The 57,671-nt window shown below is 59.9% G+C and carries 46 protein-coding genes and 1 pseudogene (2 of these 47 only partly in view); 23 read left to right on the top strand and 24 right to left on the bottom strand.

Annotated features, from left to right (window positions below; all coding sequences use genetic code 11):
• The 3 genes from ampE to AC3WRD_RS05445 all read left to right on the top strand — a co-directional run.
• Nucleotides 1-222 carry the end of a regulatory signaling modulator protein AmpE gene (gene ampE, locus AC3WRD_RS05435; RefSeq protein ID WP_096818853.1) on the top strand. The gene continues 612 nt to the left of window position 1, outside the view, so 222 of the gene's 834 nt are visible here — the last part of the coding sequence; its start codon lies beyond the left edge, outside the window; the stop codon is at nt 220-222.
• 179 nt (nt 223-401) lie between these two features.
• Nucleotides 402-2,432 (top strand): methyl-accepting chemotaxis protein, encoded by a 2,031-nt coding sequence (locus tag AC3WRD_RS05440; protein WP_102619403.1) that lies wholly within the window; start codon nt 402-404, stop codon nt 2,430-2,432.
• A gap of 154 nt (nt 2,433-2,586) precedes the next feature.
• Complete coding sequence (locus AC3WRD_RS05445) at nt 2,587-2,976, top strand: hypothetical protein (protein WP_096818857.1); 390 nt, start codon at nt 2,587-2,589, stop codon at nt 2,974-2,976.
• Here AC3WRD_RS05445 and AC3WRD_RS05450 read toward each other — a convergent pair whose 3' ends face one another.
• Both AC3WRD_RS05450 and cra read right to left on the bottom strand, forming a co-directional pair.
• The gene (locus tag AC3WRD_RS05450; RefSeq protein ID WP_102619404.1) at nt 2,977-3,753 is read right to left on the bottom strand and encodes a TatD family hydrolase; all 777 of its coding nucleotides are present in this window, start codon (nt 3,751-3,753) and stop codon (nt 2,977-2,979) included.
• 3 nt (nt 3,754-3,756) lie between these two features.
• The gene (gene cra / locus AC3WRD_RS05455) at nt 3,757-4,752 is read right to left on the bottom strand and encodes a catabolite repressor/activator (RefSeq protein ID WP_102619405.1); all 996 of its coding nucleotides are present in this window, start codon (nt 4,750-4,752) and stop codon (nt 3,757-3,759) included.
• 306 nt (nt 4,753-5,058) lie between these two features.
• Between cra and ptsP the strand changes: the two genes are divergently transcribed.
• Genes ptsP through AC3WRD_RS05475 form a run of 4 tightly spaced genes read left to right on the top strand, consistent with a single transcriptional unit; the run spans nt 5,059 to nt 12,207 of the window.
• Nucleotides 5,059-7,920 (top strand): phosphoenolpyruvate--protein phosphotransferase, encoded by a 2,862-nt coding sequence (gene ptsP, locus AC3WRD_RS05460; protein ID WP_102619406.1) that lies wholly within the window; start codon nt 5,059-5,061, stop codon nt 7,918-7,920.
• Nucleotides 7,920-8,861, top strand: a complete 942-nt coding sequence (gene pfkB / locus AC3WRD_RS05465; RefSeq protein WP_102619407.1) for a 1-phosphofructokinase — start codon at nt 7,920-7,922, stop codon at nt 8,859-8,861. The genes ptsP and pfkB overlap by 1 nt, the downstream gene beginning before the upstream one ends.
• Nucleotides 8,862-8,872: 11 nt before the next feature.
• On the top strand, nt 8,873-10,606 hold the full coding sequence (locus AC3WRD_RS05470; protein ID WP_102619408.1) for a PTS fructose-like transporter subunit IIB: 1,734 nt from the start codon (nt 8,873-8,875) through the stop codon (nt 10,604-10,606).
• A gap of 59 nt (nt 10,607-10,665) precedes the next feature.
• Nucleotides 10,666-12,207, top strand: coding sequence for an alkaline phosphatase D family protein (locus tag AC3WRD_RS05475; RefSeq protein ID WP_102619409.1), 1,542 nt, complete (start codon nt 10,666-10,668; stop codon nt 12,205-12,207).
• Nucleotides 12,208-12,257: 50 nt separating this feature from the next.
• Here AC3WRD_RS05475 and AC3WRD_RS05480 read toward each other — a convergent pair whose 3' ends face one another.
• Nucleotides 12,258-14,786 (bottom strand): PepSY domain-containing protein, encoded by a 2,529-nt coding sequence (locus AC3WRD_RS05480; RefSeq protein WP_102619410.1) that lies wholly within the window; start codon nt 14,784-14,786, stop codon nt 12,258-12,260.
• Nucleotides 14,787-14,918: 132 nt separating this feature from the next.
• On the bottom strand, nt 14,919-17,243 hold the full coding sequence (locus tag AC3WRD_RS05485; RefSeq protein WP_102619411.1) for a TonB-dependent receptor: 2,325 nt from the start codon (nt 17,241-17,243) through the stop codon (nt 14,919-14,921).
• 207 nt (nt 17,244-17,450) lie between these two features.
• Between AC3WRD_RS05485 and AC3WRD_RS05490 the strand changes: the two genes are divergently transcribed.
• The 4 genes from AC3WRD_RS05490 to AC3WRD_RS05505 all read left to right on the top strand — a co-directional run bounded on the left by AC3WRD_RS05490 (nt 17,451) and on the right by AC3WRD_RS05505 (nt 22,271).
• Nucleotides 17,451-18,131 (top strand): Fe2+-dependent dioxygenase, encoded by a 681-nt coding sequence (locus AC3WRD_RS05490; RefSeq protein WP_085698411.1) that lies wholly within the window; start codon nt 17,451-17,453, stop codon nt 18,129-18,131.
• Entirely contained in the window at nt 18,132-18,890 is a 759-nt protein-coding gene (locus tag AC3WRD_RS05495; RefSeq protein WP_102619412.1) for a tetratricopeptide repeat protein, read from the top strand.
• A gap of 237 nt (nt 18,891-19,127) precedes the next feature.
• Nucleotides 19,128-21,347, top strand: coding sequence for an alpha-xenorhabdolysin family binary toxin subunit A (locus AC3WRD_RS05500; protein ID WP_102619413.1), 2,220 nt, complete (start codon nt 19,128-19,130; stop codon nt 21,345-21,347).
• A gap of 12 nt (nt 21,348-21,359) precedes the next feature.
• Complete coding sequence (locus AC3WRD_RS05505) at nt 21,360-22,271, top strand: hypothetical protein (protein WP_102650840.1); 912 nt, start codon at nt 21,360-21,362, stop codon at nt 22,269-22,271.
• 43 nt (nt 22,272-22,314) lie between these two features.
• Here the strand turns inward: AC3WRD_RS05505 and AC3WRD_RS05510 are convergent, their stop codons facing one another.
• The 3 genes and pseudogenes from AC3WRD_RS05510 to AC3WRD_RS05520 form a co-directional block, all read right to left on the bottom strand.
• Nucleotides 22,315-23,478, bottom strand: a complete 1,164-nt coding sequence (locus tag AC3WRD_RS05510; protein ID WP_102619415.1) for a type III PLP-dependent enzyme — start codon at nt 23,476-23,478, stop codon at nt 22,315-22,317.
• Nucleotides 23,479-23,800: 322 nt separating this feature from the next.
• Complete coding sequence (locus AC3WRD_RS05515; RefSeq protein WP_146013073.1) at nt 23,801-24,010, bottom strand: hypothetical protein; 210 nt, start codon at nt 24,008-24,010, stop codon at nt 23,801-23,803.
• A gap of 48 nt (nt 24,011-24,058) precedes the next feature.
• Nucleotides 24,059-24,163, bottom strand: a pseudogene (locus AC3WRD_RS05520) (hypothetical protein); the annotation flags it as partial.
• A gap of 252 nt (nt 24,164-24,415) precedes the next feature.
• Here AC3WRD_RS05520 and AC3WRD_RS05525 point away from each other — a divergent pair.
• Nucleotides 24,416-25,339: a hypothetical protein gene (locus AC3WRD_RS05525; protein ID WP_102619416.1), complete on the top strand. Its 924-nt coding sequence runs from the start codon at nt 24,416-24,418 to the stop codon at nt 25,337-25,339.
• Nucleotides 25,340-25,393: 54 nt separating this feature from the next.
• Here the strand turns inward: AC3WRD_RS05525 and AC3WRD_RS05530 are convergent, their stop codons facing one another.
• Genes AC3WRD_RS05530 through AC3WRD_RS05545 form a run of 4 tightly spaced genes read right to left on the bottom strand, consistent with a single transcriptional unit; the run spans nt 25,394 to nt 28,819 of the window.
• A complete protein-coding gene (locus tag AC3WRD_RS05530) occupies nt 25,394-26,551 on the bottom strand; it encodes an osmoprotectant ABC transporter ATP-binding protein OsmV (protein WP_102619417.1) in 1,158 nt (385 codons plus the stop codon).
• A complete protein-coding gene (locus AC3WRD_RS05535; protein WP_085729571.1) occupies nt 26,548-27,201 on the bottom strand; it encodes an ABC transporter permease in 654 nt (217 codons plus the stop codon). The genes AC3WRD_RS05530 and AC3WRD_RS05535 overlap by 4 nt, the downstream gene beginning before the upstream one ends.
• 13 nt (nt 27,202-27,214) lie before the next feature.
• Nucleotides 27,215-28,108, bottom strand: a complete 894-nt coding sequence (locus AC3WRD_RS05540; protein WP_102619418.1) for a glycine betaine ABC transporter substrate-binding protein — start codon at nt 28,106-28,108, stop codon at nt 27,215-27,217.
• A 21-nt stretch (nt 28,109-28,129) separates the two neighbouring features.
• Nucleotides 28,130-28,819: an ABC transporter permease gene (locus tag AC3WRD_RS05545; protein WP_173861319.1), complete on the bottom strand. Its 690-nt coding sequence runs from the start codon at nt 28,817-28,819 to the stop codon at nt 28,130-28,132.
• Nucleotides 28,820-29,176: 357 nt separating this feature from the next.
• Here AC3WRD_RS05545 and AC3WRD_RS05550 point away from each other — a divergent pair, with 357 nt between their 5' ends.
• From AC3WRD_RS05550 to AC3WRD_RS05560, 3 genes are all read left to right on the top strand, one after another.
• The gene (locus tag AC3WRD_RS05550) at nt 29,177-30,760 is read left to right on the top strand and encodes a peptide chain release factor 3 (protein ID WP_096818886.1); all 1,584 of its coding nucleotides are present in this window, start codon (nt 29,177-29,179) and stop codon (nt 30,758-30,760) included.
• A gap of 134 nt (nt 30,761-30,894) precedes the next feature.
• Entirely contained in the window at nt 30,895-32,130 is a 1,236-nt protein-coding gene (locus tag AC3WRD_RS05555; protein ID WP_102619420.1) for an MFS transporter, read from the top strand.
• Between the two features lie 156 nt (nt 32,131-32,286).
• Nucleotides 32,287-32,544: a hypothetical protein gene (locus AC3WRD_RS05560; RefSeq protein ID WP_096818890.1), complete on the top strand. Its 258-nt coding sequence runs from the start codon at nt 32,287-32,289 to the stop codon at nt 32,542-32,544.
• A gap of 105 nt (nt 32,545-32,649) precedes the next feature.
• Here the strand turns inward: AC3WRD_RS05560 and AC3WRD_RS05565 are convergent, their stop codons facing one another.
• The 9 genes from AC3WRD_RS05565 to AC3WRD_RS05605 all read right to left on the bottom strand — a co-directional run bounded on the left by AC3WRD_RS05565 (nt 32,650) and on the right by AC3WRD_RS05605 (nt 45,273).
• Entirely contained in the window at nt 32,650-33,630 is a 981-nt protein-coding gene (locus tag AC3WRD_RS05565; protein ID WP_096818892.1) for a peptide ABC transporter ATP-binding protein, read from the bottom strand.
• Complete coding sequence (locus AC3WRD_RS05570) at nt 33,630-34,598, bottom strand: ABC transporter ATP-binding protein (RefSeq protein ID WP_085711820.1); 969 nt, start codon at nt 34,596-34,598, stop codon at nt 33,630-33,632. Before AC3WRD_RS05570 ends, AC3WRD_RS05565 begins: the two co-directional genes overlap by 1 nt.
• A 10-nt stretch (nt 34,599-34,608) precedes the next feature.
• The gene (locus AC3WRD_RS05575; RefSeq protein ID WP_096818895.1) at nt 34,609-35,535 is read right to left on the bottom strand and encodes an ABC transporter permease subunit; all 927 of its coding nucleotides are present in this window, start codon (nt 35,533-35,535) and stop codon (nt 34,609-34,611) included.
• A gap of 11 nt (nt 35,536-35,546) precedes the next feature.
• Nucleotides 35,547-36,557: an ABC transporter permease subunit gene (locus AC3WRD_RS05580; RefSeq protein WP_096818896.1), complete on the bottom strand. Its 1,011-nt coding sequence runs from the start codon at nt 36,555-36,557 to the stop codon at nt 35,547-35,549.
• A gap of 73 nt (nt 36,558-36,630) precedes the next feature.
• Nucleotides 36,631-38,226 (bottom strand): ABC transporter substrate-binding protein, encoded by a 1,596-nt coding sequence (locus tag AC3WRD_RS05585; protein ID WP_102619421.1) that lies wholly within the window; start codon nt 38,224-38,226, stop codon nt 36,631-36,633.
• A 78-nt stretch (nt 38,227-38,304) separates the two neighbouring features.
• Nucleotides 38,305-39,717 carry an OprD family porin gene (locus AC3WRD_RS05590; RefSeq protein WP_096818899.1) on the bottom strand — a complete coding sequence of 471 codons (1,413 nt, stop codon included), beginning with the start codon at nt 39,715-39,717 and terminating at the stop codon, nt 38,305-38,307.
• 178 nt (nt 39,718-39,895) lie between these two features.
• On the bottom strand, nt 39,896-41,494 hold the full coding sequence (locus AC3WRD_RS05595; protein WP_102619422.1) for an ABC transporter substrate-binding protein: 1,599 nt from the start codon (nt 41,492-41,494) through the stop codon (nt 39,896-39,898).
• A gap of 294 nt (nt 41,495-41,788) precedes the next feature.
• Nucleotides 41,789-43,411: an ABC transporter substrate-binding protein gene (locus AC3WRD_RS05600; protein WP_102619423.1), complete on the bottom strand. Its 1,623-nt coding sequence runs from the start codon at nt 43,409-43,411 to the stop codon at nt 41,789-41,791.
• A 260-nt stretch (nt 43,412-43,671) separates the two neighbouring features.
• Nucleotides 43,672-45,273: an ABC transporter substrate-binding protein gene (locus tag AC3WRD_RS05605; RefSeq protein ID WP_102619424.1), complete on the bottom strand. Its 1,602-nt coding sequence runs from the start codon at nt 45,271-45,273 to the stop codon at nt 43,672-43,674.
• A gap of 1,020 nt (nt 45,274-46,293) precedes the next feature.
• Between AC3WRD_RS05605 and AC3WRD_RS05610 the strand changes: the two genes are divergently transcribed.
• Nucleotides 46,294-46,656 (top strand): DUF6124 family protein, encoded by a 363-nt coding sequence (locus AC3WRD_RS05610; protein WP_102619425.1) that lies wholly within the window; start codon nt 46,294-46,296, stop codon nt 46,654-46,656.
• A 74-nt stretch (nt 46,657-46,730) separates the two neighbouring features.
• Here AC3WRD_RS05610 and AC3WRD_RS05615 read toward each other — a convergent pair whose 3' ends face one another.
• Nucleotides 46,731-47,447 (bottom strand): SIMPL domain-containing protein, encoded by a 717-nt coding sequence (locus tag AC3WRD_RS05615; protein ID WP_096818907.1) that lies wholly within the window; start codon nt 47,445-47,447, stop codon nt 46,731-46,733.
• A 226-nt stretch (nt 47,448-47,673) separates the two neighbouring features.
• Between AC3WRD_RS05615 and AC3WRD_RS05620 the strand changes: the two genes are divergently transcribed.
• From AC3WRD_RS05620 to AC3WRD_RS05635, 4 genes are all read left to right on the top strand, one after another.
• Nucleotides 47,674-48,936 carry an ATP-binding protein gene (locus AC3WRD_RS05620; RefSeq protein ID WP_096818909.1) on the top strand — a complete coding sequence of 421 codons (1,263 nt, stop codon included), beginning with the start codon at nt 47,674-47,676 and terminating at the stop codon, nt 48,934-48,936.
• Nucleotides 48,929-49,489, top strand: coding sequence for a response regulator transcription factor (locus tag AC3WRD_RS05625; protein ID WP_003221630.1), 561 nt, complete (start codon nt 48,929-48,931; stop codon nt 49,487-49,489). The genes AC3WRD_RS05620 and AC3WRD_RS05625 overlap by 8 nt, the downstream gene beginning before the upstream one ends.
• Before the next feature lie 96 nt (nt 49,490-49,585).
• Nucleotides 49,586-51,313 carry an ABC transporter ATP-binding protein/permease gene (locus AC3WRD_RS05630; RefSeq protein ID WP_102619426.1) on the top strand — a complete coding sequence of 576 codons (1,728 nt, stop codon included), beginning with the start codon at nt 49,586-49,588 and terminating at the stop codon, nt 51,311-51,313.
• A gap of 105 nt (nt 51,314-51,418) precedes the next feature.
• On the top strand, nt 51,419-52,165 hold the full coding sequence (locus AC3WRD_RS05635) for a FadR/GntR family transcriptional regulator (protein ID WP_096818913.1): 747 nt from the start codon (nt 51,419-51,421) through the stop codon (nt 52,163-52,165).
• Nucleotides 52,166-52,169: 4 nt separating this feature from the next.
• Here AC3WRD_RS05635 and AC3WRD_RS05640 read toward each other — a convergent pair whose 3' ends face one another.
• From AC3WRD_RS05640 to AC3WRD_RS05650, 3 genes are all read right to left on the bottom strand, one after another.
• Nucleotides 52,170-52,544 carry a hypothetical protein gene (locus tag AC3WRD_RS05640; protein WP_102619427.1) on the bottom strand — a complete coding sequence of 125 codons (375 nt, stop codon included), beginning with the start codon at nt 52,542-52,544 and terminating at the stop codon, nt 52,170-52,172.
• A gap of 102 nt (nt 52,545-52,646) precedes the next feature.
• Nucleotides 52,647-52,838, bottom strand: a complete 192-nt coding sequence (locus tag AC3WRD_RS05645) for a hypothetical protein (RefSeq protein ID WP_102619428.1) — start codon at nt 52,836-52,838, stop codon at nt 52,647-52,649.
• Between the two features lie 11 nt (nt 52,839-52,849).
• Nucleotides 52,850-54,148 carry a phospholipase gene (locus tag AC3WRD_RS05650; RefSeq protein ID WP_102619429.1) on the bottom strand — a complete coding sequence of 433 codons (1,299 nt, stop codon included), beginning with the start codon at nt 54,146-54,148 and terminating at the stop codon, nt 52,850-52,852.
• Between the two features lie 236 nt (nt 54,149-54,384).
• Between AC3WRD_RS05650 and kdgD the strand changes: the two genes are divergently transcribed.
• From kdgD to AC3WRD_RS05665, 3 genes are all read left to right on the top strand, one after another.
• Complete coding sequence (gene kdgD, locus AC3WRD_RS05655) at nt 54,385-55,296, top strand: 5-dehydro-4-deoxyglucarate dehydratase (protein ID WP_007953624.1); 912 nt, start codon at nt 54,385-54,387, stop codon at nt 55,294-55,296.
• Nucleotides 55,297-55,357: 61 nt separating this feature from the next.
• Nucleotides 55,358-56,797, top strand: a complete 1,440-nt coding sequence (locus AC3WRD_RS05660; RefSeq protein ID WP_102619430.1) for an aldehyde dehydrogenase family protein — start codon at nt 55,358-55,360, stop codon at nt 56,795-56,797.
• Nucleotides 56,798-56,895: 98 nt separating this feature from the next.
• A protein-coding gene (locus AC3WRD_RS05665) for an MFS transporter (RefSeq protein WP_102619615.1) crosses the window boundary here: on the top strand, nt 56,896-57,671 show its 5' portion. The gene runs 589 nt beyond the window's last position; 776 of the gene's 1,365 nt are visible here — the first part of the coding sequence; the start codon lies at nt 56,896-56,898; its stop codon lies off the right edge, out of view.

Raw genomic sequence — 57,671 nt, forward strand, 5'->3', positions numbered from 1 at the left:
GGCAACTTCGTTGCGGTCAGCCGGGTCATGCTGCATGAACTGTTGAACTGGAACATCAGCGCCGCGCAATTGATCAACAAGGTCGGCCTGGCTGCCGGGGAAATCCCGCCTGCCGCCGTCGGCCCGGAAGGCATCAACACCCTCGATTGCCTGTGGGAATTGCTGCTGCGTGCCGCCGTGTTGTGGTATGCCGGATTTGCGCTGTGGACGGTGCTGCACTAGCACTTCTGTCGTCCTGTTGTAGTCCATGCGTGCAGCGAGGGGGGCAATCCCCCTCGTTAACCTTAAGTTACAAAACCTCCCTTCGATTTGAGCTATACAGAGATAGCGCCCGATAGTGGCTATCTGCTTTCGCCCCGCGCCTGCCAATAAAAACAAGAAAAAACCAAGGGAGACTTCCAGTGAAGAGCTTGCTCTATCCCGCCGTCTCGCTGATGAACCGCTTGAGCTTCGGCATGAAGTTCAGCCTGATCAGCGTGCTGTTCCTGGTACCGATGCTGGTGACCAACTTCTATCTGGTGCGCGATTCCTATCGCGAATTCCAGGGCACCCGGGTGGAGTTGCAAAGCCTCGACCTGCTGGGCAGCAGCCTGACCCTGCGTCGGGATCTGGAAACCCTCAACAATCTGGTGCAGATCAACGTCACCCTCGGCCAGTCGGGCAAGGCCGGTAATGTCGAAGCGCAAATCACTGGCCTTGAGCAAAACGTACTGGCGCGCCTGCAAGGACTGACGGCCATGACCGAGGACCCGGAGCAGATCAAGGTCTTCGATGCCAAGCGCGATGAGATGATTACCGCGTTCAAGGCCCAGCAAGCGGAAAACTCCCTGCAAAGCAAAAGTGCGCTGATCGGCAAGCTGCTCGGCAGCGCACAGATTTTCAGCCAGATCATCGCCAGCCAGGCCGGTCTGAGCCGCGACACCCAGAGTGACATTCGCCAACTCAGCGAGCTGGTCACAGCCATCACGCCGGCCATCACCCAGACCCTCGGCGAAGGCCGGGCCATGGGTTCTTATTCATTGGGGCAGGGGTTTCTCAACAGTTCCTCCAGTACCCGGTTCGATGAGCTGCTGGCACAGATCGAAAAACTTCAGGGCGAGTACGGGCTGAAACTGCAGGACGCACTGGGCTCAAGCAAGGCCGCACGGGACTCGCTGAGTACCGTGGCCGACGCCAGCAAGGCCTCGCTGAAGCAGGCCAGCGAAATTTTCGAAGAGCAAGTGGTGGTCGCCGAGACCCTCGATGCGCCGTGGCAGGCGTTTTATGATCAGGTCACGGGCCTGATGGACCGGACTTACCAGCTCAACGAAGCCACCCTGAAATTCCTCGATACCCAATTGCAGCAGCGTCTGGCGCAGAACCGCACGCACATGGTGTTGCAGGCCGTGGCGCTGTCGGTGGTGTTCGTGTTGATTTTCTATCTCTATGGCGGCTTCTACGCCTCGACCCGCACCACGCTCAAACGCCTTGGCGCGATGATGGACAAAGTCGCCGCCGGGGACATGACGGTCAACTTCGTAGCCCATAGTCGCGATGAGCTGGGCGAACTGGGTGAGGTGTTCAATGGCACGGTGCGCAAGATCCATGACCTGATCGAGCGGGTCGGGCATACCGTCGGCGAAGTCGAGCGTCAGGCCGGGCAAGTGGAAAACGTCTCGGCGCAAAGCAATCAGGCCGTGGCCGGACAGCGCACCCAGATCGAACAAGTGGCCACGGCCATGAACCAGATGTCGGCCACCTCGCAGGAAGTCGCCCGCAGTGCGGCGGCTGCGGTGAGCAGCGCCCACAGCGTCAACGACGAAACCATCAGCGGACGTGGCCTGGTGGAGTCGCAACAGGGCAGCATCGCGGCACTGGCCAGCGAGATTGATCAGTCAGTGCTGGTGATCAACCAGTTGGCCAGCGACAGCCAGTCGATCAGCCGGGTGCTGGAGGTGATCAAGAGCATCGCCGAGCAGACCAATCTGCTGGCCCTCAACGCGGCGATCGAAGCGGCGCGCGCCGGGGAACAGGGACGAGGGTTTGCGGTGGTGGCGGACGAGGTTCGGACCCTGGCCAAACGCACTCAACAATCGACCGAAGAAATCGAGCAGATGATCGCCAGGCTTCACGGCGGGGTCGGCGCTGCGGTGAAGGCGATGGGTGTCAGTCATTCGATGGCCAACGGCACGGTTGGGCAGTCGGAAAAGGTCCAGCAAGCGCTGGAAAACATCCTCGGTGCGGTAGGCATGATCGTCGATCAGAACCAGCAGATCGCGGCTGCCGTGGAGCAGCAGACTGCTGTCGCCCATGACATCGACCAGAACATCGTCGAGATCAACCGCGCCGGTGAGCGCACGGCCGAAGGTGCCTATCAGACCGAAAACGCGAGTCGTGCCCTGTCGGCGCAGGTGGTTGAGTTGAAGCAGTTGATCAGCGCCTTCCGGGTCTGAATGAGTCTGCCTCTCAGGAGGCAGGTTTGTCGGAATAATTTGTAGTACTTCTTTGCTTACGTTTGTAAGCAATTTCCTGATTTCCTCCGTGCTCTGATTTTTCGTCTTCAATGGATCAAGATCACATCAACTGACCGTTTGGAGGAGGCCACGCATGTCTGTTGCAACCCTGGGAGTCCAGGGCCGCTGTGCCCATTGTCAGACCACGCTGCTGCTCAAACCCTGGCAACTGAATGCCATCGCGATCAATGAACCGTTCACCTGTGCCCACTGCCAGAAAAGCCTGGAGCTGCGCTGCCCGAAACAGATCAGACGCTTCAGGTCCCTCGATTCGCTGGGCTGGTTGCGCTTCAGTGCATCGTTGACGGTGTGCACCGCGTTGCTGGTGGCGCTGGTGATGGAATGGATCGGGCTGCTCAACGTGACGGAACAGTTGAATGCCTCTTTGATCGTGATTTTCGTGTACTTCGCACTGATGCGCCTGGTTCACCACCGCCAACACATGACCCTGACGCTCGACGCCGTCAGGTCCCTCGACGACTGACTACCAGCCGAACACTTCGCAGCCGTTGGCAGTGCTGGCCTCGGCGAGTTGTTCTGCAGTGACGTTCATCAACCCGGCAAGTGCCGTGCAGATGGCCGGCAAATGTGCCGGTGTATTGCGCACGCCGGGGTACATGGCAGGCGCCATGTCCGGTGAGTCGGTTTCAAGCACCACCGAACCCAGTGGCAAGTCGGCCAGCACCCGATGCATGCGCAAGGCCTGGGGCCAGGTGGGTGCGCCACCGAGGCCGAGTTTGAAGCCGAGCTTGATGTATTCCCGCGCCTCTTCACGACTGCCGGCGAAGGCATGGATGATGCCCCCGCGCTTGAGCTTGAAGCGCTTGAGCGTGGCAATCACCGCCGCATGACTGCGCCGCACATGAATCAACGCCGGTAATTCGAAATCCGCTGCCAGTTGCAGTTGCGCGTCGAACAGCGCTTGCTGGCGTTCGCGGTCGAGGGTTTCGATGAAGTAATCCAGTCCGATTTCGCCGACGGCGCACAGTTGCCGATGACCGCGCAGCCGTGTCAGCCAATCGCCCAGTGCAAGCAAATCTTCTGGCCGATGCTGATCGAGATAGACCGGGTGCAAGCCGAAAGCCGCGTACAGGTCGGGATCGCTTTGCACCAGATCCCACACCCGCTGCCAGTTGCCCTCATACACCCCCAGCACCACCATCCGCCGTACCCCGAGGGCACGGCTTTCAGCCAGCAACGCCGCACGGTCGGCGTCGAAGTCGGGAAAGTCCAGGTGGGTGTGGCTGTCGATCAGCTCCACGGTTCAGTCCCGATGAATACGCTGCTTGAAGGTACGGGCGATGGCTTGCACGCCAGGCTGGTAATCCGCTTGCTCGACCGCCGCCAGCGCCAGTGCCAGCGCCTTGTCGGCGATCAGCTGGTGCTGCTGGGCCATGGCGTTGACCGGCAGCGGCAGGAAGTCCAGCAACTGGGTGTCGCCAAATGTGCCAAGGCGCAGCGGGCGGTTTTTCAGCGGGAAGTCATGCAGCGCATCGAACACACCCTGCAACAGCACGTAGGACGTGGTCACCAGTGCATCGGGCAAATGCCCGAGTCGTTGCAGGAGTTCTTCCATCAATTGCTTGCCGCACTCGCGGCTGAAGGACTCGGCGTGCTCGATCAGCACTTCGCCTTTGAAGCCCGTGAGAGCCTGTTTGAAGCCGGCGGCGCGTTCCTGGCTGATGCTCAGTTCCGGGCGGGCGCCCAGCAGCACGATCTGTTTCGGCTGCGGGTCGAGCAGGCTTTCGGTCAGGTGCAGGCTGGCCTCGCGGTCGTCGCTGACCACCGAGCAGAAGTGCTCGGGGTCCATCACTCGGTCGATGGCGATGACCGGCAAACCCTTGGCCTGCAACTGGCGATAACTGTCATCACCGGCCGGCAGGCAACTGGCAACGATCAACGCATCGCAGCGCCGGGCGCGGAACAGTTGCAGCAGTTGCCGTTCGCTGTCCGGCGCATCGTCGGAACTGGCGATCAGCAACTGATAGCCCCGCGCTCGGGCGCCTTGTTCCAGCAGCTTGGCGATCCGCGCGTAACTGGGGTTTTCCAGGTCCGGCAGGATAAAACCCAGGGTCCGGGTGTGCCGACTGCGCAGCCCGGCCGCCTGGGGATTGGGGGTAAAGCCGTGCTGATCGACCACCGCCCGCACCCGCTCGACGGTCGCGGTGCTGATGCGTTGCTGTTCGGCCTTGCCGTTGATGACGTAGCTGGCGGTGGTCACGGACACTCCGGCCAACCGCGCGATATCACTGAGTTTCAACCCGGGATTTCCTTGTTTTTTCGAGCTTGCCGCCACATTTTCGCCAATCCTACCCGATTCAGGCAGGCGACCATTGTCGCAGCGCATCCGACAAGTTGGACTTCAAGGATGAGACATTATCGAGTAACGTGCCGATCAATCTAGATTAAACGTTTCAGCAAGCGTATTTTCTACGTTTTAGACGCCTTTGGCCGGTGCTGCCGTGAAACCGCCAAAACTGCCTCCTGAAAGGGAAGCGCACAAGCGCCTAAGCTGGAACCATTCAAAACAATACCTGGCGCCCCGTGACGCCAAAAAGGAGAACGCATGCTCGAGCTCACTATAGAGCAGATATCCATGGGCCAATCGGCTGTGGATAAACCCGCTGCCCTGCAATTGCTGGCCGATCATCTGGTGGCCGATGGTCTGGTCGCCGACGGTTACCTTGCCGGATTGCAGGCGCGGGAAGCCCAGGGCTCGACCTTCCTCGGTCAAGGCATTGCAATCCCCCACGGCACGCCCGAAACCCGCGATCAGGTGTTTGCCACCGGCGTGCGGCTGATGCAGTTTCCCGACGGCGTGGATTGGGGCGACGGCCAGATCGTCTATCTGGCCATCGGCATCGCGGCCAAATCCGACGAACACCTGCGCCTGCTGCAATTGCTCACCCGCGCCCTCGGCGAAACCGATCTGGGCCAGGCTCTGCGCCGCGCCAGTTCGCCTGAAGCGCTGCTGAAACTGTTGCAAGGCGCGCCACAGGAACTGGCGCTGGATGCGCAGATGATCGGCCTCGGGGTCTCCGCCGACGATTTCGAAGAACTGGTCTGGCGCGGTGCACGTCTGCTGCGTCAGGCCGATTGCGTGAGCAACGGTTTTGCCGGTGTGTTGCAGCAAGTCGAAGCGCTGCCGCTGGGTGATGGCCTGTGGTGGCTGCACAGCGAGCAGACCGTGAAGCGTCCGGGCCTGGCCTTCGTCACTCCGGACAAACCGATGCGTTACCTCGGTCAGCCGCTCAGCGGTCTGTTTTGTCTGGCCAGCCTCGGCGAAGCGCATCAGGCGTTGCTGGAGCGTTTGTGCGCGTTGCTGATCGAAGGTCGTGGCCATGAACTGGGCCGCGCCACCAGCAGCCGCAAAGTCCTCGAAGTGCTCGGCGGCGAGTTGCCGGCCGACTGGCCAAGTGCGCGAATTGCGCTGGCCAACGCCCATGGCCTGCATGCGCGGCCGGCGAAGATCCTCGCCCAACTGGCGAAGCGTTTTGACGGTGAGATGCGCATCCGCATTGTCGACGGCCAGGACAGCGCCGTGTCGGTGAAAAGCCTGAGCAAACTGCTGAGCCTCGGCGCCCGTCGCGGCCAGGTGCTGGAAATCATCGCCGAACCGAACATCGCCGCCGACGCCTTGCCGGCCTTGCTGGCGGCCATCGAAGAAGGCCTCGGCGAAGAAGTCGAACCGTTGCCGGCCGTGAGCCAACAACGTGAAGTGATCGCCGACATCGCCGAAGTCTTGAGCGCCCCGACCTCCGGCAGCCTGCTGCAAGCCATTCCCGCCGCCCCTGGCATTGCCATCGGCCCGGCGCACATTCAAGTCCAGCAAACCATCGATTACCCGTTGCGCGGTGAGTCCGCCGCCATTGAGCGCGAGCGTCTGAAAAACGCCCTGGCCGACGTGCGTCAGGATATCCAGGGCCTGATCGAGCGCAGCAAGGCCAAGGCAATCCGCGAGATTTTCATCACCCACCAGGAAATGCTCGACGACCCGGAGCTCACCGACGAAGTCGACACCCACCTCAAGCAAGGCGAAAGCGCCGAGGCAGCGTGGATGGCGGTGATCGAGGCCGCCGCAAAACAACAGGAAGCGTTGCAGGACGCCTTGCTCGCCGAACGTGCCGCCGACCTGCGCGACATCGGTCGTCGAGTGCTGGCGCAACTGTGCGGCGTGCAGACGCCCGCCGAGCCTGAGCAGCCGTACATTCTGGTGATGGATGAGGTCGGCCCGTCCGACGTCGCGCGGCTGGATCCGGCGCGGGTCGCGGGGATTCTCACTGCCCGTGGTGGCGCTACCGCTCACAGCGCCATCGTGGCGCGCGCGCTGGGGATTCCGGCGCTGGTCGGTGCTGGCGCAGCAGTGTTACTGCTGAAACCGGGCACGCCGTTGCTGCTCGATGGCCAGCGCGGTCGCCTGCATGTCGATGCCGATGCCGCGACCCTGCAACGCGCCAGCGAAGAACGCGACACCCGCGAACAACGTCTGAAAGCGGCCGCCGAACAACGCCATCAACCGGCGCACACCACCGACGGCCACGCCGTGGAAGTGTTCGCCAACATCGGCGAAAGCGCCGGTGTGACCAGCGCGGTGGAGCAGGGCGCCGAAGGCATCGGTCTGTTGCGCACCGAGCTGATTTTCATGGCCCACCCGCAGGCGCCGGACGAGGCGACTCAGGAAGCCGAATACCGCCGCGTCCTCGACGGCCTCGCCGGTCGGCCGCTGGTGGTGCGCACTCTCGACGTCGGCGGCGATAAACCGCTGCCGTATTGGCCGATTGCCAAGGAAGAAAACCCGTTCCTCGGCGTACGCGGCATTCGGCTGACCTTGCAGCGTCCGCAGATCATGGAAGCGCAGTTGCGCGCCTTGCTGCGCTCGGCGGACAACCGCCCGCTGCGGATCATGTTCCCGATGGTCGGCAGCGTCGACGAGTGGCGTCAGGCTCGCGACATGACCGAGCGGCTGCGCCTGGAAATCCCGGTCGCCGACCTGCAACTGGGGATCATGATCGAAGTGCCGTCCGCCGCGTTGCTGGCGCCAGTGCTGGCCAAAGAAGTCGATTTCTTCAGCGTCGGCACCAACGACCTGACGCAATACACCCTGGCCATCGACCGCGGTCATCCGACCTTGTCCGCCCAGGCTGACGGCCTGCACCCGGCGGTGCTGCAACTGATCGACATCACCGTGCGTGCGGCCCATGCCCACGGCAAATGGGTCGGCGTCTGTGGCGAACTGGCGGCGGACCCGCTGGCGGTGCCGGTGCTGGTCGGCCTCGGTGTGGATGAGCTGAGCGTGTCCGGGCGCAGCATCGCCGAGGTCAAGGCGCGCATCCGCGAACTCAGCCTGACCCAGACTCAAACCCTTGCTCAACAAGCCCTGGCCGTGGGCAGCGCCAACGAAGTGCGCGCATTAGTGGAGGCCCTGTAATGGCCAAGATTCTTACCCTGACCCTCAACCCGGCGCTGGACCTCACGGTGCAGTTGCCGCGTCTGGAGGCCGGTCAGGTCAATCGCAGCGACGAAATGCACACTCACGCCGCCGGCAAGGGCGTCAACGTCGCGCAAGTGCTGGCCGACCTCGGTCATCAACTGACGGTCAGCGGCTTTCTCGGTGAAGACAATCTGCAGGCGTTCGAAACCCTGTTCGCCAAGCGTGGTTTTGTCGACGCCTTCATCCGTGTGCCGGGCGAGACTCGCAGCAACATCAAGGTCGCGGAACGGGACGGACGCATCACCGACATCAACGGCCCGGGCCCGGTGGTCGGCGTGGTGGCGCAACAGGCGTTGCTGGAGCGTCTGGTGCAGATTGCACCGGGGCATGACGCGGTGGTGGTCGCCGGCAGTCTGCCGCGCGGGGTCAGTGCGAAGTGGTTGCGTGAGTTGATCGAGCGCCTGAAGGGGCTGGGCCTGAAAGTCGCGTTGGACACCAGCGGTGAAGCGCTGCGCACGGCACTCAAGGCTGGCCCGTGGCTGATCAAGCCCAACACTGAAGAACTGGCCGATGCGCTCGGCTGTGAAGTGCTGTCTCACGCCGCTCAGGCTGAGGCGGCCAATCGGCTGCATGCTCAAGGCATCGAGCATGTGGTGATTTCCCATGGTGCCGAGGGTGTGAACTGGTTCAGTGTCGGCTCGGCGTTGCACGCGACGCCGCCGAAGGTCAGCGTCGCCAGTACGGTCGGTGCCGGCGATTCGTTGCTGGCTGGCATGCTGCACGGTCTGCTTAGCGCCGATACGCCGGAGCAAACCCTGCGCACGGCCACGGCGATTGCGGCGCAGGCGGTGACACAGATCGGATTCGGTATTCACGATGCTGCGCAACTGGCGCAGCTCCAACAGGGCGTGCGCGTGCGTCCCCTGACAGAACAATAAGAGGGTTTGTCATGAAGTTAGCCATTGTCACGGCCTGCCCGAACGGCATGGTCACCAGTGTGCTGTGCGCCCGGTTGCTGGATGCTGCGGCCCAGCGTCAGGGCTGGAGCACCAGCGTCGAAGTGGTGGATGCGGCGCATCCGGAACGCGAATTGTCGGCGGCGACGATCGAGGCGGCGGAGTGGGTGTTGCTGGTGACCACCGGATCGGTCGACATGACTCGATTCGTCGGCAAACGGGTCTACAGGATTGCCCCGGCGCAAGCGCTGCAGGATGTCGAAGCGGTGCTGCGACGCGGTGCCGAAGAAGCCGAAATTCATGTTGCCAGCGAAGTTGCACCGACGGCCGCTGAGCAACGCGCACCTCGCATCGTCGCTGTCACCGCGTGCCCGACCGGCGTCGCCCATACCTTCATGGCGGCCGAAGCCTTGCAGCAAGCGGCCAAGCGCCTGGGCTATGAGTTTCAAGTGGAAACCCAGGGCTCGGTCGGCGCGCGAAATCCACTGAGCGCGACGGCAATTGCCGAGGCCGAGGTGGTGCTGCTGGCGGCGGATATCGAAGTCGCCACCGAGCGATTCGCCGGCAAGAAAATCTACCGCTGTGGCACCGGAATCGCGTTGAAGCAATCCGAGGCCACGCTGAAAAAAGCCCTGGCCGAAGGCAAGCAGGAAAGCGCCGCGAGCGACGGCAAGGCCCCGGCCAAACAAGAGAAAACCGGCGTTTACAAACACCTGCTGACCGGTGTGTCGTTCATGCTGCCGATGGTGGTGGCGGGCGGCTTGATGATCGCCTTGTCGTTCGTGTTCGGCATCACCGCGTTCAAGGAAGAAGGCACGCTGGCGGCGGCGCTGATGCAGATCGGTGGCGAGACCGCGTTCAAATTGATGGTGCCGTTGCTGGCCGGTTACATCGCCTACTCGATTGCTGACCGTCCGGGTCTGGCGCCGGGAATGATTGGCGGTTTGCTGGCGAGCACCCTGGGCGCCGGATTCATCGGCGGGATCGTCGCCGGTTTCATCGCTGGTTATGCGGCGAAGCTGATCAGTCGTTATGTGGCGTTGCCGCAAAGTCTGGAAGCGCTGAAACCGATTCTGATCATCCCGCTGTTCGCCAGTCTGATCACCGGGCTGGTGATGATTTACGTGGTCGGCAAACCGGTTGCCGGGATGCTCGCAGCGCTCACACATTTCCTCGACAGCATGGGCACCACCAACGCGATCCTGCTCGGTGTGCTGCTGGGCGGCATGATGTGCGTCGACCTCGGCGGGCCGATCAACAAGGCCGCCTATGCGTTCTCGGTGGGGCTGCTGGCCTCGCAGAGTTATGCACCGATGGCCGCGACCATGGCCGCGGGCATGGTGCCTCCGATCGGTCTGGGTATCGCCACGTTCATCGCCCGACGCAAGTTCGCCCAGACTGAACGCGAGGCGGGTAAAGCGGCGCTGGTGCTGGGCTTGTGCTTTATTTCCGAAGGGGCAATTCCGTTTGCCGCGAAAGACCCATTGCGGGTGATCCCGGCGAGCATTGCCGGCGGTGCGCTGACCGGTGCGCTGTCGATGTACTTCGGCTGCAAGCTGATGGCGCCGCACGGTGGCCTGTTTGTGCTGGCGATCCCGAACGCGATCAACCATGCGCTGTTGTATCTGCTGGCAATCGTCGCGGGCAGCCTGCTGACGGCGGTGGTGTATGCGCTGGTCAAGCGGCCGGAAGCCGTCGAACTGGCGCTGGCGCCCGCCAACGCCTGAGATGTCATACCCGCTTCATCTGGTGATGGTTAAGTTTTCCTTTTTTCAGGGAGAACAGCATGAGCGATTTCAACCTCGGTCGCCGGCGCGTGATGCAAGTGGTCGGCGCCGGTTTGCTGATGCCAGGGCTGGCGCCGGCCGTGATCGCCTCGGTCAAGGATCGACCGCAACTCACCGACGGCGTGCAGTCCGGCGACTTGCAGGGCGATCGGGCGATGATCTGGAGCCGCAGCGATCGTCCGGCGCGGATGGTGGTGGAGTGGGACACCCGCAGTCAGTTCCGCCATCCGCGACGCGTCATCTCCGCGCTGGCCGACGCGCGCAGCGATTTCACCGCCCGCGTCGAACTCACCGGATTGCCCGCCGATCAGGCGATTTTCTACCGCGTGTATTTCAAGGACGCCCAGACGGGTGTTGCCAGCGAACCGTGGCTCGGCCACCTGCGCAGTGCACCGACCGCACGGCGCAATATTCGCTTCGTATGGAGCGGCGACACCGTCGGCCAGGGCTTCGGCATCAACCCCGATATCGGCGGCATGCGCATCTACGAATCCATGCGCATGCGCCTGCCGGACTTCTTTATCCACAGCGGCGACACGATCTACGCCGACGGCCCGGTGCCGGCGCAACTGACCACTGAGGGTGGCCGGATCTGGCGCAACCTCACCACGGAAGCCAAGAGCAAAGTCGCCCAGACCCTCGACGACTATCGCGGCAATTACCGCTACAACCTGATGGACGAAAACATCCGCCGCTTCAACGCCGAAGTGCCGCAGATCTGGCAATGGGATGACCATGAAGTGGTCAACAACTGGTCGCCGGGCAAACAGCTCGACGAGCGCTATCAGGAAAAAGATATCCACACCCTGGTCGGCCGTGCGCGTCAGGCCTGGCTCGAATATTCGCCGATGCGCCGTCAGGCAGCGGACGGTGGCGGGCGGATCTATCGCAAGCTGAGCTACGGGCCGATGCTCGATGTGTTCGTGCTCGACATGCGCAGTTATCGCGGCGCCAACGACGATAACCTCGGGGCGGAAAAACCGTTCCTCGGGCGCGAGCAATTGAACTGGCTTAAGCGCGGATTGAAGGCATCGAAAGCCCAGTGGAAAGTCATCGCCGCCGACATGCCGATCGGCCTTGGCGTGCCGGACGGCGAAGTCAGCCCCGGTGTGCCGCGTTGGGAAGCCGTGGCCAACGGCGACCCCGGCTCGGCTCAGGGACGTGAACTGGAAATCGCCGAACTGCTGGGCTTTCTGCGGGCGCAGCAGGTGCGCAATTTCGTGTTCCTGACGGCGGACGTGCATTACTGCGCGGCGCATCACTATCACCCGGATCGCGCAGCGTTTCAGGATTTCGAACCGTTCTGGGAGTTTGTCGCAGGGCCTCTGAACGCCGGGAGTTTCGGGCCTAATCCGCTGGACAAGACCTTCGGCCCGGAAGTGGTGTTTCAGAAAGCACCGCCGACGCAAAACGCTTCACCGTTTGCCGGGTTTCAGTTTTTTGGCGAGGTGAACATCGAGGGGCAGAGCGGGGAGTTGAGTGTGGTGTTGCGGGATCTGGATGGGGTGGCGGTGTTTGAGCAGAAGCTGCAGCCAGTCTGAATGCAGTGGACCTGTGGGAGCAGGCTTGCTCCCACAGGAATGCAGGTGAATCAGTAAACATCCCGGCGATAACGACCCTGTTCGATCAGGCGTTCGACTTCGGCGGCGCCAAGCACTTGATTGAGCACCTGATCCACCCCTGACGCCATGCCTTGCAAGCTGCCGCAGATGTAGATCACGGCACCGTCCGCCAGCCATTTCTTCAGCTCGGCAGCCGATTCGCGCAAGCGATCCTGCACATAGATTTTCTGCGCCTGATCCCGCGAGAACGCCAGGTCCAGTCGCGCCAGATCGCCGTTGATCAGCCACTCTTCGAGTTCTGCGCGACACAGGAAATCGTTCTCCCGATTGCGCTCGCCGAACAGCAGCCAGTGGCGTTGCTGCCCGTCGGCAATCCGCGCCTTGAGCAAGCTGCGCAGGCCGGCAAGGCCGGTGCCGTTGCCCAGCAAGATCATCGGCACCGGCTGGTTCGGCAGATGGAAGCCGCTGTTGCGGCGTACCCGCAGACTGATACTGCCGCCTACCTGCGCATGTTCGGTCAGCCATCCGGAACCGATGCCGAGGGTGCCGTCAGAATGCTGTTCCTGACGCACGATCAATTCCAGCACGCCGTCGGCGGCAATCGAGGCGATCGAGTATTCGCGCATCGCCAGCGGCACCATCGCATCGACCAGCGCCTGGGCATGCAGGCCCACAAGATGGGCGCGGTGTTCGGGCAACTGGCGGGTGGCGAGGGCGACTTCCAGCGATTCTTCCAGGCCGTTGACCTTCACGCTGGTTTCGCCACGAATGCCGAGGCCGTCGAGGAAATGTTCGATGGCCCACGGGCAGTTGCGTGGCAACACTTCCACCAGATCGCCAGCGAGCCAGCTGCTGGTGTCAGGCGCCGAGAGACCCAGCAGGAAAACCGGTGAACCGCTGCTGTCAGGGTTCATCAGTTCGCGGCGTTCCAGCGTCCAGTTGCTGTAGCTCGGTGCCTGCCAGGTGTCGACCGGTGCTTGCCCGGTGATCAGGCCGAGCTGGGTCTGCCAGTGACGCAGTGCGTAAGGATCACCATTGTCGACCTCCACCGGAGCGAACAGCGTCTTGCCGCCATGCTCGCCCAGCCATTGGTGCAGACGTCGGGCGAAACCGCAGAAGTGCTGATACTGACGGTCGCCGAGACCGAGTACGGCGTAATTGAGGCTGTCGAGTGTCGAGGCGTTGTTCAGCACTTTGCGTTCGAAACCGCGAGCGCTGTCCGGTGCTTCGCCGTCGCCGAAGGTGCTGACCACGAACAGCGCATTGTTGGATTCCTGCAGATCCTGCTCGCTGACATTCGCCAGCGGCTGCACCTTCACCGGCAATCCTGCTGCCTGCAACTGGCCGGCGGTCTGCCAAGCGAGTTGCTCGGCAAAACCGCTCTGGCTGGCGAAACCGATCAACCATGCCGGGGTGTCACCGGTCGGTTGCTCGAGGCCTTGGCGGGCATCCTTGATCTGCTTTTTCTTGCGGCGGCGATCGAGGTACAACAGCCATCCGGTGATAAAGAACAGCGGCATCAGCACCGCTGCGACCGTCACGATGATCCGCCCGACCAGACCGAAATAGCTGCCGACGTGCAGCGCGTAAATGCTGGTCAGCAATTGCGCCTTGAAGCTTTTGTCGGCGTAGCGGTCGACGCGTTTGACGACGCCGGTGGCCGGGTCGAGGGTGATCTGGTTCAGCGCGCGCTCGTGGGGCGAGCTGTCGAGCAGATAGAACACGGTCGCCGGTTGACCGGCCACTGGCGGCATGCGGATGTTGTAGGAGGCGAGACCCGGGCCGGCGGCGCTGTAGATGCTGATCCACATGGCCGCGTAATCGGCAGTCGGCGCCGGACCTTCGGGTGCCGGGCCGCGTCCGCCGCGCACGCGTTCGTTTTGCGGCGCATCGGAAAGCAGTCTGGTCAGGCCTTTGTTGTACCACTCGTAGGACCAGGACAGACCGGTCAGCGCCAGCAGCAGGTAAACCAGCATGCACCAGGTGCCGAACACCGAGTGCAGGTCCCAGTTGAAGCTGCGGCCCTTTTTCTTCCAGTCCAGGGTCAGCCACACGCGCCAGCTGTTCCACTGGCGTGGCCAGCGCAGGTACAGGCCGGACAGGCAGAAGAACAGCAGCATCAGGGTGCAGGCGCCGGTAATGTTGCGACCGGTGTCGCCCATGGCGAGGAACCGGTGCAGTTGCAGCATCAGGCCGAAGAAGTCCTGGCCGGTGGCCTCGCCCTTGAACTCGGCGGTGTAGGGATCGAAGTAGCGCATCTCGCCACGACGCTCACCTTTCGGCGGGGTGAACCAGACGCGTCCGGCGCTGCCGCTTTCCGTTTCGACCGAGAGCATCGAGACTTTCTTGCCCGAGGCCGCTTCGATGTGCGCCACCAGGTCGGCGGGCGGCAGGACGCCGGCCACCTGCTTCTCCACCTGCAACACGGATGGGTTGAGGGCTTTCAGGATCTCGTCCTGAAACGAATAGGCAGCGCCGGTGATGCCCATCAGGGCCAGCACCAGCCCGGCAGTGATGCCAAAAAACCAGTGCAACTGGAACAGGGTTTTCTTCAACACGTCGCTTGCCTTGTCCGTTCGGAAATTGTGTTCACGGCGTGCATTATGCCGTGGCTTATCGAGAAACGTTCTTTATTACGCACAAAAGCCCCGTTCAAGTGAATGAACGGGGCCCGAGGCTTCCGGCTTCTATCAGAAGTGGAAGTTGGTGCTCAGCAATGCCGTACGGCCCGCCGCCTGGTTGGCGAAGTGAGTCGAGAAGGCTTTGTCGTAGTAGGTTTCGTTGGTCAGGTTCTGCACGTTCAGTTGCAGGTCGACGTTCTTGGTCAGCTTGTACGCAGCCATCGCGTCGTAGCGAACGTAGGAATCGACCATGGTGGTGTTGGCCACGCTGCCGAACACGTCATCCACGTAGAACGCACCGCCACCGATGGTCAGCTTCGGCGTGACCTGGTAAGTGGTCCACAGGCTGGCGCTGTTTTTCGGCGTGTTAGGCAGTTCGTTGCCGTCGGTGGCACGGTTCAGCGGGCCGCCATCCACTTGCTCGCTGTCCATATAGGCGTAACCGGCGAACACTTGCCACTTGTCGGTGATCTTGCCGCTGGCCGACAGCTCGATACCTTGTACACGAGTCTTGCCGGCGTTTTCGTACGACGTGGTATCAACCTGGACACGCGCGTTTTCTTTCTCGGTGCGGAAGATGTCGGCGGTCAGCGACAGGCGATCGTTCAACAGATCCCACTTGGTGCCGATTTCGTAGTTCTTGGTGGTTTCCGGCTCCATGTCGCTCTTGAGCAGGTTACCGTTGCGATCGGTGGTGCCGCCCAGCGGGTTGCCGTCCATGCCTTCGCCCAGGGTGTTGCCCGGTGGCGTGGCGGAAGTGGCGTAGGACGCGTAGATGCTGCCGTTCTCTGCCGGTTTGTAGACGATGCCGAACTGACCGGTGACGAACTCGCTGGTGTCTGCACCTTTGGCGGTGGTGGTGCCAGCGTTGTTGTAGGTGTGGTAGCCGGTTTCGAAGTGGTCGTAACGCAGGCCCATGTTCACCAGCCATTGCTGGGACAGTTCCAGGGTGTCGAACACATACAGCGCGTAAGTATCGGACTGGGTGTCAGTGCCGGCGTAGTTGCGCGAAATGGCGCCGTTCCACGGATCGTTCGGGTTCGGGTTCGACAGCGAGGTGCAGTTGTAGCCGCTCGACGCGCCGATCATCGACGGGGTGCAGTTGGTGCTGGATGGCACGTTGGTGGTGCGCGGCGTGGTATCGGTGTTGACGTTATAAGAGGACTTGCGGCTTTCCTCACGGGTGTATTCGACACCGGTGGAGAAGCTGTTCTTGAAGCCTGCAACGTAGAAGTTACCGAACAGGTCAGTCTGGTTGGTGGTGGTCTCGGTGTTGCTCACGCGAGTGTTCGCACGACGCCAGACGCTGCCGTTGTTGACGTTGCCCTTGCTGTCGTCCGGCTGGGTCAGGATGTAATCCTGCATGCTGGTGCCGTGACGCAGAGTGTTCTTGATGGTCAGCGAGTCATTCAGGTCATGCTCGATGGCGAACGTCGCGGTGTCGGTACGACCCTTGCGGAAGTCGCGACCGTCCAGACCGTAGAAGTTGCTGTGATCGCCACCCGAGTACGGCTTGTCCGGATTGGACTTGGTACGTGCCGCCGAGCCGGCAGCCGGAATGGTGTACGGGATGCCCGAGTCCGGCGTGTCGTTGCTTTCGAGATGGTAGTAGTCGAGGTTGACGCGGGTGTCGGTGCCCAGGCCGAAGGCCAGGGATGGCGCGATGCCCCAGCGGTCGTAGTCGACGCTGTCGCGACCGGCGACGTTGCTCTCGTGGCTCATCAGGTTCAGACGGCCGGCAGCGGTGTCGCTGAACTGGTAGTTGCCGTCCAGGGTGTAGCGCTGGGTCTGGTCGGAACCCCAGGTGAAACCACCGTCGAACGAGTTGCCCAGGTGTGCTTTCTTGCTCACCAGGTTGATGCTGCCGCCCGCCGCGCCGCGACCGCCGATGGCGGAGTTCGGGCCCTTGCTGACTTCGATGTTTTCCACGGCGAAGATCTCGCGGCTCTGCGAACCGGTGTCGCGCACGCCGTCGAGGTAGGTGTCGCCCTGGGCGTCGAAACCACGGATGAACGGACGGTCGCCCTGCGGGTTGCCACCTTCACCGGCACCGAAAGTGATGCCCGGTACGGTGCGCAGCGCGTCCTGCATGTTCAGGGCGCCGGTGTCCTTCAGGACTTGTTGCGGAATAACGGTGACCGAGCGCGGCGTATCGACCAGCGGCGCGGTGTACTTGGGCGAGGAGGCTTTCTCGACCTGGTAGGACGTCGAGTCCTGGGCTTCGCCGGTGATGGCGGTGGCGTCCAGGGCGATGGCATTGCCGGAGGCTTTGCTGTCGGTCTTTTCAGCGGCGAACACCATGTGGCCAGCGGAGCCGGCGGTGATTGCCACACCGATGGCGGAAGCGAGCAGACGTGGTGAACTGACCGGTAATTGTGCTTGTTGACGTGCCATTTTTATTCCCCTCCCCAAGGATTTGAGGCGGCGGAATATAGGGTAAACAGGTATTCGTATCAATTGCGAAACATTGCTATCTGCACTGAATTTACATTCTTTACAATTTAACCTTACGGTTTTTGCCAGTTCATTCGTCTAGCGGGTTTTACACAGCCAATAAGAATCAATACCATTGCCGCCTCTTTGCCATCAGGTGACTTCGACATGCTGCTGCACATCCCCGCTCTGTTCGAGAAAGACGAAGTGCGGCGCATCCGCGAGGCTCTGGAGCAGGCCGACTGGGCCGATGGCAAGATCACCGCCGGCTATCAATCGGCCAAGGCCAAGCACAATCTGCAACTGCCCGAAGGCCATCCGCTGGCCAAGGAAATCGGCGCCGCGATGCTTGAGCGCCTGTGGAAAAACCCGCTGTTCATGTCCGCCGCGCTGCCGCACAAGGTATTTCCGCCGTTACTCAACTGCTACACGGCGGGTGGCAGTTTCGATTTCCACATCGACAACGCCGTGCGCCAGCCCAAGGGCAGCATCGAGCGGGTACGCACCGATCTGTCGGCCACGCTGTTTTTCAGCGAACCCGAGGACTACGACGGCGGCGAGCTGGAAATCCAGGACACCTTCGGCACCCAGCGCGTGAAACTGCCCGCCGGCGACATGGTGCTTTACCCCGGCACCAGCCTGCATAAAGTCAACGCGGTGACTCGTGGCGCTCGGTATGCCTCGTTCTTCTGGACCCAAAGCCTGGTGCGCGAAGACAGCCAACGCGCCTTGCTGTTCGAGATGGACGGTGCGATCCAGCAACTGACTCAGGACATGCCCGATCACCCTTCGCTGATCCGCCTCACCGGCACCTATCACAACCTGTTGCGCCGCTGGGTCGAGGTGTAAGTGACGGACTTTCGTTTGCGCCGCGAAGAAGTCCTCGACGGCGAACGGCTCACCGCCATGCTCGAAGAAAGCCCGGCTCGCGCGGCTCAGGCCATTCTGATGGCGGCGGGCGAGGGCGTGCTCGAAGCGCAGGCGCTGCTCGGGCAGATTCTGCTCGATGGTCATGGGATTGCTCAGGATCAACCGCTGGCATTGCGCTGGTTTGAAATCGCCGCCGGGCAAGGTCATCTAATGGCGCGCAACATGCTCGGCCGCTGTCATGAACACGGATGGGGTTGTGTGGCCGACGCCGAGCGCGCTGCGCGCCATTACCAAACAGCCGCCGACGCGGGGCTGGATTGGGCGATGTACAACCTGGCAAACCTGCACGCCACCGGACGTGGAATACCCGAAGACCAGGCGCTGGCCCTCGCCCTGTACCGCCGTGCTGCCGAGTCGGGGCATGCCAAGTCGATGAACCTGCTGGGCCGGTATCTGGAAGAGGGACGCCACTGTCCGCAAGACCTGCCAACGGCGCGCGACTGGTATCGGCGTGCGGCCGAGGGTGGCGACTTTCGTGGGCAGTTCAGTCATGCGGCAATGCTTGCCGACGAAGGGCACATCGATGACGCACTCGGCTGGCTGCGCAAGGCGCTGGACGCGGGCAATGTGAATTTCCTGCGAGTCGCCAGCGTGTCTTTGTTGAATGCACGACATCCGCAAATTCGTGCAATGGCCGACGCTTATAAGTTGCGGCTGGCGGAGTTAGTTGCTTTGTAAGTATTTATTCTGCGGTGAGTTTGTTTTTTATCAAGTTGATATGGCTGTTCTCGGATAAGAGTCTGGGCGGATGGTTTGTTTGTCTTGATTGCTAATATTTGAATGCTTGTTGATTGTTGTCTTGCTGTCCTAAGGTTGTTTTGCGATGTCGGCGCTCAAGTTGGAATGAGTCGCTCGATGATGTCGTATATCTAGAACGACTTTTATTAAATATCCGAAGAAGACAAGGAGTCTCTTATGGAATTCAAGATGGACAGCAAGATTGTCGAGGCCGCCGCAAAGGCGCCTCGGGTGTTTGTAAGTGCTTCGCTCGGCGAGGGTGAAGAATACAATCGGGAAACCGGTATTCAATTAACCAAAGAACAGATCATCAGCCTGCGTAAGTATGAAGTGCTGGGGCTGTCGCTTCCCGTTCGACTGGCGGATGTCGTTGCCTATTTGAACTATGGCGCCGGGGATACAGGAGGTGTTGGGCTCAAGGCAACGGACTTTCTGCGGACATTCACCTACACCTACGACCATGCCAAGCGCTGGTCGCCGTTGCGTGAAAAAATCATGCTCACAGGGACCGATCTCAAGATTTTTGCCGGCAGCATTATTCGCACAGGCAAAGGAATAGTTGAGATCTACGAAGACCTGAAAGCCTCCAGATACCTGGAGGAATACGATATCAAAACGCCGGAAGAGTATCTGGAGCTGAAACGCACGATTCCGGGGCTTCCCGACCTGGGTTTGCCGTCCGGTGATGTTCCTGAAATCAAGGCCTACCTCAACGACATGCTGGCCAAGGTCATGCAGTGCCACGCGAAGGCCGAGCACGTCAGAGCTGAACTAGACAGTTTTGGCGCTGATATGCGCGAGATCGTGCTGCCAGAGATCAAGCTGCGACTGGAGTTTGTGTCTCGCAATACCTATCAGGCAGACATCCAGGCCCTGCAGGGCGAAATCGACCAGCGCTCGAAAGAAATCGATGAACTGAACAAGCAATATGATCAGTTGGTTCAGGAAGCGATCAGGTCGGCAGCCGCACTGAATATCGGTGGTTTGATTCTCGGCATCTATCAGGGCGTCAAGGCCGAAAAAATCCGCAAGGAGCGAAACAGGTTGAAGGCAGAGCAACAGGCTTCCAACCAGGTAATGGCCAGCAAAAACCAGACGCTGAGTTCCCTGAACAAAGTGCGCGATGATTTGCAGAACCTGAGCTATGTAGCGATTGAAGCTGAAGTCGCCACGCAAAACCTGATGCTGGTCTGGAATGCACTGAGTACCTATATCACTGCATCTGTCAAAGAAGTTGATCTGCTGCAGGAAGCAACTTCCTTGAGGAAGTTCAAGAACCAGATTCTCGGCATTATTGATCCGTGGGAGCAGATCAAGGTGAGTTCCGATCAGCTGTTGGGCGTGTTTGCTGCGGCAGATAAAGAGTATGGAAGCAGTTTTACGATGTTCAGGAGCAAAGCAATGATGTTTTCGCCAAGTAATCATCCCGCCACTTCGGATTTTGATGTTACAGCTTTGCGTGCCCACGCGGCTGCCGTTCAAACAAGCAATGTCACTGCGCAAATGCTCGGTGAGCAGTTCAACTATCTGCCGGGTACCGTCCGCACAATGAATGGGCTGACAGTGGCTATTCAAAAGTCCACATTTGAACTTCGTAAACAGGCCCAGACGACAGGGATCAATCTGGAGCATGCGCAGAACAAGCTGAAAATGTCTCAGGCCGAACTTCTCGAATATCCGGAAGACGCGGATGAAATCCGCGAGGAAATGGAAAGCGAACTCAAGAATGTATCGATGAACGTCTCCGAGCACGCGGACGATTTGAAGATGACGCACAACGGCTTGAGTACCGCCTATGACCGATCGGCGTCGGCGCAATGGATTGCAACGCTGCAGCAGGACCGGGCCTTCACGGAAGCCCTGAAGGTCAAGTCGGAAGAAAAAGTCGCCGATTTCGAAAAGCAGATGAAATCGGTGTCTGAAGCGCTCGACCTGCTCGCGAAAGCCGGGGTGGAGAAAATCGGTAAGGAAGCCCAGCTGACGCTGGATAACCTGAAAGCACTGGGGCTGGCGCCACCGCAGGTTCAAGTCGCGTTGTTCGCCATTGATACCTTGAAAAAAATGATCTCGGGTATTGGTGAGGCGATCTCTTATCTGAACATGCTGGCGGCTTACAACCAACTCAAGGAAACAGCGGCTGATCTGAAGGCGCAGTTGAAGAAACACATCAACGATATTGCGCAGATCGATGGAAAGATTCACCTGGTGCAAGTCCTCGACCAACTGGACGAGGAGCGCTGGAGTTACGTGAATGAATTCTCGAATCTGGTGGCCGTATTCGAGTCCTTCGCCCGAGACTTCAAACAGGACAAGTCGCAGCCTGTCGAGCAGCGAACGGCTTCTGCCATCGCCCGTATTGCCGACGTCCGGCAGTATCTGAAAACGGTTCAGCAGTAAGGAGTCGAGGCGGTGGGCGTTCTGCCCACCGCTTCCCGATCAGTCATGAATACACTTGCCTATGAGTTTTCCGCAGCACAACGACGCGTACTGGATCGATACACGAATTTCCTGGGCTCTCTGAACCCAACCTTCAATAACATTCCTTTGGTGTTCGAGCGCCGCAGAGCCATCGGTCATCAAATGGCGGTACTGGCCAACGATTCGCGTTTGAACAACGCCAGGTTCAATGCGCGCTACTTGCAGGAGTTCTGGGAGCGTACTGAAGACGCTCGACGCCTGTGCAGCACATATGTTGCGGATCTCACCCTGTTTACCGCTGAGACTCAGGAAATCATCAAAAACACCTCAAGGAACGAGCCCCTCAGTCAGGTGGATTTCAAGCTGTACAGTTTATCCAGGTCGCCAACCTGGAAGTTGTTTCCGCCCACTGATGTGCCGGATCTGATTCACGAACTGGCACTTCGGTTTTCCTCGCTGAGGGCGGCGATACGCCAACTGAAATACACCATCGCTGAGGTGCATGACGAGTCGTTCGGGCTTAAGTCGGTGTTCATCAGGGCGATGGATCATCGCTCGTGCCAGTGTCATACCCAACCGACAGTGGTCGAGGAGTTGTTTCGCGAAGCGCGTACAGCACCAGCCTGGGACTTCGCTTGGTCGTCAGCTGATCCGCTCGTAAAAGCCGCAGAGTACAAAAACGATATCGCCGCGTTGTTTAACGGACTGGCTTCCGTGAGTTCGCAACTCAGCGTGTTTCTCGAAGAGACCGGCTTACGCATCGATACTGTGTTCAATGAGTTGTTGAGAGCTGAACGTGTATCGAAACTCGGGGAGTTGAATTTCCAGCTCGCCGCCTCGAAGGAGGGCGCTGAAGAGTTCATGGCGATGATCAATCACCTTGAGACTTGGCTGCGCAAATAAAAAAGGCCCATGCATGCATGGGCCTTTTCAGTTGAAGCGTCGCTTACACGTAGAACGATTTCAGCGGCGGGAAGCCATTGAACTCTACGGCGCTGTAACTGGTGGTGTACGCACCGGTCGACAGCCAGTACAGGCGATCACCGATCGCCAGGTTCAGCGGCAGGCCGTACTTGTAGTTTTCGTACATGATGTCGGCGCTGTCGCAGGTCGGGCCGGCGATGACCACTTCTTCCATCTCGCCTTTTTTCTCGGTCCAGATCGGGAACTTGATCGCTTCGTCCATGGTTTCGATCAGGCCGGAGAACTTGCCCACATCGGTATAAACCCAGCGCTCGACGGCGGTACGGGACTTACGTGCAACCAGTACCACTTCGCTGACCAGGATACCGGCGTTGGCGATCAGCGAACGGCCCGGCTCCAGAATGATTTCCGGCAGGTCATCACCGAAGTCTTCCTTCAGGAAGCGGATGATCTCTTCGGCGTAGGTTTCCAGGCTGTTGGTGCGGGTGATGTAGTTGGCCGGGAAGCCGCCGCCCATGTTGATCAGCTTGAGATGGATGCCGTCTTCTTCTTTCAGGCGCTCGAAGATCACTTTTACCTTGGCGATCGCCGCGTCCCAGACGCTGATGTCGCGCTGTTGCGAGCCGACGTGGAACGAGATGCCGTAAGGCACCAGGCCCAGGTCGCGGGCGAGGATCAGCAGGTCCATGGCCATGTCGGTCTGGCAGCCGAATTTGCGCGACAGTGGCCAGTCAGCCGTGGTCGAGCCTTCGGTCAGGATGCGCACGTAGATTTTCGAGCCCGGCGCAGCCTTGGCGATGTTGCGCAGGTCGGCTTCGGAGTCGGTGGAGAACAGACGCACGCCCTTCTCGTAGAAGTAGCGGATGTCCTTGGATTTCTTGATGGTGTTGCCGTAGCTGATGCGGTCCGGGCTGACGCCACGGCCCAGCACTTTGTCCAGCTCATAGATCGAGGCGATGTCGAAGCTCGAACCTTTCTCTTTGAGCAGGTCGATGATCTCGACGGCCGGGTTGGCCTTGACCGCGTAGTAGACCTTGGCGAATTCGAAACCGGCGCGCAGGTCATCGTAGGCCTGGGCGATCATCGCGGTGTCGATCACCACGAACGGGGTTTCCTGTTTGTCGGCGAACGCCTTCATTTTGTCAAAAGTGGCGCGCGCGAAATAGTCTTCGACCTGGATCGACATGCTGGGAGCTCCTATGGGCAAACTCGTAAAAACAATGGGTGCAAATGAACGCCCTCCGTATCCCCACTTTGGTTCGCCTACTTCCCAAGGCATGTCGCCGAAAGCAAAAAGGCCATGGGTCGTTGCCCTTGGCCTTGCTGTCTCGTCGTCAGTACTTGAGCCGGATGGATCGTTTCCAGCATGGACGTTCGGCGCGAACTTTAGGGCGTGAGGGGCCTGAGATCAACTAAAAATGTCGCGTTTTTGCACGCTTCTGACGTGCGTCGCGGATATCACTCTTTGTAGCCGACCGAGATGACGGTCAGATGTTCCGCAATAATTTTCAGGTGTTAAAAATACCTGCACGTTCGAAGCTGATGTGTGCCAACTCTCCGGTAAGTGCGATCACTTCAACATCGGCGACGTTGGCAGCGAGAAGGGAAGTTGAGAGGGAAGTTGCTGGTTTGGGCTGACATCTTCGGCCGGGCTCAGCCTTCTGATGTGTTGATATTTCTTGCCGGCTCATCGTCGGCAAAAAAATCACGGCTTTCATGTTCCGGCGGTCGAAAAAAAGGCTTGTGAACAGCACTTTTGCTTTTGATCAGGCAGCCGCCTCGGCTGGCGACACAATATTGGTCTTCATTCCGCGTGAACGACCTGAACTCAGTTACGCCGCAATCGATTCCTGGGTGACCTCGCCGAGCATCATTCGCTTGGCACTCAATCGCAATCTGGCTATAGCCCAGCCTGTTTTGATTTCGAAAAGATATGGCTGGCCTTTTACCTACTGTCAGTTCTGACAGGTGCTTAATTTCTGAATTGTTATTAAGGTGATTGCACAGTCGTCGTGCTGGATTTATTTGGATGCCATTCCGAAAGATGAGCTTGAAGGTGCACGTTTTTGCACGGTAGAAGTTCAATCTTTGATGTGGCTTATAGCTTTGTGGAGGCAGGGAAAATGAACAGGCTATTAGTGTGGATAGTTGTTTTGTTGCTTTCTGGATGTGTGACTCATGATCTTGCTCCGAATGTTACGACCGACAAAAATTCGCAAACTGTGCAGTCCGCAAGTGCGGGAGCAACACAGTCCTATACTGGGCCTGAGACAGCGGATTATTTAACGCAGTACTACAATAATGTTGCTATCTCTATGTGCCGGGCCAACCCCAGAGCACCGAAGTTCCTGTGCAGCGGTGTAATGCTGCGAGCGACACAGCATTCTACTGCCTTCCATTTTTGGGATCCGAACCCAAACTCCACGGGTGTTTCCTTTTCCTGGCTGAGCAAAGAAGCCAAGTTCAAAAAGTTGGTATTCGGCTACAACAACGGTTTTATTTTCAATCCTTACTTTTATAAGCCTACCGGAAAGATTGAGCCGGAAGTTCTGTGTTTTTTTCCAGTAGATGGCGCAACAACCTCGCGAACCAATAGTGGTTGCGGAGAAACCCCTGGCGTCCCCAGCAGTTCTCCATGTCAGGCGCAGAACATTAATACGGCTGCGCAATATATCGTCCACTACAACGGCCAGCCGAACAAGTACGGATACCTGTGCGGATTTGATGTTCGCGATGTTCTGAATGAAAAGGCCACCGAAGCATTCAATGAGGCGATCAAGGCTCAAGGGCAAGGGGGGACGTTTGCTTTCAATACACAAAACGAGTTCAGACTGGAAAACTGGGGGCAGGGCAAAGGCGCGGTATTGCCGATCATGGCCGTTTTCTACCTCAACGATACCGGCAAGGTCGATGCGCAATACGACCAACGGGATTTCAAGACGCAAACCGGAATCTGGGTACCGATGATACGTATGACGCTTCCACAGGTTCAAACGAACGACGCGAAGTTTGAATTCATCCCCGCCGATCAGGCCATTTCCTCCTGAACAAAAAAGGGCGGTGCTTACCCACAAGCACCGCCCTTTTTTACAGCCCGTTCTTCACGCCACCGCAACTTCCGCCGGCGACACGATGCTGGTTTTGCCCCCACGGGACTTGCCGGAGCTCAAATACTCGGCAATCGACTCCTGAGTCACCTCCCCAAGAAACACCCGCTCGGCATCCATCACTGGCAGCCACGCCCGATTGAACTCGTACATGCGCGACAACAGGATGCGCAGGTGTTCGTCATAGGCCGCAGTGGCATTGAATTCGCGCAGGAACTGCGCGCAGGTGCCGGTCTGGCGGTGCAAGTCGCGACGTCGTACATACCCCAGTGCCTTGTTCTCGGCACAGGTGACCACCACATAGCGACGGTCATGTTCGTCCATCAATTCCAGCGCATCGGCCACCGGGGTTTCCGGGCTGACCGACGGCGCGTTGTCTGCCGCATCTTCGGCCTTCACCAGCAGCAGGCGTTTGAGCGTGCTGTCCTGGCCGACGAAGTTGCTGACAAAGTCGTCGGCCGGATGAGCGAGCAGTGTGTCTGGGTGGTCGATCTGCAACAGCTTGCCGGCGCGGAAGATTGCGATCTTGTCGCCGAGCTTGATCGCTTCATCGATGTCGTGGCTGACCATGATCACGGTCTTGTTCAGCGCGCGCTGCATTTCGAAGAACTCGTTCTGGATCATCTCGCGGTTGATCGGGTCGACCGCACCGAACGGTTCGTCCATCAGCAACAGCGGTGCATCCGCTGCCAGTGCACGGATCACGCCGATCCGTTGCTGCTGGCCGCCGGACAATTCACGCGGATAACGATGCAGATATTGCTTGGGCTCAAGCTTGATCATGCTCATCAGTTCGCGGGCGCGGTCGTGGCATTTCTGTTTGTCCCAGCCGAGCAGTTTCGGCACCACCACGATGTTCTCTTCGATGGTCATGTTCGGGAACAGACCGATCTGCTGGATCACGTAGCCGATGTTGCGACGCAGGGTCACTTCGTCGAGGTCGGTGGTGTCTTCGCCGTTGATCAGGATCTTGCCGGAGGTCGGCTTGATCAGGCGGTTGATCATTTTCAGCGTGGTGCTTTTGCCACAGCCCGATGGCCCGAGGAATACGCAGATTTCGCCTTCATTGACGGTCAGGCTCACCGAGTCCACGGCTTTCACATCTTTGCCGTTGCTTTGGAAGGTCTTGCTGAGGTTTTGAAGTTCGATCATTTGAGTAATCCTTTTGGAGTCAAAGAGCGTTGCAGCCACTGCAAAAACAGGTCGGCGAAGATCGCCAGGAGACTGACCAGCAGCGCGCCGACGATCAGCATCGACATGTCGCTGCGGCTGATGGAGGCGAGGATCAACACGCCAAGACCGCCGGCGCCGATGGTTGCGGCGATGGTCATCACGCCGATGTTCATCACCACGGCGGTGCGCACGCCGGCGAGGATCACCGGCACTGCAATCGGCAACTCGACCATGCGCAGGCGCTGGCCGAAGGTCATGCCAATGCCGCGTGCGGCTTCGCGGATGCCCGGCTCGACACCGGTCAGGGCGAGGTAGGTGTTGCGCATGATCGGCAGCAGTGAATAAAGGAACACGGCGGTGATCGCCGGCATCGGGCCGAGGCCCTGGCCGAATTTCGAGTAGAACGGCAGCAGCAGGCCGAACAACGCAATCGACGGCACGGTCAGCAGCACCGTGGCGCTGGCCTGCAAGGGACCGGCGAGGCTCGGGAAACGCGTCATCAGAATGCCCAGCGGCACGCCGATGAGAATCGCAAGGCTGACGGCGATGCCGACCAGCGTGATGTGCTGCCAGGTCAGGTGCATCACCTGCTGCCAGTCAAGGTGGGAAAAGGCGTTCAGGAATTCCATGACTTTTCCTCCTTTAGTTCAATGGATGCTGGCGCAGGAAATCGGCAGCGACTTTCGACGGGCTCTCGTGATCAACGTCGACCCGCGCGTTGAGCTGGCGCATGGTTTCGTCGTCGAACAATTCGGCCAGCGGCTTGAGTTGCTCCGCCAGTTGCGGGTGGGCGTCGAGGTAGGCCTGACGCACGACTGGCGCAGCGGTGTAGTCCGGAAAGTAATGCTTGTCGTCTTCCAGCAGCTTCAGCCCGAACGCGTTGAGGCGACCGTCGGTGGTGTAGACCAGACCGGCGAACACTTGCCCGTTGCGCAGTGCGGTGTAGACCAGCCCCGCGTCCATCTGCCGGATGTTCTGGCGGGTCAGGTTCATGTCGTACAGCTTGACCATGCCGTCCAGACCGTCGGAGCGGTTGGCGAACTCGGTGTCCAGCGCGACCAGGTGATTGGTTTTGGCTTCAGTACGCAAAACATCGTTCAGCTGACTGATGTTGCTGATCTGCGGATATTGCTCAGCGACCTTTTTTGGCAGGGCGAGGGCGTAGGTGTTGCTGAATTTCGACGGCGTGAGCCAGACCAGGCCTTTTTTCGCGTCGAGTTCTTTCACTCGGGCGTAGGACTGTTCGCTGTCGAGTTTTTCGGTGACATGGTTGTAGGCCACCAGCGACACGCCGGTGTATTCCCAGAGCATGTCCAGTTGCCCGCTTTCGTGGGCGCTGCGGGCCAGGTTGCTGCCCAGACCACCGGTGATCTGCGCGTCGTAACCTTTGCTGCGCAGGTATTGGGCGGTGATTTCCGCGAGCAGGGTCTGCTCGGTGAATACCCGGGCGCCGAGGCGAATGAGCGGCTTGTCCGCCGCCTGGGCAAATCCTGCGAACAGCAGGGCGCAGCCTAGAATCAAGCTAAGTCGTTTCATGAATATTCCTTTGCCGAAGCCTTAAGACGGGCGCAAACCGCGTTCCAGCCAGAGACGGCTGGCGAGGGTGACCACGCCATCGAGCAGCAGGGCCAGCAGCGCGGTGCACGCGGCGCCGAGCAGCAGTTGCGGCTGATTGTTCAGGGCGATGCCGGGGAAAATCAGGCTGCCGAGGCTGTTGGCGCCGATCAGGAAGGCCAGCGGCGCAGTACCGACGTTGATCGCCAGCGCCACGCGCACACCGCCGACGATGATCGGCACGGCGTTGGGCAATTCGACCTGCCACAGCACCTGGCGCGGAGTCATGCCGATGCCGACGGCGGCTTCTTTCAGCGAACCCTGGACGTTTTTCAGGCCTTCGTAGGTGTTGCGCACAATCGGCAAAAGCGAGGCGAGGAACAGGGCGAAGATCGCCGGTCCGCTGCCGATGCCGAGAACCCCCAGGGCAATCGCGAGTACGGCCAGTGGTGGCACGGTGTTACCGATGTTGAAGATCTGCATGAAGCGTTCGGCGCGGCCGACCATGGTCGGGCGGCTCAGGAAGATACCGGCGGGGATGCCCACGACAAGGGCGGCCAGCATTGAAGCGAGGACGAGAATCAGATGAGCTTGCAGGTAAAACAACAAATCGTCGCGGTAGTGTTCGATCGTGTTGATGCCGATCCAGTGGACCAGCAGGGCCAGGAGCGCGATCACCACCGCACCTCCCATCAGCCCTTTGCCATAGCGGATAGCCACAGGCGGACTCCTTTTTTATAGTCGGCGAACGCCGTCCCGAGTGGCATGCCATGCCTGGCTGCCGGGAAAATAACGTTCGCGAGAAGCAGCTCCCCCAGCACCGGCAACAGCGGTCTGAAAGCGAGCCATGAGCGCAGCCTCGTCAGGCTAACTTGCTGATTTTTCAGCCCCTGACGAAAAGTCGTAACAGGGGATGGACGTCTCCGTGCTTTAAAAGGTTCCCATCCACGGCAGCATTTGGCCACCCTTAATGTGCTCAACGGTTCGGTTATTGCGTTGACTTGGGCTATAATCGCGGCCCTTTTTTGAATCACCGCCAGGCGATTTCCCATGACCAACCAGGCCGCCGAAGTCGCGAAACGCCGCACTTTCGCCATTATTTCCCACCCCGATGCCGGTAAAACCACCATCACCGAAAAGCTCTTGCTGATGGGCAAGGCGATTGCGGTGGCCGGTACGGTGAAATCCCGTAAATCCGACCGCCACGCGACATCCGACTGGATGGAGATGGAAAAGCAGCGGGGCATCTCGATTACCACGTCGGTCATGCAGTTCCCGTATCGCGAACACATGATCAACCTGCTCGACACCCCGGGCCACGAAGACTTCTCCGAAGATACTTACCGCACCCTGACGGCGGTGGACTCGGCCTTGATGGTCCTCGACGGCGGTAAAGGTGTAGAGCCACGTACCATCGCGCTGATGGACGTCTGCCGTCTGCGTGACACGCCGATCGTCAGCTTCATCAACAAACTCGACCGTGACATCCGCGACCCGATCGAACTGCTCGACGAAATCGAAGCCGTCCTGAAGATCAAGGCTGCGCCGATCACCTGGCCGATCGGTTGCTACCGCGACTTCAAGGGTGTGTATCACCTCGCCGACGACTACATCATCGTCTACACCGCCGGTCACGGTCACGAACGCACCGAAACCAAGATCATCGAGAAGCTTGACTCCGACGAAGCCCGCGCACACCTGGGCGACGAGTACGATCGTTTCCTCGAACAGCTGGAACTGGTGCAGGGCGCCTGCCACGAGTTCAACCAGCAGGAGTTCCTCGACGGTCAGCTGACCCCGGTGTTCTTCGGTACCGCACTGGGCAACTTCGGTGTCGACCATGTTCTCGACGCCGTGGTCGACTGGGCACCGCGTCCGCTGGCCCGTGTGGCCAACGAGCGCACCGTGGAGCCGGTGGAAGAGAAGTTCTCGGGCTTCATCTTCAAGATCCAGGCGAACATGGACCCGAAACACCGCGACCGTATCGCCTTCATGCGTATCTGCTCCGGCAAGTACGAGAAAGGCATGAAGATGCGCCACGTGCGCACAGGCAAGGACGTGCGCATCGGCGACGCCCTGACGTTCTTCTCCTCCGAGCGTGAGCAACTGGAAGAGGCGTACGCCGGCGACATCATCGGTCTGCACAACCACGGCACGATCCAGATCGGCGATACCTTCAGCGAAGGCGAAAGCCTGGGCTTCACCGGTATCCCGCACTTCGCCCCGGAACTGTTCCGCCGCGTACGCCTGCGCGATCCGCTGAAATCCAAGCAATTGCGCCAGGGCCTGCAACAGCTGGCCGAAGAAGGCGCGACCCAGGTGTTCTTCCCGGAGCGCAGCAACGACATCATCCTCGGCGCCGTCGGTGTGCTGCAGTTCGATGTGGTCGCCAGCCGCCTGAAAGAGGAATACAAGGTCGAGTGCTCCTACGAGCCGATCACCGTGTACTCCGCGCGCTGGATCGAATGCGGCGACAAGAAGAAGCTGGAGGAATTCTCCAACAAGGCTGTGGAAAACCTGGCACTGGACGGCGGCGGTCACCTGACCTACCTCGCTCCGACCCGCGTCAACCTGGCCCTGATGGAAGAGCGCTGGCCGGACGTGAAATTCCGTGCGACGCGTGAGCATCACTAAGCGCTGATTGGCGACACCCGAAAGCCCACTGATAAAACAGTGGGCTTTTTTTTGCCTGTTGATTGAGTATGGGCGGGTCCATTTGATCCGGGTGCGAACCTGCGGCGAAGAATGATCAAGGAGGGATCAAGGTAATGACCGGTCGGTTGATTCATCTGCTGCGACTCGACGGTTACTTCAGCACCATGGCCTGGGTGCTGGCAGCGCTGTTGTTCATCAATCGCCTGAGCAGCATGGTCAAGCTGTTCATGGCGCTGTATCTGCGTCAGGAACTGGGCTTCGCCATCGAGACCGTTGGCTGGCTGTTGGCGGCGTACGGCGGCGGGCTGTTGATCGGTTCGATGCTGGGCGGCTTGCTCAGTGACCATGTCCGCACCGCTCGGCTGACGGCGGCGCTGTTCTTCGTTTCAGCGTGGGTGCTGCTCGGGCTCGGGCTGGTCACGCAGGTGCCGTTGCTGGCCGGGCTGCTGTTGCTCAGCGGTACGATCGACGGCGCGATCCGTACGCTGCATCAACGCTTGATCATGGAGTATTGCGAGGTTGCGCAGCGCCCACGGGCGCAGGCCTTGAGCCGTATCGCGCGAAACCTCGGGATGGCCGCCGCCGGTATCGCGGGCGGTGTGCTGGCGCAGACGGATTTTCGCTGGGTGTTCTTCATCAGTGCGGCGCTGACGCTGGTGGCGTTGCTCTGGTTTGTCCGCACCACCTGGCGACGACCGATTCTTGTCCCGCAAGAAACACCTGAGGCGCAGACCGGCTCCGGCCTGCCGTATCGCGACAAGCCATTCCTCTGGCTGCTGGCGGCGACCGTCCTGCTCGGCATGGCGTTCGACACGGTCTACAGCACGCTCGGCAACTACCTGCGCGATTACTATCGCTTGAGTACCGAGGCCATTGGCTGGCAGTTCGCAATCAACGCAGTCCTTGTCGTGGTGTTGCAGATTCCAATCTCGCATTGGGGCGAACGCTGGGGCTCGCGCTGGCCGTTGATTGCCGGCTGCATACTGCTGGCGGTCGGGCTCGGCATGTTGCCGCTGGGTTCCGGTTTGTTTTATGCCTGTCTGTCGACGGTGGTCTGGACCCTCGGTGAAGCGCTGTTCATGCCGCCGCTGAACGTGCTGGTCATGCAGCATGCGCAAACCGGAAAGAGCGGTCAGTACTTCGGTCTGTTTTTCATGGCCTGGAGTGCGAGCGCGCTGCTGTCACCGGTGCTGAGCGGTCAGCTTTACGGGCAGTTCGGTGGTCACAGCGTCTGGGTGGCCAGTGCGGCGCTGGCGCTGATGTCCGTCCCGTTGGTGTATCTGGCGACCCGTTTGCGGGTGACGGGCAAGCAGCCCTTGCAAACCCGCAAGGCCGCCTCGCTTAGCTGATCCGGTTATGGAGGTTATTCGAAAGCGGTCTGTCCACCCGCAGCAATTATGGGCATTGGTTAGCGTCCTATCTGGTGAACCCGGCTGATCGGAACTAGATTTTATTCAGCGCCGGATCGGCACTCTGGCTTCAATCACGAAAGGATGGAAACGCTCATGAGCATTTTTCAACGCATAGTGTTGTTGCTTAAGGTTTTGGTGATGCTGACGCTCGGCACCACGGCGGCATGGGCGAGTACTGGCGGCCCACCGCAAGGTTTTAACGCGACCCATGGCCACGCCGCGGTGATCATGCTCGCCAAGTCCGAGTCCGAACCGGGTGATCAGGATCAGGGCGGCAGCAAGGACGATGACGACTCGACCACCGACGAGCCGGATACCGATGATCCGGATGATGGCGACAGCCAGACGTAGATTGCAGACAAAAGAAAACCCCTTCTTCCCCGACTGATGCGCAATCGAAGAAGAAGAGGTTTGGTCAACGCTTGAACGACCCGCCCCGGCAACAGGGCGGGTTTTTTATGCCGCGCCGTCGAGGAACTGCTCGGCGTAGTGGCACGCTACCTGACGGGTGTCGAGCTGGCGCAGGGCCGGCTCTTCTGCGCTGCAACGTTCGGTCGCGTACGGGCAGCGCTTGTGGAACGCGCAACCCGGTGGCGGGTTCAGCGGGTTTGGCAACTCGCCGACGATTTTGATTTTCGGCTTGTCCGGATCCGGATGGATGGTCGGAGTCGCCGATAGCAGCGCCTGGGTGTACGGATGCAGAGGACGGGCGTAGATGTCATCCTTCGGACCGATTTCCACCGGGCGGCCGAGGTACATCACCATCACGTCATCGGCCACGTGCTGCACCACCGCCAGGTTGTGCGAGATGAACACGTAACCGGTGTTGAACTCCTGCTGCATGTCCATGAACAGGTTCAGCACCTGCGCCTGGATCGATACGTCCAGCGCCGAAGTCGGTTCGTCCGCCACCAGCACTTTCGGTTGCAGCATCATCGCTCGGGCCAGCGCGATACGCTGACGCTGACCGCCGGAGAACATGTGCGGATAGCGCTGATAGTGCTCGGGACGCAAGCCGACCTGCTTCATCATCGCCTGGACTTTCTCGCGACGTTCGGCGGCCGACAGGTTGGTGTTGATCAGCAGCGGCTCGGCCAGTTGATCACCGATCTTCTGCCGTGGGTTCAACGAGGCGTACGGGCTCTGGAACACCATCTGCACGTCTTTGCGCAGTTGCTTGCGCTGGGCCTTGTCGGCCCCGGCCACTTCCTGGCCGGCGATTTTCAGGGAACCGGACGACGGCTCCTCGATCAGGGTCAGGGCACGGGCCAGGGTGGATTTGCCGCAGCCCGATTCGCCCACAACGGCGAGGGTCTTGCCGGCTTCCAGTTCGAACGACACACCGTTGAGGGCGCGTACGGTCGCGTGGCCCTTGAACAGGCCACGGGAGACTTCGTAGTGACGGGTCAGGTCGCGGGCGGTAAGTACGACGGCCATTACGCCACCTCCTGGTTCAACGGGTAGAAGCAGCGGGCGAGGCTGTGGCTTTTCGGGTCAAGGGTCGGACGCTGCGCGCGGCAGCTGTCCTGCACGTACGGGCAGCGCGGCGACAGCAGGCAGCCTTGCGGACGGTCGTAACGGCCGGGAACGATGCCCGGCAGGGTGGCCAGACGCTCGGCACCCTGGCTGTGTTCCGGAATCGCCTTGAGCAGCGCTTCGCTGTACGGGTGGGCCGGGATGTCGAACAGTTGCGGCACCTGACCGACTTCAACGGCTTGACCGGCGTACATCACGCACACGCGCTGGGCTGTTTCAGCCACGACGGCGAGGTCGTGGGTGATCAGCACCAGGCCCATGTTCTGCTCTTTCTGCAACGCCAGCAGCAGGTCCATGATCTGCGCCTGAATCGTCACGTCGAGTGCGGTGGTCGGTTCGTCCGCGATCAGCAGTTTCGGCTCGCCGGCAATGGCCATGGCAATCGCCACACGTTGGCTCATGCCGCCGGACAGTTGGTGCGGATAGGCGTCCATGCGGCTGGAGGCACCCGGGATTTCAACCTTTTCCAGCAGTTCGATGGCGCGCTTGCGGGCGGCCTTACCGGACATTTTCAGGTGCAGGCGCAGCACTTCTTCGATCTGGAAACCGACGGTGTAGCTCGGGTTGAGCGCGGTCATCGGGTCCTGGAACACCATGGACAGGTCTTTGCCGACGATCTGCCGACGCTGGCGATTGCTCAGCTTGAGCATGTCTTTGCCGTCGAAACTCAGGGAGTCGGCAGTCACGATCCCCGGGTGCTCGATCAGGCCCATCAGCGCCATCATGGTCACGGACTTGCCGGAACCCGATTCGCCCACGATGGCCAGGACTTCGCCCTTGTCCACTTTGAGGTCGAGGCCGTCGACCACCGGTGTGGCGTTCTTGTCGCCGAAGCGTACGTTGAGATTCTTGATTTCTAACAGTGACATGGGAATCTCCTCAGGCGGCGTTCTTGAGTTTCGGGTCCAGCGCATCGCGCAGGCCGTCGCCCATCAAGTTGATTGCCAGCACGCTGAGCAAAATGGTCAAACCAGGCAGACTCACGACCCACCAGGCGCGTTCGATGTAGTCGCGGGCCGAAGCCAGCATGGTGCCCCACTCAGGGGTTGGCGGCTGTACGCCGAGGCCGAGGAAGCCCAGGGCGGCGGCGTCGAGGATCGCCGAGGAGAAGCTCAGGGTTGCCTGAACGATCAGCGGTGCCATGCAGTTCGGCAGCACGGTGATGAACATCAGGCGTGGCAGGCTGGCACCGGCCAGGCGTGCGGCGGTCACGTAGTCGCGGTTCAGTTCGCCCATCACCGCAGCACGGGTCAGGCGCACGTAGGACGGCAGCGAAACCACGGCGATGGCGATCACGGTGTTGATCAGGCCAGGGCCGAGGATGGCGACGATCGCCACGGCCAGCAGCAGCGACGGCAGGGCCAGCATGATGTCCATCAGACGCATGATGGTCGGACCGAGGATCTTCGGGAAGAAACCGGCCAGCAGGCCCATGAAGATACCCGGGATCAGCGACATCACCACCGAGGACAGACCGATCAGCAGCGACAGGCGCGAACCCTGGATCAGGCGGGACAGCAAGTCGCGTCCCAGTTCGTCGGTGCCGAGGATGAACTGCCATTGCCCACCTTCCAGCCACACCGGCGGGGTGAGCAGGAAGTCACGGTATTGCTCGCTCGGATTGTGCGGCGCGACCCAGGGGGCAAAGATCGCGCAGAACACGATCAGGGTGAAGAACGCCAGACCGGCGACGGCGCCCTTGTTCTTGGCGAATGCTTGCCAGAACTCCTTGTACGGCGACGGATACAGCAGGCTTTGATCCACGTTCGAGGTGGCGGTGGCTACTGAGGATGTTGGAGTGCTCATGGGTATTGACCTCAGCGCTGGTGACGAATGCGTGGGTTGGCAAAGCCGTAGAGGATGTCCACCACGAAGTTGACCAGAATCACAATGCAGGCAATCAGCAAGATGCCGTTTTGCACGACCGGATAGTCCCGGGCGCCAATGGCTTCGATCAGCCATTTGCCGATGCCGGGCCAGGAGAAGATGGTTTCGGTCAGGACGGCGCCGGCCAGCAGGGTGCCGACTTGCAGGCCGACCACGGTCAGCACCGGGATCAACGCGTTGCGCAGGCCGTGGACGAACACCACGCGTGCTGGCGACAGGCCTTTGGCACGGGCGGTACGGATGTAGTCTTCGCGCAGCACTTCGAGCATCGAGGAACGGGTCATCCGGGCGATCACCGCCAGCGGAATGGTGCCCAGCACAATGGCGGGCAGGATCAGGTGATGCAGGTAGTCGAGCAGGGCGCCCGGTTCATCGCTGAGCCAGGTATCGATCAGCATGAAGTGCGTTTTGCGCTCAACGTCGATCAACAGGTCGTTCTGCCCGGAAACCGGCGTCCAGCCCAGGCTGACCGAGAAAAACATGATGAGAATCAGGCCCCACCAGAAGATGGGCATCGAGTATCCCGTGAGGGATATGCCCATTACTCCATGATCGAACAGGGACCCTCGCTTCAGGGCGGCAATGACGCCGGCCAGCAGCCCGAAGACACCGGCGAACAGCAGGGCAGCCATCGACAGTTCAAAGGTGGCCGGGAACAGTTGCGTGAACTCGGTCCAGACGCTTTCACGGGTACGCAGGGATTCGCCGAGGTCGCCGTGGGCAAGCTTGCCGATGTAATCCAGGTATTGGGCATACAGCGGCTTGTTCAGACCGAGGCGTTCCATTGCCTGAGCGTGCATTTCGGGATCGACCCGACGTTCGCCCATCATCACTTCCACGGGATCGCCGGGGATCATGCGAATCAACGCGAAAGTCAGCAAGGTGATGCCGAAAAACGTGGGGATCAACAACCCCAGTCGGCGGGCAATAAAACTTAACATCTTGTGTGGTACCTCATCGGCCGGTTAGGCGTGCCCGGCGACCCTGGGGTCAGGGAGGCCGGGAGTTTCTTATCTACTTCACCTGGGTGGTGGCGAAGTTATTGGTTGTCAGAGGGCTGATGTGATAACCCTCAACGTTGTTGCGCATTGCAGTGAACATCCGGGTGTGGGCCATGCTGATCCACGGCTGGTCCTGATTGAAGATGGCCTGGGCTTCTTCGTACAGTTTGGCGCGTTCGGCCGGATCTACTTTAGCCCGTGCTTCGTCGAGCAGGGTCTGGAATTTCTCGTTGCACCAGCGAGCGTAGTTTTCGCCGTTCTTGGCGGCTTCGCAACTGAGCATAGGCGTCAGGAAGTTATCCGGGTCGCCGTTGTCGCCCGCCCATCCGGCCGAAACCATATCGTGTTCGCCGGCTTTGGCGCGTTTGAGCATTTCGCCCCATTCCATCACGCGGATGTCGATCTTGATCCCGACTTTCGCCAGGTCAGCCTGCATCATTTGCGCGCCCAGCATCGGGTTCGGGTTGGTCGGGCCGCCGCCGTTGCGGGTGAACAGGGTGAACACGGTGCCTTCCGGCACGCCGGCTTCCTTGAGCAGTTTGCGCGCTGCATCGAGGTCACGTGGCGGGTTCTTCAGGTCGTGGTTGTAGCCCAGCAGGGTCGGCGGGTACGGGTTGACCGCGACCGACGCATTGCCCTTGCCGAACAGCGCGTTGACATAGGCTTCCTTGTCGAAGGCGATGTCGATCGCTTTACGCACCCGCACGTCGCTGATGTATTTGTGCTGGGTGTTCATGGCGATGTAGGAGACGGTCATCGCGTCCATTTCATCGACTTTCAGCTTGTCGTCTTTCTTGATGCTCGGGATGTCGTCCGGCTTCGGATACAGCGCGACCTGGCACTCGTTGGCCTTGAGTTTCTGCAGGCGAACGTTGTTGTCGGTGGCGATGGCCAGAATCAGGGCATCAGCCGGCGGCTTGCCACGGAAATAGTCCGGGTTGGCCTTGAAGCGAACCTGGGCGTCCTTGTTGTAGCGCTGGAAGACGAACGGGCCAGTGCCGACCGGCTTGTTGTTCAGGTCGCCGGTCTTGTTGGCCTTGAGCAACTGGTCGGCGTATTCGGCCGGGTAGATCGAGGAGAACGCCATGGCGATGTCGGCCAGGAACGGCGCTTCGCGGCGGGTCAGGGTGAACTTGACCGTGTTGTCGTCGACTTTCTCGACGCTCTTCAGCAGTTCCTTGAAGCCCATGCTTTCAAAGTACGGGAAGCCCACGCTCGACAGCTTGTGCCACGGATGATTCGGGTCCAGCTGACGCTGGAAGCTCCAGACCACGTCGTCGGCGTTCATGTCGCGAGTCGGCTTGAAGTATTCGGTGGTGTGGAACTTGACGCCTTTGCGCAGGTGGAACGTGTAGGTCAGGCCGTCGTCGCTGATGTCCCAGGACTCGGCAAGCGCCGGGATCACTTCAGTGGTGCCTGGCTTGAAGTCGGCCAGACGGTTGAAGATGGTTTCGGCCACCGCGTCGGCAGTGACTGCAGTCGTGTACTGGACCATATCGAAGCCTTCCGGGCTGGCTTCGGTGCAGACCACCAAGGGTTTGGCCGAGACGCCGACAGCGACACTCAGCAACGCGGCAGCGATGGCCGCACGTAGGGGAAGCATTTTCATCAAGAACCCTCTGCAATCGGTTGAAGACAAAAAGCCGAACGGCCGACTCGTCACTGAGTCAGCCGTCGGCGTGCGTTTTTACAGGATGTTGAATGGTACGGTGGTCACGAGACGGAACTCGTTGATGCTGCCGTCAGCCTGGTTTTCGCTGGCGCGGTGAGCGGTGTAGGTACCACGGATGGTGGTGGCCTTGAGTGGGCCGCTCTGTACAGCGTAGGTTGCACCGATGCCGTATTCGTAGTGGTGCTCGCCGTCCATGTTTTTCACGTCATACGCAGTGCCGGTGTAGTGAGTACCGTCGATGCCCCAGCCGCGAGCCTGGTAGATGTTGAACTTCAGGCCTGGCACGCCGTATTCGGCCATGTTCAGACCGTAGGCGACCTGGAAGGATTTCTCGTTCGGGCCGTTGAAGTCGGACAGCAGGGAGTTGGCCAGGTAGATGCCGTTGGTTTCGTGCAGGTAGTCGAAGTACTCGTTACCGTTAATTTCCTGATACGAGAAGGTCAGGCTGTGGGCCTGGTGGGTCAGACCGAACGACAGGGAGTAGGTGTCGTTGTCGATGTTGCCCATCTCTTTTTTGCCGGTATCGACGGTCTTGTAGTAGTTCAGGCCGGTGGTCAGGCTTACGACGTTGCTGTCACCCAGTTCGTGGGTGGCGCCGAAGTAGTACTGGTTCCAGAAGTCTTCAACCTTGGAAGCGTACAGGCTGGTCTTCAGGCTTTTCAGCGGCTGGTAGTTCAGGCCGACGATGCTCACGCGATCGGTCTCGGCGCTGTTGTTGGTGTACTCGGAGCGGAATTTCGACAGGCTCTCTTCGGTACGTGGCGATACGCGATCGAAGCTGCCGGCGTCGAACGACAGGTTGTTCAGCTCTTCGCTGTGCAGGCTGACACCTTCAAAGCTCGAAGGCAGCGCACGGTTGCCGATGGTGTCGACGATTGGCGTGCTGAAGTTCTGGCGACCGGCGGTCAGCGTGGTGTTGGAAACGCGGAACTTGACGTTGGCCAGGCCCAGTTTGCTCCACTGGCCTTCAGCGTCGCCGCCTTCTTTGGTCAGCGTACGGTTGTTGCCTGCGCCTGGACGCGAACCCGGTGCGCCACCATTGTTGGAGGCCAGATCCTTGCGATCGCGCTCCAGGGCAACGGCGTTGTACGCGGCCACTTCAGTGCTGACACCGACGGTGCCCTGAGTGAAGCCGGAGGTGTAGTTGACGATGGTGCCCTGCACCCAGTTGATACGACGATCGGTCGGGGTCGCGACACCGTCTTTGCGGTAGGTGAACTTGCCGCCACGTTTCAGTTGCTCGTTGGCGTACCAGTTACGGGTCGTGCCGCTGATCTTGGAGCCTTCGAGGAAACCGGTGGCTTCAGCCTGGGCGCTCTGCTCGTTGACGGTAACCGGGGTGTACGCCTGGCTCTGTTCCTCGGCATAAGCCGTGGCGGTGATGCTGCTGATGGCCAGAGCCAGTATCGCGGTGCTGCTCAGTTTCATGGGTGAAGCTCCTTTACTTTCTTTTTATGCCGGCTTTTTTGGGTTGGCCGGTTTTTGGTTTTAGAACTCATTCACACATCGCAAACGTTTGCAAAAGGCCTGATTGGCGAATTTCGGCAAAGCGCTTGCGTGAGGAGGTAGACGGCCTCCTCAGCGTTGCGGCTAGTCGGTTTTTTGTTTAATCGATGCTGACACCCGAAAACACGTTGCGACCGAAGGGGCTGACCTTGAATCCTTCGATCCTGGCGCTTAACGGCTGGTTGACCGTCGAGTGGGCGACAGGCGTGATCGGCACTTGCTGCTTGAGTAACTGCTGGGCCTGTTTGTAGAGCACGGTGCGCTGGTCGCGGTCGGTGACGACCTTGGCCTCTTTGATCAGCTTGTCGTAAGCCGGATCGCACCACATGGAGTAGTTGTTGCCGCCAATGGCGTCGCAGCTGTACAGCGTGCCAAGCCAGTTGTCCGGATCCCCGTTGTCACCGGTCCAGCCGATCAGGCTGATGTCGTGTTCGCCATTCTTGGTGCGTTTGATGTATTCGCCCCATTCGTAGCTGACGATCTTCACTTTCAGACCGATTTTGGCCCAGTCAGCCTGGAGCATTTCGGCCATCAGTTTGGCGTTCGGGTTGTATGGACGCTGCACCGGCATGGCCCACAGGGTGATCTCGGTGCCTTCCTTGACGCCGGCAGCCTTGAGCAACTCCTTGGCTTTTTCCGGGTTATAGGCGGCGTCCTTGATCGTGGTGTCGTAGGACCATTGGGTCGGCGGCATGGCGTTGACCGCCAGTTGACCGGCACCCTGGTAAACAGCGTTGAGAATCCCTTGTTTATTCACCGCCATGTCCAGCGCCTGACGCACTTCGAGCTGGTCGAACGGTTTGTGGCGCACGTTGTAGGCGATGTAGCCAAGGTTGAAGCCCGGCTTTTCGATCAGTTTCAGTTTCGGGTCGTTCTTCAGTGCCGGCACATCGGCCGGGCGCGGGTGCAGGGTGACCTGGCACTCGCCAGCCTTGAGCTTCTGCACGCGGACCGAAGCGTCGGTGTTGATCGCGAAAATCAGGTTCTTCAGCTTCACCCGGCTCTGATCCCAGTAATGCGGGTTGCCGGTGTAGCGGATGTTCGAGTCTTTCTGATAGCTCTTGAACACGAACGGGCCAGTGCCGATCGGCTTCTGGTTGATGTCGCTCGGCTTGCCTTCGGCCAGCAGCTTGTCGGCGTATTCGGCAGACAGAATGGCGGCGAAGCTCATGGCGATGTTCTGGATGAACGCGGCGTCGACGCTGTTGAGCGTGAACTGCACGGTCAGCGGCCCGGTCTTCTCGACCTTGGCGATGTTCTTGTTCAGGCTCATCCCGTTGAAATACGGGAACTCGGTCGGATAAGCCTTACGGAATGGCTGTTGCGGATCGAGCATGCGGTTAAACGTGAACAGCACGTCGTCGGCGTTGAAATCACGGGTAGGTTTGAAGTACGCCGTTGTATGAAATTTCACCCCTTCACGCAGGTGAAAGGTGTACTTGAGGCCATCCTCGGAAATATCCCAGCTCGTTGCCAGGCCCGGTACGACATTGGTCGCGCCCTTTTCGAACTCGGCCAGGCGGTTGTACAGCGGCTCGGCGGCGTCGTTATCGGTCGCGGTCGTGTACTGCGCGGTATCGAAACCGGCCGGGCTGCCTTCGGAGCAGAACACCAGACTGTCGCTGGCGGCAAAACTCGCGGACGTGGCGGCCAGCAGGCCGGCGCCCAGCAATGCGGAAAAAACCAAGGTGTGGCGCATGACGCTCCCTCTTTTCTCAGTGTTTTTCAATGCGCCGCGATCCCTTCCAGGGAAGTTGTGGCGGCATTGAGCTCAGACCCACAGCAAACCGATAGCCCACGCAGTCACTGGTCAGAACCTGACGGTAGGGGCCGCAGGTCTGGCAGTAAATGCGCTGAGTCCTAAAGACTCGTAGGAAAAGGCGACACGTCCTAAACCAACCTGGTAAGACCAAGTGGAAATGGATGTAGGCAAATTCCTGACTATTCGGCAGAAAAAAACAGCGGCGACGCTGAAAACGTCGCCGCCGTTTTTTTACTTGATGCTGACGCCGTAGAAGGAGTTCAAGCCGAATGGGCTGATCTTGAAGTCCTGCACGTTGGCGCGCATGGGTTGATACACCGTCGAGTGAGCGATAGGTGTCATAGGGACTGCATCTTTGAGGACGTGTTGCGCCTCTTTGTAGAGTTCGGTGCGCTTGGCCTGGTCAGTGGTGCGCTTGGCTTCTTTCACGAGGCCGTCGAATTTCTTGTCGCACCATTTGGAGAAGTTGTTGCCGCTCAGCGAGTCGCAACCAAACAACACGTTGAGCCAGTTGTCCGGATCACCATTGTCACCGCTCCAGCCAATGATCATGGCCTGGTTCTCGCCACCTTTGGAGCGCTTGATGTACTCGCCCCACTCGTAGCTGGTGATCTTCACGTTCAGACCGATCTTCTTCCAGTCGGACTGGAGCATTTCGGCCATCAGTTTGGCGTTCGGGTTGTACGGACGCTGAACCGGCATCGCCCACAGGACGATCTCGGTACCTTCCTTGACGCCGGCTTCCTTGAGCAGCTGCTTGGCTTTCTCAGGATCGTACTTGGCGTCCTTGATGGTGGTGTCGTAGGACCACTGGGTCGGTGGCATGGCGTTGACGGCCAGTTGGCCCGCGCCCTGGTAAACCGAGTCGATGATCTGTGGCTTGTTGACGGCCATGTCCAGCGCCTGGCGAACGCGCAGGTCGGCCAGCGGGTTGGCTTCGTTGCTGCCCTTGACCTTGTCCATCACGTTGTAGGCGATGTAGCCCAGGTTGAAACCAGCCTGGTCAGGCATCTTCAGCGCCGGGTCTTCTTTCAGTGCCTTGAGGTCAGCCGGACGAGGGAACAGGGTGACCTGGCACTCGTTCTTCTTCAGCTTCTGGATACGCACCGACGGGTCGGTGGTGATGGCGAAGATCAGGTTGTCGATCTTCACGTCATCAGGCTTCCAGTAGTCCTTGTTGCCGGTGTAGCGGATGTTGGAGTCTTTCTGGTAGCTCTTGAACACGAACGGACCAGTGCCGATCGGCTTCTGGTTGATGTCGGCAGCCTTGCCTTCTTTCAGCAGCTGGGCTGCGTACTCGGCGGACTGAACCGACGCGAAGCTCATGGCCATGTTCTGGATGAACGCGGCGTCGACTTCTTTCAGAGTGAACTTGACGGTGTGGTCGTCGACTTTATCGATCTTGGTGATGTTGGTATCCATCCCCATGTCGGTGAAGTACGGGAATTCGGTCGGGTACGCCTTACGGAACGGGTCATCCTTGTTAATCATGCGATTGAAGGTGAACAGTACGTCGTCGGCGTTGAACTCACGAGTCGGCTTGAAATACGAGGTGGTGTGGAACTTGACGCCTTCACGCAGGTGGAAGGTGTAAGTCAGGCCATCGGTCGAAATGTCCCAGCTGGTCGCCAGCCCAGGAATCACGGCGGTGCCGCCACGCTCGAACTGGGTCAGACGGTTGAACATGGTTTCGGCTGAGGCGTCGAAGTCGGTTCCGGTGGTGTATTGGCCTGGGTCGAAACCGGCCGGGCTGCCTTCGGAGCAGAACACCAGGTTAGTCGCAGCGGAAGCGAAAGGTGCGGAGGCTAACAAGCCTGCGCCGACTAAAAACGGAATGACCGCGTGTTTAAGCATGTTGGCCTCATGATTTGTTGTCATTTTTTAATATTGAGGTACGACCTCGTGAGTCGTGCCTGCGGATACTTATGCAGGGCCCATACCCAATGCAAGATCCAGAGCGCTCGGCGGCATCAAACGGTGGCACGAACGTACCTTAATGTCGCATCTGTATAACTTCTGACGCATTTGACCGTTTGCGGTCGGTTTTTACGGTGCAAACGAAGCCCCAAAACGGTGCATTGGTCACGATTTGCGCGCCGCCTTGGGGCTCGGTGTTACTTATTTATACCCACGCCATAGAAGGGGGTTAGACCGAACGGGCTGATCTTGAAGTCGGTGACTTCCTTGCGCAGCGGCTGGAACACCGTGGAGTTGGCGATCGGCGTGATCGGCACCTGCTGTTTAAGGATCAGTTGCGCCTGTTGATACAGTTTTACCCGTTGCGATTTATCGGTGGACACCTTGGCCTGCTGCACCAGTTTGTCGTAGGCCGGATCGCACCACTTGGCGTAGTTGCTGCCTTTCACTGCCGCGCAGCTGTAAAGCACGCCCAGCCAGTTGTCCGGGTCGCCGTTGTCACCTGTCCAACCATAGATCATCGCGTCGTGTTCGCCATTCTTGGCGCGCTTGATGTACTCGCCCCATTCATAGCTGACGATGTTGGCCTTGATACCGATCTTCTCCCAATCCTGCTGGATCATCTGTGCCGACATTCGCGCATTCGGGTTGGATGCGCGCTGCACTGTCATCGCCCAGAGGTTGATGGTTGTACCCGGCGCAACCCCGGCTTCCTTGAGTAGCGCCTTGGCTTTCACGGGATCGTACGGCGCATCCTTGATATTCGGGTCATAGGACCATTGCGCGGGCGGCAAGGCGTTCTGCGCCAGCTGCCCGGCACTCTGATAAACCGCCTTGATGATCGCCGGTTTATCGATGGCCATGTCCAGGGCCTGGCGCACCTTTAATTGGTCCAGCGGCGGGTGAGTCGTGTTGTAGGCAAGGAAACCGAGGTTGAAACCGGCCTGCTTCAACACGCGCAGGTTCGGGTCTTTTTCCATCACTTCGATATCGGCCGGGCGCGGGTAGCCGCTGACCTGGCATTCACCGGTCTTGAGCTTCTGCAGACGCACGGCGGCGTCCGGGGTGATCGAGAACACCAGGTTGTCGATTTTCACGTCCTCGGGTTTCCAGTAGTCCTTGTTCGCCGCGTAGCGGATCTGCGAGTCCTTCTGATAACGCTTGAACACGAATGGGCCGGTGCCGACCGGTTTCTGGTTGAGGTCGGCGGCGTGGCCTTCCTTCAGCAGTTGGGCGGCGTATTCGGCCGATTGCACCGAGGCAAAGCTCATGGCGAGGTTTTGCACGAACGCGGCGTCGATGTTGTTCAGGTTGAAGCGCACGGTGTTTTCGTCGAGTTTTTCCACGGATTTGATCGTGGTGTTCAGGTCCATGTCGGTGAAATACGGGGACTCGGCGGGGTAGGCCTTGCGAAAGTCGTTGTCCGGGTCGAGCAGGCGCTGGAAGGTGAACAGGACGTCGTCGGCGTTGAAGGTGCGGGTCGGGGTGAAGTAGTCGGTGGTGTGGAATTTTACGTTTTGGCGCAGGTGGAAGGTGTATTGGAGGCCGTCCGGGCTTACGTCCCAGTTGGTCGCCAGGCCGGGTTCTACTTCGGTGCCGCCGCGTTTGAACTGGGTGAGGCGGTTGAAGAGGGTTTCGGCGGAGGCGTCGAAGTCGGTGCCGCTGGTGTACTGGCTGGGGTCGAAGCCGGCGGGGCTGGCTTCGGAGCAGTAGACCAAGGTTGTTGCTGCGTTGGCGAAGGGGGCGGTAGTTGCCAGGGCGAGGGTTATCAGTAGTGGTTTTAGGGTGAGTCTTTGCATGTCTGCCCCGGGGGTTGGAGGTGATTGTGGCGGGGGAGGTTAGCTGGGTGGTGGTGGGCGCGGAAATATCGTTTTTCTAGGTGAGGTTTCTAGTTCGGTATATCTGGGGTGGTTGGGTACATATCCGTTGTTGCGGTAACGGCCACTTAGGGTTCCGCCCTTACGGCGGGTCACTTTTTACAAACGCCTAAAAAGTAACCAAAAACGCTTGCTCCTACGTTCGGCCCGCTCGCTGAGGCTCGGGGTTCCTTCGCTCCGGGATTCATCCGGGGGGCATCGCCTACGGTTTGCTTCGCTGCACCTCCTCTCGATGTGTTTGGCTTCGCCAAACGGTCGCTGCGCTCCCACCCCCGGATAAATCCCTCCACTCAGCCTTCCGACGTCGCCTGTGGATCAAGATCAAAAGCTGCAGCCGAGCTAACGCTCATCCTGTTGAGTGGTGGAAGCAAAAGCAAAAGCAGAAGCAGAAGCGGGAGCTGATGTTGGTGTGGATGTGGATGTGGATCTAGATCTAGATCTAGATCTAGTTCTGGAGGCAGAGGCAGAGGCAGAGGCAGAGGCAGAGGCAGAAGTGAAATCGTGTGTGTTTCAAAACCCGAATTCACCTCGATATCTCACGTCGGCGTACCTCCCCCAAACACCGCGGTCAGTCCCCTCTCCCTCCGGGAGAGGGCTAGGGTGAGGGCTGCTTTTGAAGCCGCTTAAATCTCAACAACATCCCAGGATCCTTCCCACAAGGTTTTCAGGTTGTCCGTCGGAAGCACGCTCTCTAGTCTTTGGTTGTCGCTGCCAATTCAGCGACCGGGAGTGAGATCCCGGCTATTCATTTGGATACTTGTGCGAGCCCCTTCATAATCGCCGCCAGCTTAGACTGTCAGCGATTCTCTATGGCGGCTGTGTGCGGGTGGACGAATGTCCTGCCGGGTGTCCATACCGGTGATCTCACCCCGTACATAGCTGCCACCTCTTCTTCGAGTGAGATCGGGAAAAAGTGGCTCCATAACCTGGAGAAATTGCTACATGGATAAGCTGATACCCGACCCACCCCTCGAATCACCCACGCCCCTCGAAGAAGCCATGCGTGCCGAAGACCTCGCTCGCAACCGCGAAGCCATCAAACGCGCCCTCGATTTCTATCTCTGCCCCAACCTTTCCAAACCACGCCCGCCGAGCACGATGTACATGGTCACTCCCAACGTCGATACCGAAAGCCTGCTGGCCAACGCCTGCGAATCCCTGGCGTCGGCCAGTACCATCGCCAGCAATTTCGCCAATGAGCTTTCGGGCCCGCAGCGCAGTACGGCGCTCGGTATCCAGCAGATCATCATGCTGGCCGAGCTCGCAGTGAACCGCGCGCTGGACCGGGTTGATCCGCAAACCTGATAACCCAAATCCCGGGCATAAAAAAACCGGCGATCATTTTCTGATCGCCGGTTTTTCATTCAGCCGTCATTCAATCACTGCATCAGCACTTCAATCGAGCCATCGGCCGTCAGGCTGACCTGGCTGGTGCCGGCTTCGACTTCAGGTGTGACCGGTGCTGCGTCCATGCCGGCGGCTTTCATCATCATCGGGGCGCGCATGTACGGTTGTGGGAAGCCGTTGCTGTTGAGGTTCAGGTTGACGATTTTGTAGCCCTTGCCGCCCAGGGCGTCGGTCGCCAGTTGGGCGCGGGCCTTGAAGGCGGTGACGGCTTCTTTCAGCAGTTTGTCTTCGCTGGCCTTGCGGGTCGGGTCGGCGATGGCGAAGTCCATGCCGCCCATTTTCAGGTCGGTCAGCAGTTCGCCGGTGAGTTTGGACAGGGCGGCGAAGTCGGCGCTTTCCAGACGCAGTTCGGCGCGCTCGCGCCAGCCGGTGATTTTCTGGCCCTTGGTGTCGTAGATCGGGTAGCTGTTGCGGCTGCCCTGGCGCAGGGTGATGTCTTTGACTTGCTTGGCCTGGGCCAGGGCCTTGTTCATGGTGGTGCTGACGTCGGCGGCGAGTTTGGCCGGGTCAGTGTTTTGCTCTTCGGTGTAGAGGGTCACGATCATCAGGTCGCGGGCCACTTCCTGGCTGACTTCGGCGCGCAGGGAAATCTGGTTGTAGTGCAGCTCATCGGCGGCCAGGGCCGGAAGGCTGGCGACGCTGCCGACGGTCAGGGCGAGAAGGGCGGCGCTGCGGCGAAATGTGTGCATGAAAGCTCCTTGATGAGGGCGCAGGTGATGGTTCGGGGGCCTGCGTGAAACCATCAGACTGTAGCTTTTATGATCCGGTTCGCCCAGTTACAACTTCTATACAGATGGGCCTTATAGCCGCCGCGAAGCTTTTTGCCATGTGGTCGTTTGCCGCACTTTCGCCTCTCAAGCCCGCGCCTTGGTTATACTCCGTGCGATCCGCCTGGAGCGCTCATCAGGAGAGCTCATGCTCGCCCCCGTACAACTGACTTCCGCCACTCGCCAGAACCTCTGGCGGCTGACTTTCATCCGCACGCTGGTGCTCGCCGCGCAGGCCGGTTCCGTGGGCCTGGCCTACTGGCTGGATCTGTTGCCGTTGCCGTGGGTGCAACTGGTGATGACCCTCGGCTGTTCGATTCTGCTCTGTGTATTCACCGCCGTGCGCCTGCGCACCTCGTGGCCGGTTACCGAGCTCGAATACGCGCTGCAACTGGCCTGCGATCTGTTTATCCACAGTGCCTTGCTGTATTTCTCCGGTGGTTCGACCAACCCGTTCGTTTCGTATTATCTGGTGCCGCTGACCATTGCCGCGGTGACGCTGCCATGGCGTTATTCGGTGGTGCTGTCGGGTATTGCGCTGGCCTTGTACACCCTGATGCTGACGCATTTCTATCCGCTGGAAACCCTGCCGGTGGCCCGGGAGAACCTGCAGATCTACGGCATGTGGCTGAGCTTCGCGCTGGCGGCGGCGGTGATTACTTTCTTCGCCGCTCGCATGGCTGAAGAGCTGCGCCGGCAGGAAGAATTGCGGGCGATCCGCCGCGAAGAAGGCCTGCGTGATCAGCAATTGCTGGCCGTGGCGACTCAGGCCGCCGGTGCCGCCCATGAACTGGGTACGCCGCTGGCGACCATGAGCGTGTTGCTCAACGAAATGCAGCAGGATCATCACGACCCGATGCTTCAGGAAGACCTGAAGGTGCTGAAGGATCAGGTGAAACTCTGCAAGGAAACCCTGCAACAACTGGTGCGCGCCGCCGAAGCCAATCGCCGGATGGCGGTGGAGATGCAGGACGTCACCGAATGGCTCGACGAGGCGCTCAACCGCTGGCACCTGATGCGTCCCGAGGCCAGTTACCGCTTCCAGCGCCTGGGCCAGGGCACGTTGCCGCGTGTAGCACCGCCGCCGGATCTGACCCAGGCCTTGTTGAATCTGCTGAACAACGCCGCCGATGCCTGCCCGGAAAACCTTCAGGTGACGCTGGACTGGACCGCTGAAGACCTGACCATCAGCATCCGCGATCATGGCGCCGGTGTACCGCTGGCCATCGCCGAGCAGATCGGCAAACCGTTTTTTACCACCAAGGGCAAAGGTTTCGGCCTGGGCCTGTTTTTGAGCAAGGCCAGCGTGACACGCGCCGGCGGCTCAGTGAAACTCTATAGTCATGAGGAAGGCGGCACGCTCACCGAGCTGCGCCTGCCCCACGGCGCCCGAGGAGAGCAACATGAGTGACGAAATCCAAGTCGAAGGCGAAGAACTGCCGCATTTGCTGTTGGTCGATGACGACGCGACCTTCACCCGGGTGATGGCCCGCGCCATGGCTCGCCGTGGTTTCCGCGTCAGCACCGCCGGTTCCGCCGAGGAAGGCCTGACCATCGCCCAGGCCGATCTGCCGGACTATGCCGCGCTGGACCTGAAAATGGACGGCGACTCCGGTCTGGTCCTGCTGCCGAAGCTGCTGGAGCTGGACCCGGAAATGCGCGTGGTGATCCTCACCGGTTACTCGAGCATTGCCACGGCGGTCGAAGCGATCAAGCGCGGCGCCTGCAATTACCTGTGCAAACCGGCCGACGCCGACGACGTGCTGGCGGCGCTGCTGTCCGAGCACGCCGACCTCGACAGCCTGGTGCCGGAAAACCCGATGTCGGTGGATCGCCTGCAATGGGAACACATTCAGCGCGTGCTGACCGAGCACGAAGGCAACATCTCCGCCACTGCACGTGCTCTGGGCATGCACCGCCGCACCCTGCAGCGCAAACTGCAGAAGCGCCCGGTTCGTCGCTGAACCTGCGCTGAACGGCCATCGCCAGCCCTCGCGATAAAGCGCACCGATCAACTATGATCGGTGCGTGTCTGTTCTTTTCTTTATCGAGCCTTATCCATGAATCAGAACGCTGAATATTCCGCGGTCAACGATGCTGTGCGCGGGCAGTTTTTTCGCAAGGTGTGGGCCATGACCACGCCGTACTGGCGCAGTGAAGAGAAGGGCAAGGCCTGGACGTTGCTGATCGCCGTGATCGCGCTGTCGCTGTTCAGCGTCGGCATCTCGGTGTGGCTCAACAGTTGGTACAAGGATTTCTACAACGCCCTGCAAAAGAAGGACGAGGCGGCGTTCTGGCAGTTGATCCTGTATTTCTGCGGCATTGCGGCCGTGGCGATTCTCGGCGCGGTGTATCGCCAGTACCTGACGCAGATGCTGACCATCCGCTGGCGGGCGTGGCTCACCGAAAACCATTTCAAGCGCTGGCTCGGGCACAAGAACTACTACCAACTGGAGCAGGGCGGCTACACCGATAACCCTGACCAACGGATTTCCGAAGACCTGAATACCTTCACCAGCAACACCTTGAGCCTCGCATTGGGCTTGATCCGCACGGTGGTCAGCCTGGTGTCGTTCTCGATCATTCTGTGGGGAGTGTCGGGCAGCATTGAGGTGTTCGGCGTCGAGATTCCCGGTTACATGTTCTGGTGTGCGCTGCTGTATGCGGCGGTCGGCAGCTGGCTGACGCACCTGATCGGTCGACGCCTGATCGGCCTGAACAACCAACAACAACGTTTCGAAGCCGACCTGCGTTTCTCGATGGTGCGGGTGCGCGAGAACGCCGAGAGCATTGCACTGTACAACGGCGAGCCCAACGAAAATCGTCGTCTGAGCAGCCGCTTCGGTCTGGTCTGGCACAACTTCTGGGACATCATGCGGGTGTCCAAGCGCCTGACGTTCTTCACCTCGGGTTACGGCCAGATCGCAATCATCTTCCCCTTCATCGTCGCGGCACCGCGTTACCTGTCCGGCAAGATCGAACTGGGTGAGCTGATGCAGATCAACTCGGCATTCGGCAACGTGCAGGAGAACTTCAGCTGGTTCATCTCCGCGTACTCGGACCTCGCCGCATGGCGAGCGACTTGTGATCGTTTGTTGAGCTTCCGTCAGGCCATGAGCGACAACGAAGACCGGGCACCGGCCATCGATGTACAGAATCACGGTGATGAACTGAAGGTACACAACCTCGGTCTGGACCTGGCTGACGGTCGTCACCTGCTGACCAGCGCCGACATGACCGTGGAGGCGGGTGATCGAGTGATGCTCAGCGGCCGCTCCGGCAGCGGCAAGTCGACACTGCTGCGGGCGATGGGGCATTTGTGGCCGGCCGGCCACGGCAGCATCCGTCTGCCGGCATCGCGTTATCTGTTCCTGCCGCAAAAACCGTATCTGCCGATTGGGACCCTGCGTGAAGCCTTGAGTTATCCACAACCGGGCGACACCTACTCGCCAGAGCGTTATGCACAAGTGCTGGAAACCTGCCGTCTGCCGCATCTGGTGGCACGACTGGACGAAGCCAATCACTGGCAGCGCATGCTCTCGCCGGGTGAACAGCAACGTCTGGCCTTTGCTCGTGCGCTGCTCTACGCACCGCACTGGCTGTACATGGACGAAGCGACGTCGGCGATGGACGAAGAAGACGAGGCCACGCTGTATCAGGCACTGATCGATCAGTTGCCGGGCCTGAGCATCGTCAGCGTCGGCCATCGCAGCAGCCTCAAGCGCTTCCATCCACGGCATGTACGGATCGACAGCGGGCATCTGGTCGAGCAGACCGTCACGGCTTGATGTGTACTGAATCTGTGGGAGCCTGCTCCCACAGAGGACGGTGATCGTACAACTCCCTTGGGCTATGATGCCCCTCTAGCCGAATTTTCGAGATAAACGCAGACCATGGAAAACCCGATCGACACCCCGCGCCTCCCTCGCAAGCGCCGCAGCCTGGCACAGGAACTGGTGACGGTGCTGACCGAGCAGATCCGCGACGGTCTGCTCAAGCGTGGCGACAAGTTGCCCACCGAGTCGGCGATCATGGAAGCCAATGGTGTCAGCCGTACCGTGGTGCGCGAGGCGATTTCCCGACTACAGGCTGCAGGGCAGGTCGAAACCCGTCACGGCATCGGCACTTTCGTCCTCGACACACCGAGCCCGAGCGGTTTTCGGATCGACCCGGCGACCGTGGTCACCCTGCGTGATGTGCTGGCGATTCTCGAATTCCGTATCAGCCTCGAAGTAGAGTCCGCCGGTCTCGCCGCACAACGTCGCAGCACCGAACAACTGGCCGCCATGCGCGCCGCCCTCGATGCATTGAACGAAAGCGTGGCCCATGCCAGCGATGCAGTGGCGTCGGACTTCCAGTTCCACCTGCAAATCGCGCTGTCCACCGGCAACCGCTATTTCACCGACATCATGACCCACCTGGGCACCAGCATCATTCCGCGCACGCGGCTGAACTCCGCGCGCCTGGCCCATGACGACCAGCAGCACTACATGAATCGCCTGAGCCGTGAGCACGAGGAAATCTACGAGGCCATCGCCCGTCAGGATTCCGATGCCGCCCGCGCGGCCATGCGCCTGCACCTGACCAACAGCCGCGAACGGCTGCGTCAGGCGCATGAAGAAGCGCAGGCGCAGGGTTGAGGAATCAGGCTTCGACGTAGAGCTTCAGCGGCTCCGAACACGGTTCCAGGCTGGACTCATCGGCGAACTTGTAGCGAAGCTCAACGGTGCTGTTCAGGTACTTTTCCAGCTCGAATTTCGGGATGCTCAGTTCGATCCCGGTCAGGCCGACCATGTCGTCGAGTGCGTCATCCCAGACGCCGGTCGGCTCCGACAGACCCAGCCATTCAGGCTCTTCTGGATCATCACCGAGGATCGGATATACATCCCAGTTCGGCGGTGTGTCCTGTCCATCGGGGACGCGGATGATCAGGTCGTCATCCAGGGCAGACAGGCGCAGGATGATCGAATCGCTGGCGTGATCGGGAAATTGCGGAAGGTGTGCAGCGGCAAACGTCATGCTTCGTTCTCCTTGAAAGATCTGCCGCGATCCTTCGCGGCAGTCGTCGCACTTTACCCGGCGAATCGGTGAGGCGCGCCGGGGCAATCTTGTCCGGGCATTTCAGCTCTGGGGCAGAATCGAACGATCCACCCTGACCGCCAGTTTGCCCGGGGCGGGCCGGACGTCGAATGTCGCCTGGCCCTGGGCATCCACCGACGCCCGGGCGATGGCCACGCCGTCGCGCAGCAATTGCAGCGGCGCACCTTTCAACGATTGGCCGGAAGCCAGTTCCACTTTCAATTTGATCGTCATCGAATCGCTCCTTAATTCGTGTTGCCGGTTGGGTGATAGTCCTTGAGCAGCAGGTAAGTGCTCCAGCCCCACCAGTCGTCGACGGTGGCGGTGTCGTTGAGGTTGTTCACGTCCTTGCGCCGCAGGACTTTGTTGCCCTGAAGGCGGAACAGTGGCGAGAAATTGTTCGTCAGACTCATCACGAAAGTCAGGTCCGGCAACCGTTGCAGTGCGTTGAAGGTGGTCGGCACGTTGCCGCTGGAATAGGCGGCATACACTTCGTCAGCCGAATCCTGCACCGCGTGATTCACCTGATTGCGATTGTCGGTGTCGGTCGCCTCGAAGTAGCGCTTGTCGCCGAATGCCCGCCATTGCTCGCCCCGGGCGTTGCGTACCTTGAGGCCGAATTTGCTGTCTTCGTCGTGCATGAACCGGGTGATCAGAGAGCCCAGATCGCTCGGCGTCACTGCGGCGGCCATGGCCTTGCGGGGCACTCGCAAATGCCCGGAGGAGAACAGGTCGGTGAGATAGTGATCGGCGAACGCGTTCATCGCGTAGGCCCGTTCCAGTTGCAGCTCGTCTTGACTGGCGTGGGCGGCAGCGGCAGTTTGCAGGGCGGCGGTGTGCCCGGCGATGTAGGCTTGGCGGGCCCATTCGCCGAAATGGTCGGCATTGTTCGCCGCCAGTTTCAGGTAGCGACCGAGCGGGAACAGCGCCGAGACGAAACTGCCGCCGCCGGTGATCTTGTTCCACTCTTCCGACAACGTATCTCCCAGTGCGTCGTAGGCTTCGTGGGGTGGTTTGCCGTCCTTGATCGCCTGTTTAACGGCGTCGATCTCTTTTTGCATGATCGCGAGAATCTGTGGCGCTTCGGCCTTGGAAGCCGGCACGGCGGCGAGGGTGTCGAAAGCTGCCGTGAAGCGCAGCAGACGATCCGCCGGGGTGGCGCCTTCGTTGATCGGCCGGTCGACGACTCCGTAGAAATCACCGCCCAGCGCCAGCACCTGGCCATAGGTCAGCGCCAGTCCGTTCGGCAGATGCAAGGGCACGTTTTGCGCGAGCACCGGCTCGGCGTTTTCAACGAAGCGAAGCCAGGTGTTATCGCCGATAGCCGTGTGTTCCGCGCCTTCGAAGCGCAGCGGCGGTTTGCCTTTCATGGCTTTGCCGGGCAGGGCGAGGGCGGGTTCGACATCGCTGTGCGAGTCGGCAATGTGCAGCAGCAGATGCGGATTTTCAGCACTGAAGGCGATGCCGTTGGGGGTAAAAAGATCATCGAAACGGGCGATGAGCGGTGTGGGTTTTTCAAGGCATTTTGGTTGTAGACCGGACATTTCTTTCTCCTTGATATGTCGTCGGCAGGTTCTTATATAGCTGTATGTATATACAGTTAATTGAAGCCTAGTCGAGAAAACGCCTACGTCAAAAAGAAATCCTGTCCGACAAAAAATGCCCCCCAGCGATGAAATGCAGTTGACGGTTATCTTTTAAGTTGTACGATGACCTACAACTTCGGCGAAGGCTGAACGGTCCACTCACAAAAAAACGTTGCTACCAGGGTGTTCGAATAATGAATCCACAAGAACTGAAGTCCATCCTCTCCGCCGGCCTGCTGTCGTTCCCGGTCACCGATTTCAATGCCCAGGGCGATTTCAACCGCGCGGGCTACATCAAACGCCTGGAATGGCTGGCCCCGTACGGTGCTTCGGCCCTGTTCGCCGCCGGTGGTACCGGCGAATTCTTCTCCCTGGCTGCCAGCGAATACTCGGAAATCATCAAGACTGCCGTCGACACCTGTGCCAGCAGCGTGCCGATCCTCGCCGGTGTCGGTGGTTCGACCCGCCAGGCCATCGAATACGCTCAGGAAGCCGAGCGTCTGGGCGCCAAAGGTCTGTTGTTGCTGCCGCATTACCTGACCGAAGCCAGCCAAGACGGCGTTGCCGCCCACGTTGAAGCGGTGTGCAAATCGGTGAACATCGGTGTGGTGGTTTACAACCGCAACGTCTGCCGCCTGACCGCGCCGCTGCTGGAACGTCTGGCCGAGCGCTGCCCGAACCTGATCGGCTACAAGGACGGTCTGGGTGATATCGAGCTGATGGTGTCGATCCGTCGTCGCCTCGGTGATCGCTTCAGCTACCTCGGTGGTCTGCCGACCGCCGAAGTCTACGCCGCTGCCTACAAGGCCCTGGGCGTGCCGGTCTACTCGTCGGCGGTGTTCAACTTCATCCCGAAAACCGCGATGGATTTCTACCACGCGATTGCCCGCGAAGATCACGCCACCGTCGGCAAAATCATCGACGACTTCTTCCTGCCGTACCTGGACATCCGCAACCGCAAGGCCGGTTACGCCGTGAGCATCGTCAAGGCAGGCGCCAAGATCGCCGGCTATGACGCAGGCCCGGTGCGGGCGCCGCTGACCGACCTGACCCGCGAAGAGTACGAAATGCTCGCCGCGCTGATCGACAAGCAAGGTGCGCAGTAACCCAACCCTCTAAACAAGGCCGCTGAGCAATCAGCGGCCTTTTGCGTCAGGAGAATGATTCGTGACCAAGCGCTATGACAACTACATCAACGGTGAGTGGATCGCCGGCAACGATTACTCGGTCAACATCAACCCGTCCGAGCTGAGCGACACCATCGGCGATTACGCCAAGGCCGATCTGGCTCAGGTCAACGCCGCCATCGACGCCGCTCGCGCTGCGTTCCCGGCGTGGTCGACCTCAGGCATTCAGGCTCGCCACGACTCGCTGGACAAGGTCGGTACTGAAATCCTCGCCCGTCGCGAAGAGCTCGGTACCCTGCTGGCCCGGGAAGAGGGCAAGACCCTGCCGGAAGCCATTGGCGAAGTGACCCGCGCCGGCAACATCTTCAAGTTCTTCGCCGGTGAATGCCTGCGTCTGTCTGGCGATTACGTGCCGTCGGTGCGCCCGGGCGTCAACGTCGAAGTCACCCGCGAAGCCCTCGGCGTGGTCGGCCTGATCACCCCGTGGAATTTCCCGATTGCGATTCCGTCGTGGAAAATCGCCCCGGCCCTGGCCTACGGCAACTGCGTGGTGTTGAAACCGGCGGATCTGGTGCCGGGTTGCGCCTGGGCGCTGGCCGAAATCATCTCCCGCGCAGGCTTCCCGGCTGGCGTGTTCAACCTGGTGATGGGCAGCGGACGCGTAGTGGGTGAAGCGCTGGTCAACAGCCCGAAAGTCGACGGCATCAGCTTCACCGGTTCCGTCGGTGTGGGACGTCAGATCGCGGTCAATTGCGTGTCGCGCCAGACCAAGGTTCAGCTGGAGATGGGCGGCAAGAATCCGCAGATCATTCTCGACGACGCCGACCTTAAGCAGGCGGTCGAGTTGTCGGTGCAGAGCGCGTTCTACTCCACCGGCCAGCGTTGCACGGCGTCTAGCCGCTTGATTGTCACTGCCGGGATTCACGACAAGTTCGTTGAAGCCATGGCCGAGCGCATGAAGTCGATCAAGGTCGGTCACGCGTTGAAGGCCGGCACCGACATTGGTCCGGTGGTCTCCCAGGCGCAGCTTGAGCAGGACCTGAAATACATCGACATCGGCCAGTCCGAAGGCGCGCGCGTGGTCAGCGGTGGCGGTCTGGTGACCTGTGACACCGAGGGCTACTTCCTCGCGCCGACCCTATTTGCCGATAGCGAAGCGTCGATGCGTATCAGCCGCGAAGAGATCTTCGGCCCGGTGGCCAACATCGTCCGCGTCGCCGACTACGACGCCGCGCTGGCCATGGCCAACGACACCGAGTTCGGTCTGTCGGCGGGTATCGCCACCACGTCGCTGAAGTACGCCAACCACTTCAAGCGTCATTCCCAGGCCGGGATGGTGATGGTCAACCTGCCGACCGCCGGTGTCGATTACCACGTTCCGTTCGGGGGCCGTAAGGGTTCATCCTATGGCTCACGTGAGCAAGGCCGTTACGCGCAAGAGTTCTACACCGTGGTGAAAACCGCCTACATCGGTTCGTAAGTCGCTGCACCCGCGCAGGGTTATTGCCAAGGCCCTGCGCGGCACAAGACCAAAGAATGTTTTACCCGCATAAAAATAATCAGTGGGAGTACATCTACATGCAATCGTCCAAGCCGACTCACGTCCGCTATTTGATCCTGCTCATGCTGTTCCTGGTGACCACGATCAACTACGCCGACCGCGCCACCATCGCGATCGCCGGTTCCAGTTTGCAAAAAGACCTCGGCATCGACGCGGTCACCCTCGGCTACATCTTCTCTGCATTCGGTTGGGCCTACGTGGCCGGGCAAATTCCCGGTGGCTGGCTGCTCGATCGCTTCGGCTCGAAAAAAGTCTATGCCCTGAGCATCTTCACCTGGTCGCTGTTCACCGTGCTGCAAGGCTTCGTCGGTGAGTTCGGCATGTCCACGGCCATCGTCGCGCTGTTCATGCTGCGCTTTCTGGTGGGGTTGGCCGAGGCGCCATCGTTCCCCGGCAACGCCCGTATCGTGGCGGCCTGGTTCCCGACCGCTGAACGCGGTACGGCTTCGGCGATCTTCAACTCGGCGCAGTACTTCGCCACTGTGCTGTTCGCGCCGCTGATGGGCTGGATCGTCTACACCTTCGGCTGGGAGCACGTGTTCATCGTCATGGGCCTGTTCGGCATCGTGTTCTCGCTGATCTGGCTGAAGGTTATCCACAGCCCGCGCCAGCACCCGATGGCCAACGAAGCGGAAGTGAAGTTCATTGCCGACAACGGCGGCATGGTCGACATGGACCAGAAGCAAGGCAAAAAGGCTGACGGCCCGAAGTGGGATTACATCCGTCAGTTGCTGACCAATCGCATGATGCTCGGCGTGTACCTGGGCCAGTACTGCATCAACGGCATCACCTA

The sequence above is a fragment of the Pseudomonas sp. FW215-R2 genome, from assembly GCF_058789255.1.

Excerpts from the sequence above, each read along its gene's own strand:
- AC3WRD_RS05445 (WP_096818857.1), top strand. The coding sequence starts at position 2,587 with ATGTCTGTTGCAACCCTGGGAGTCCAGGGCCGCTGTGCCCATTGTCAG.
- ptsP (WP_102619406.1), top strand. The coding sequence starts at position 5,059 with ATGCTCGAGCTCACTATAGAGCAGATATCCATGGGCCAATCGGCTGTG.
- pfkB (WP_102619407.1), top strand. The coding sequence starts at position 7,920 with ATGGCCAAGATTCTTACCCTGACCCTCAACCCGGCGCTGGACCTCACG.
- AC3WRD_RS05470 (WP_102619408.1), top strand. The coding sequence starts at position 8,873 with ATGAAGTTAGCCATTGTCACGGCCTGCCCGAACGGCATGGTCACCAGT.
- AC3WRD_RS05475 (WP_102619409.1), top strand. The coding sequence starts at position 10,666 with ATGAGCGATTTCAACCTCGGTCGCCGGCGCGTGATGCAAGTGGTCGGC.
- AC3WRD_RS05485 (WP_102619411.1), bottom strand. The coding sequence starts at position 17,243 with ATGGCACGTCAACAAGCACAATTACCGGTCAGTTCACCACGTCTGCTC.
- AC3WRD_RS05490 (WP_085698411.1), top strand. The coding sequence starts at position 17,451 with ATGCTGCTGCACATCCCCGCTCTGTTCGAGAAAGACGAAGTGCGGCGC.
- AC3WRD_RS05500 (WP_102619413.1), top strand. The coding sequence starts at position 19,128 with ATGGAATTCAAGATGGACAGCAAGATTGTCGAGGCCGCCGCAAAGGCG.
- AC3WRD_RS05510 (WP_102619415.1), bottom strand. The coding sequence starts at position 23,478 with ATGTCGATCCAGGTCGAAGACTATTTCGCGCGCGCCACTTTTGACAAA.
- AC3WRD_RS05515 (WP_146013073.1), bottom strand. The coding sequence starts at position 24,010 with ATGAAAGCCGTGATTTTTTTGCCGACGATGAGCCGGCAAGAAATATCA.
- AC3WRD_RS05525 (WP_102619416.1), top strand. The coding sequence starts at position 24,416 with ATGAACAGGCTATTAGTGTGGATAGTTGTTTTGTTGCTTTCTGGATGT.
- AC3WRD_RS05530 (WP_102619417.1), bottom strand. The coding sequence starts at position 26,551 with ATGATCGAACTTCAAAACCTCAGCAAGACCTTCCAAAGCAACGGCAAA.
- AC3WRD_RS05535 (WP_085729571.1), bottom strand. The coding sequence starts at position 27,201 with ATGGAATTCCTGAACGCCTTTTCCCACCTTGACTGGCAGCAGGTGATG.
- AC3WRD_RS05540 (WP_102619418.1), bottom strand. The coding sequence starts at position 28,108 with ATGAAACGACTTAGCTTGATTCTAGGCTGCGCCCTGCTGTTCGCAGGA.
- AC3WRD_RS05545 (WP_173861319.1), bottom strand. The coding sequence starts at position 28,819 with ATGGGAGGTGCGGTGGTGATCGCGCTCCTGGCCCTGCTGGTCCACTGG.
- AC3WRD_RS05550 (WP_096818886.1), top strand. The coding sequence starts at position 29,177 with ATGACCAACCAGGCCGCCGAAGTCGCGAAACGCCGCACTTTCGCCATT.
- AC3WRD_RS05555 (WP_102619420.1), top strand. The coding sequence starts at position 30,895 with ATGACCGGTCGGTTGATTCATCTGCTGCGACTCGACGGTTACTTCAGC.
- AC3WRD_RS05560 (WP_096818890.1), top strand. The coding sequence starts at position 32,287 with ATGAGCATTTTTCAACGCATAGTGTTGTTGCTTAAGGTTTTGGTGATG.
- AC3WRD_RS05565 (WP_096818892.1), bottom strand. The coding sequence starts at position 33,630 with ATGGCCGTCGTACTTACCGCCCGCGACCTGACCCGTCACTACGAAGTC.
- AC3WRD_RS05570 (WP_085711820.1), bottom strand. The coding sequence starts at position 34,598 with ATGTCACTGTTAGAAATCAAGAATCTCAACGTACGCTTCGGCGACAAG.
- AC3WRD_RS05575 (WP_096818895.1), bottom strand. The coding sequence starts at position 35,535 with ATGAGCACTCCAACATCCTCAGTAGCCACCGCCACCTCGAACGTGGAT.
- AC3WRD_RS05580 (WP_096818896.1), bottom strand. The coding sequence starts at position 36,557 with ATGTTAAGTTTTATTGCCCGCCGACTGGGGTTGTTGATCCCCACGTTT.
- AC3WRD_RS05585 (WP_102619421.1), bottom strand. The coding sequence starts at position 38,226 with ATGAAAATGCTTCCCCTACGTGCGGCCATCGCTGCCGCGTTGCTGAGT.
- AC3WRD_RS05590 (WP_096818899.1), bottom strand. The coding sequence starts at position 39,717 with ATGAAACTGAGCAGCACCGCGATACTGGCTCTGGCCATCAGCAGCATC.
- AC3WRD_RS05595 (WP_102619422.1), bottom strand. The coding sequence starts at position 41,494 with ATGCGCCACACCTTGGTTTTTTCCGCATTGCTGGGCGCCGGCCTGCTG.
- AC3WRD_RS05600 (WP_102619423.1), bottom strand. The coding sequence starts at position 43,411 with ATGCTTAAACACGCGGTCATTCCGTTTTTAGTCGGCGCAGGCTTGTTA.
- AC3WRD_RS05605 (WP_102619424.1), bottom strand. The coding sequence starts at position 45,273 with ATGCAAAGACTCACCCTAAAACCACTACTGATAACCCTCGCCCTGGCA.
- AC3WRD_RS05610 (WP_102619425.1), top strand. The coding sequence starts at position 46,294 with ATGGATAAGCTGATACCCGACCCACCCCTCGAATCACCCACGCCCCTC.
- AC3WRD_RS05615 (WP_096818907.1), bottom strand. The coding sequence starts at position 47,447 with ATGCACACATTTCGCCGCAGCGCCGCCCTTCTCGCCCTGACCGTCGGC.
- AC3WRD_RS05620 (WP_096818909.1), top strand. The coding sequence starts at position 47,674 with ATGCTCGCCCCCGTACAACTGACTTCCGCCACTCGCCAGAACCTCTGG.
- AC3WRD_RS05625 (WP_003221630.1), top strand. The coding sequence starts at position 48,929 with ATGAGTGACGAAATCCAAGTCGAAGGCGAAGAACTGCCGCATTTGCTG.
- AC3WRD_RS05630 (WP_102619426.1), top strand. The coding sequence starts at position 49,586 with ATGAATCAGAACGCTGAATATTCCGCGGTCAACGATGCTGTGCGCGGG.
- AC3WRD_RS05635 (WP_096818913.1), top strand. The coding sequence starts at position 51,419 with ATGGAAAACCCGATCGACACCCCGCGCCTCCCTCGCAAGCGCCGCAGC.
- AC3WRD_RS05640 (WP_102619427.1), bottom strand. The coding sequence starts at position 52,544 with ATGACGTTTGCCGCTGCACACCTTCCGCAATTTCCCGATCACGCCAGC.
- AC3WRD_RS05645 (WP_102619428.1), bottom strand. The coding sequence starts at position 52,838 with ATGACGATCAAATTGAAAGTGGAACTGGCTTCCGGCCAATCGTTGAAA.
- AC3WRD_RS05650 (WP_102619429.1), bottom strand. The coding sequence starts at position 54,148 with ATGTCCGGTCTACAACCAAAATGCCTTGAAAAACCCACACCGCTCATC.
- kdgD (WP_007953624.1), top strand. The coding sequence starts at position 54,385 with ATGAATCCACAAGAACTGAAGTCCATCCTCTCCGCCGGCCTGCTGTCG.